This window comes from Weissella muntiaci, from assembly GCF_008107635.1.
Classification (GTDB): domain Bacteria; phylum Bacillota; class Bacilli; order Lactobacillales; family Lactobacillaceae; genus Weissella; species Weissella muntiaci.
Genome location: NZ_SDGZ01000015.1, coordinates 227,027 through 284,697, shown reverse-complemented (window position 1 = coordinate 284,697; position 57,671 = coordinate 227,027). Strand labels below are relative to the sequence as shown.

Here is a 57,671-nt window from a genome sequence, read left to right as displayed (position 1 = left end):
GGGAACATGTTCCCGTCGTATGACTGATTTATTTAAGTAAATAAAATAATAATAATAATAAGGGCTGTGTAAACTGTGGATAACCCTTCCATAGACCATTGTACCAATATTTGGTCTATGTGGAATAGTGTGTGGATAACTTTTGGATAAGTTAGAAGTTATCCACATGCTAATTTCTCGACTTTATCAAGAGTTGCTCAGGTTTTCACGTATTTCTTGGATTTGTCGAACCAGGGTTGTATCTTCAGAAATCAGATTAACAATTTTATCGCTGGCGTGCATTACCGTTGTATGATCTTTTCCGCCGAAACTACGTCCGATTTGTGGCAAAGACTCCTGGGTGATGTCGCGAGATAAGTACATAGCGATTTGGCGTGGTACAACAATTTCTTTATTGCGCTTTTTGCCGATGATATCACCAATAGTAATGTCAAAATACTTGGCAACTTCATCTTGAATCATTTCAATAGTAACAGTTCTTTGGCGTTTAAAGTTTAACGAGTCAAGGATGTTACGAGCTGTATCGACGGTCATTGGCTCGGGACTAAAGCGTAGTTTACCAACAACTTGATTGAAGACCCCTTCCAATTCACGGACATTTGTGTCAACTGAAGCAGCGATTTCATCAATCACATCATTTGGGATTTGAAGGCCTTCTTGCTCAGCTTTATTACGTAGGATGGCAACTTTTGTTGGTAGATCGGGCTTGGTGATATTGGCTGAATAACCCATTGAGAATCTGGAAACGAGCCGATCCTCGATACCTTTAATATCACGAGGTAATTTATCAGAAGTCATAACAATTTGATGATTAACTTCGGTAACAGCATTAAATGTATTAAAGAATTCCTCTTGAATTTTCGCTTTATCGGCTAAGAATTGAATATCATCAACCAATAGTAGATCGACTGAGCGGTATTCACGCTTGAATTGTTCAACGGCATCCTGACTTTTACGCAAGGCTTCCGTGAAATCATTGATAAAGGTTTCAGTTGTGATGAATTTGACACGTGCATTGGGATTAGCCTCTAGTACGGAGTTACCAATTGCTTGCATTAAATGTGTTTTGCCAAGACCCACGCCACCATAAATCATTAATGGATTCCATTGTTTGCCAGGGTCCTTTGCAACGGCTTGTGCAACTGAATAAGCTTCGAGGTTTGTGTCAGATGAAACAAACGTATCAAAGCGGAATTCGGGATTTAATGCAGTCGCGGACACGGAAAAGCTGTTCGTCGTACTTGTAGGCTTGCTAGCAGCTTCAACTGTTGGCTCAACGACTACCGGTTGTGCTTCAATAAATTGGACTACTGGCTGAACGAATGTGGGTGTTCCATATAAGTTCATGGTTGCTTGCATAGCAGCAGTGACAAAAGAAGCGAAGTAAACACTTTCTTGTCCTTTCCATGCATCAGCGACCTCGCTGCTTGATGTGGTGAGATATAACATTGTAGTGTTATTGGCTGTTGTAACCATTAACGGTGATAGCGACTCGACGAAATTATTAAATGTAAACCCTTCGGTAATTTGCGACCGGAGGGTTTCTTTAATGGCTTTCCAAAGTTCAAGATGGTCCATTGGAAGCCTCCTTACTCCATAAAATAAAAGTCAAAATAAGTTATCCACAGTAAAAAAGTAGAAAATCACTACGAACATCAGCAATTTTCCCCAAGATAATCCCTATTCTGATTTAGTTAGCCTAATTGTAGCAATCATTGAGTGAGTTATCCACAGATAAGCATCAAATATTTAAATAATGGTGGATAACTTTTGGTTATATTCACAGTCTGTGGAAAATGTTTTCCAGAGTTCCACAGGGATGTTAATATAGTTATCCACAGGAACGGCTCGAATTGTGTAAAAATCGTGGATAACTTACTTTTCCCCCAGTGATTGTGGATATCTACCCTTGATTAAATAGGCGCTTGTTGAGTTATCCACATATCCACAAGTTAATACACAGATTATTTTCACATGGTGTGGATTATGTGGATAACCTGTGGATTATGTGGAAAAACAGATAACAGTCTGTTATGCTGTTAAAAGTTATTAACATAACGGAGAGTTACTTTCTGGATAAATTGTTTAAAATATCAATCTTAATAAAGATTAAGGAAAGTTTAACGCTTTTAGAATTGTTGTGTTCTATAGTTCGATATGGTAAGATTGAATCCGAATTGTGGTTTGGCCTTGCCAACCGCAGGCCAAATTAAACTACGAATGGGAGGTGTCACATTATGAAGCGTACATACCAACCTAAGAAGCGTCACCGTGAGCGCGTACACGGCTTCCGTAAGCGCATGAGCACTAGTAACGGACGCAAGGTACTTGCTCGTCGTCGCCAAAAGGGCCGTAAGGTATTGTCAGCCTAATTAGGCCAGTCCTTCTTTAGGATTACTGATAAAAAACGCGTGGTTCGCCTTTTCGGCTGAGCTGCGCGTTTTCTTTTTGTCAATTTTTAGATAAGCAAGGAGCAATTAATGCGTAAGAGTTATCGGGTAAAGTCAGAGCGCGATTTCCAGAAGGTTTTTGAACAGCATAACTCATTCGCAAACAAGATGTTTGTTGTTTATACAATGGAACGGCAGGACGTAAAGCATTTTAGATTAGGAATATCTGTTTCAAAAAAAGTTGGTTTACGCGGGCATGAGCGCGTATGGGTTAAGCGCCGGATTCGACAAAGTGTGCTGGAATTTAAGCCACGGTTGCGTCAAGATGTTGATATTTTGGTAATTGCTCGTCCAACGGCGCACGATGTAGATATGAAGATCATCAAGCAGAATTTGGAACATGTCTTCGAACGAGCAAGTTTATTTATAGAAGAAAACTAAATATTATGGAGAAAAATAATGCAGAAAACTGAAAAATTACGAAAGTTTTCGATTCCAGCGATCATAACAGCTGTAATTGCGTTACTGGTTATGATCATTGCCGCAATTACTTATAGTGGTAGCCTAACTGGAACTGGCTTTTGGCAAGGGGTTATTATTGATAACTTTGCTCGATCAATCTTGGGTGTTTCTGAGTGGTTTGGTAGCAGTTATGGATTTGGAATCATCGTATTTACTTTGTTGATTCGTTTGTTGATCCTGCCTCTAATGATCTTCCAAACAAATTCAATGGTTAAGATGCAAGAGGTTGCGCCACAATTAAAAGCACTACAAGCAAAGTATCCTTCAAAGGATCAAGCATCAATGCGGGCGATGCAACTTGAACAATCAGCGCTTTATAAAGAGGCGGGTGTAAATCCATTTGCATCATTTATTCCCCTGTTGATTCAAATGCCAGTGTTGATTGCTTTGTACCAGGCAATTCGGACAACCAAGGAATTGCAAGTTGGTTCATTTCTGTGGGCGCAATTAGGAAGTAACGATCCGTACTTCATTTTGCCACTACTAGCAGCATTCTTTACCTTTGCCTCATCATACTTAGTGATGATTGGGCAACCAGAAAAGAATGGAATGACGACATCAATGACTTACATTATGCCGGTGATTATTTTCTTCATGGCCTTCCAACTCCCTTCAGCACTTTCAATTTACTGGGTAATTTCAAATGCTTTCCAAACAGGACAGACTTGGTTTATCCAGAATCCATTTAAGTTGCGTGAGGAACGTGCAAATAAAAAGGCTGCTCAAAAGGCACAAGAGCGTGCTATTCAAAAAGCTAAGCGTTCAAGAAAGCGTTAAGAAACACTTGGACGGGGTTTTATTAAGCTAGGCATGGTAAACTGTACCTAAGTATTGATATAAGGAGAGAGAGTACATGAAAGCATTGCGTGAGATCATGTCGTGGATTATCCCAATTGTCTTGGGGATCGCTGTGGCTTTCGCTATTAAAACTTATTGGTTCAGATTTGTTCGGATTGATGGTACCTCAATGGAGCCCAATTTGAAGAATAATGAATGGGTGATGGTTTATAATAACGATAAAATTAAGCGTGGTAGCGTAATCGTTTTTGATGCTTATGGACAAGATCCAGAGGCAACTGCCAAAAAAGAATATGTTAAGCGTGTTATCGGAATGCCGGGAGATACGGTTAGTGCTGAAAACGGTGTGATCAAGGTTAATAACAAGGTTGTTGACCAATCCTACATCCCTGATTCTGAGCAAAAGGCGACAAATATCGTCAATAACGTCGGTAACTGGTCTAGTTTGGCAGCTCTTGGTAGCAAGATGGACTGGCAACGTAAGATCTCTGTAACTGTTCCTAAGGGACAATATTTCGTGTTGGGTGATCATCGCTCAGTCTCGAATGATTCACGTTACTGGGGATTTGTGACAAAGGATTCTGTGATGGGCGTTGTTAAGGTACCGTTCTGGGGCTCAAAGAGTGCACAGACTAATATTAACGACCAAAGCAAGAATTTCTTTAGTTCGGCTACTAATTAAAAATAAAGGCACTCTAGTAAATACTAGGGTGCCTTTAAAATTAAAAGAGGCAATTGGACCAAAATTCCAATTGCCTCTTTTTTAATTTCTTTTATTCCAGCTTAATAATGAGTAACCACCAACCATTGCAATAAAGAAGATTACGGTTGCAATAACTGAGATTTGTGTTGCCGGATCGAGCACTAGAATGATTAAAATCCCGACGAAGAATGCAATCGTAACGTAATCACTTAGCGGATATAGCGGCATTTTGAAGTTGCTCGAAGTAGTGCTCCCAATGGACTTTTTATAACGCAAATGGGTAACAATTAAAATGATCCAAACAAAGATGAAGCTCATAGTAGCAACTCCGGTAATTAGAGTGAAAACTTGTGAAGGATAAAAGTAATTCAATAAGACTGCACCTAGGAAGATTGCTGATGAGACGACTAAACCGTTCACCGGAACTTGTTGTCTTGAAATCTTACCGAAGAAACTAGGAGCTTGTTTGTTTTTAGCTAGTACATATAGTGTACGGCTGGTTGAGAAGATTGCTGAATTGGCAGCCGACAAAGCGGCAGTAAGAACGATGAAATTCACAATCGTTGCGGCGAAACTGATACCCATACCTGAGAAGACCTGAACAAATGGTGACTGGTTTGCGTTAATGTTTTGCCAAGGGTAGATCGACATGATGATTACCATGGCACCAACGTAAAATAAACCAACACGTAAAGGAACTGAATTGATTGCTTTAGGTAGGTCCTTTTCAGGATTCTCAGTCTCGCCGGCCGTTAATCCAACCATCTCGATACCGGTGAAAGCGAAGATAACCATTGGAAAAGCGAGGATAAAGCCATGGAGACCGGTCGCGAAGAAACCACCGTGATTAACCAGGTTAGCCAATGTGGCGGTTGAGTCACCGCTCTTGAAGCCGGTTAATAGCATAATAATTCCAATAATTATTAAAGCCAGGATTGCAAAGATTTTAATCGATGCAAAGCCAGACTCGAGTTCGCCAAACCAGCGAACATTAACAAGGTTCATGGCGACTAAGGCGATAATCACAATTAAGGGCGTTACCCATTGGGGAAGGCTAGGAAACCAGTATCGTAGATAAATTCCGGTAGCAGTTAGATCGGCCATTGCCAGACTTGCCCAACTTAACCAATAGGCCCAGCCGATTGCAAACTCCCATTTTTCTCCCAAATATTCGCGAACGAAGTCAATGAATGATCGCATATTGGTATTGGAAAGCAGTAGCTCACCAATTGCTCGCATCATTAGATATGCGAAAAAGCCGGTGATTATATATGCAAGGATAAGAGAGGGACCAGCCAAGCGGATCGCTGATCCAGATCCCAAGAATAATCCGGTACCGATAGCTCCACCAATAGCGATCATTTGAATGTGGCGTGATTTCAAACCACGCGAAAGTTCTTGTTGATTGTTTTCTTCCATAAGAGGCCTCCCGACATGGCGATACACAAAAAGTCCCCATGCCAAATTATTTGACATAGGGACGTTATTCACGCGGTTCCACCCTATTTCTCAGTCCGAATGGAATGAGCAACTTAATTTAAAATATATAGGTTATACATTAACAAGCAACGCCAAAATTTCCACTTAATATCCATTTCCACCAACCATGGACTCGCTAAGATTAAGCCAGGAAATTCATTTTGCTATCTGTGAACAGAAAACTGTAATGGCTAAATCATACAGAGGAAAGAGCTGACTGTCAATCATATAGTGAGAAATCAAGATTATAAACACAATACCTTACAAGGTGTAACGTGCTATGTATAGCACAAAAACCAGTGAGGACAAGCTGCGCAGGCAAACGTGCTATTTTAGTAATTGGCAGGATTAAATCCTATATGTTTTCATGGTGGATTGTGAATCGTTACAATGCTCAATTTCGGGACGTGTTTTGAACTAGGACTTATTCAAAGGAATCACAAAAATGTTGCTATATTGATCACTTTATTATGCAGATATTGAAATATGTAGCAGTATGTTATTTGTTGGTGGGTGATACAGCCGTAACAGAATCACTTGTTGAGTTGTAAAGGATTAGATTCGTTTGGATTGTGCTTGGTTCAAATGGAGTACATAATATGTAGTAAACAATAATATGGGGGATGCAATTATGGCAAAAACGCTGGCTGAGTATGAGATGGATATTCCGGCAACGATTGCTTTGTTGAATGAAGCACCTGAGACTAAGGTCTTTTTTGAAGAGTTGACGCCTGGTTATCAACGCGAATGGGCTCGTTATATCTTTGGAGCAAAAGCAGTGGAGACTAAGACGCGGCATATTGAGCAGATGAAGTTGATTTTGGCTGCTGGTTATAAGTCAAAACGGGCATATGATCAACGGCCTAAGTAGGCAAAGATTAGTGAGGGATTAGCAATGACAATTATTACTGATTTTATTGACCAAGCACCAATGGAACAACAACCTTACTTGAATAAGATGTACCGATTAAGTAAGCAATTACTGCCAACGGCGGATGAAAAGATTAGTTATGGCATGCCAACCTTTTTCGAACATGGTAATTTGATTCATTTTGCTGGGATGAAGAAGCATCTTGGTTTTTATCCGACTCCAGATGTGATTACGCATTTTAGGGATGAGCTGGTGTCTTATAAGACAAGCAAGGGGGCAATTCAATTTCCGTATGAACGACCCTTACCAGTGGAATTAATTCAACAAATGATTACATATCGAAGCGAGCATCGATAATGAGGTGCTGGGAGGATACATTCAAGTATCCTTTTTTTATCTCTTGACTATGTGTCGATAACGACATATATTAGAGATGTACAAAAAAGGAGCATAAAGAAAAATGACTAAAACATTTAAGACATTAGCAGATTTTGTTGGAACACATTTTGTTTACACATATGACAATGGTTGGGAGTACGAATGGTACGCTAAGAATGATCATACTGTGGACTATCGCATCCATGGTGGAATGGTTGCCGGTCGCTGGGTTAAGGATCAGGAGGCTGACATCGTAATGTTGACGGAGGGTGTATACAAGATCACGTGGACGGAGCCAACGGGCACAGATGTTGCGCTAGATTTTATGCCAAATGAGCAAAAGTTGCACGGAACGATCTTCTTCCCAAAGTGGGTTGAGGAGCATCCTGAAATTACAGTGACCTTCCAAAACGAGCATATTGATGAAATGGAAGCTGCACGTGAAAAGTATGAAACTTATCCAAAGCTAGTCGTACCTGAGTTTGCAAAAATCACTTATATGGGTGATGCGGGAATTGATAATGAGGACGTAATTGCTGAGGCTCCTTATGCTGGAATGCCGGCCGACATTCGTGAAGGACGTTATTTTGATGCCGATTATCGGCGAATTGTACGGTAAGGCAATATGCCAAGACCAAGGATTTTGCCATTTATTATTTTAGGGGTTTTAAATAAGCGCGGCGCGAGTACCGGTAAGATCGTTTTGGACGAATTTCAAAACGAAATTAGTGAGTTTTGGACGGTTGCGCATAGTCAACTATATCCAGAGCTACAAAAGATGACCGATGAGGGACGTGTTTCGATTGTTCCGAATCAAACAAATGCTAAGACAGTCGTTTACGAGATCACGAGTATTGGTAAGGCAGATTTGGAGGCCTGGTTGCAAGAGCCTGTTACAGAGCAGAATAGCGCATTGACATCGTTGAAGCTTTATTTTGTTCAGGAGCGTCAGGCACCAGAGCTAAGAGCTATGATCATCGCTGATGTGAAACTACATGTGGAAAAGTTGCATCATTTGCAGGGACGCTTTACTGATTTATTTAGTGAGGCAGACCAAATTGCTGGTAATTATGGACACTATCTGATTTTGACGCGGGCAATTGAACGTGAAACCAATTATGTTGCATGGGCTAATGGCGTTCTGAACGATTTAGATAACTAGATGCAGGGGTTAAAGGAGACGGACGGTAGTTTAGTTCGTCTTTTTTGCTTGCTGATCCTGTTTCACGTGGAACAAGTTGAGGCTCGGTTGCATAGCCAAAGCTTCGAGATTTTGATAAGGTAGAGATAACCTAAAATACAAAGTTATTCTATATATAGAAAGTTGAGAAACATGGCTGTTGACGAACGGTTTTATCGATTTGATCGTGATTTTGATGTAATGCGATTTATTATTCGATTGATAGAAAAGAAAAATCCAATTTATGAAAAAAACGACGCAGTTAAGCGTGGACAATTAATTAATCAGCAAGAGATGAAGGTCCGTGAGAAAATGGACGAGATCCGTGAGATGCGTTTCTTCGATGCGGGGGATCTCTTTATATCGGCGAAGGTATTACCTGAGAAGGCTAAGAGTAAGGGTGAGGAGTATCGGGTCGTACTGGCATTGCCGGCAAAACGTAAATTCGCCAAGAAATTGGCTGATCTAGGTGTTGAAGTTACCTTCCGTGATTTTCAAGGTGATGATATTATCTACTGGTCTGTAAAGGAAGCTTTTGCGGCAACCCATCCGAATGAAACTGAATCATAAAGAAAAGGGCAGTGGTTTTTAAACCACTGCCTTTTGTTTTACTATAATTCGCTGGTTAAAATTGAAAGGAGGCGAGCCTCTTGCGGTGTCAAAATGTGATTCTTACGGTAGGCGATACTAGCATGGAACTGGGGTTGATTATCGTCTAATAAAGGAATTGCGACAATGTCATCACGAGCCGGATCGACGACATCAGCGAGAATTGATACGCCGACATCTTCGCCGATCATGTTCATTAGAAAATGTAGATCATTAGATTTGAACTGGACTTCAGGGGTGAAATGGGCATTTTTTGCCAAAATTTTTAGTGCCTCAGTATGGACGAAACTAGATTTGAACATAACAAATTTCTCTTGATGCAATTCGCTAAAATAAAGCGCTTTTTTCTGAGCCAGAGGGTTGCTACTAGCAACGAATACTGAAAAGTTGCTTTTGGCGAATTCATGGGTCACGAGGATCGATTCTGATTGGTCACCAATTGATCCAAGCAAAGCAATGTCAATCTCACCGTTATTAAGCGAGCTCCTAAGGCTGTTTGAGCCGGCTTCAACTGTCGTGATGTTCTCAATAAAATCATCGCGCATTAAGGTTTTGGCAATTTTGGCAAAATAAACACTCTCGATAATCGGTGGCAGCCCCAACAGTAGTGTACGAGTGTTCATGCGTTTGATTTCGTTTTTGGCAGTGTTGAGCTCGTTTAGAATCACTTTTGCGTGTTGATAGAGCTGTTCACCGGTTGTTGTGAAGATTAACTCTTTTTGCGAGTTACCACGAATAACCAGTTTAGTGGCAAATTCATCCTCTAGTCTTTTGATGGCGCTACTGATTGTCGGTTGACTAACTTCAAAAAATTTGGCAACTTTAGAAAAGTTTTTTTGAATAACTAACTGTTGATAATATTCCAAATCATGAATCTGCATGTGATGCTCCCTCTGTAATAAGGTTTGTGGTCGCTATATAAATTTTATTTATAGGTTTGTAAGAAGTTGACTATGTAATTATCTGACTATTATAGTCGATAGTGTTCTTTTTAGGAAGCGAATAAATCTTTAAATATGAAGGAAGTAAATAAGATGTCGAATGGATATGAAATTCTACGTAACCCATTTTTAAATAAAGGTACCGCCTTTACGAATGAGGAGCGCCAAGCGCTTGGACTAGTGGGAGCTTTGCCAAGTAAGGTTCAAACAATTGAGGAGCAAGCTGAGCAAGTATACGCACAGTTCCAAACAAAGGCTACACCACTTGAGAAGCGAATCTTCTTGATGAACTTGTTCAACGAAAATGTAACATTGTTCTTCCATTTGATGGACCAACACGTGGTTGAATTTATGCCAATCGTTTATGATCCAGTAGTGGCTGATGCGATTGAGCAATATAATGAGCTTTACTTCAACCCACAAAATGCAGCTTTCTTATCTGTAGATCGTCCAGCAGATATCGAAGCAACATTGAAGAATGCGGCCGCTGGTCGTGACATTCGCTTGATTGTAGTGACTGATGCTGAGGGAATCCTTGGTATGGGTGACTGGGGTGTTAATGGTGTTGATATCGCTATTGGAAAGTTGATGGTTTATACAGCCGCTGCTGGAATTAACCCTGAACAAGTTTTGCCAGTTAGCATCGATGCAGGTACGAACAATCAAGCATTGATAAATGATGACTTGTACCTAGGTAACCGTCACGCTCGAATTGCTGGTGACGATTATCTTGAATTTATTGATAAGTTTGTGGGTGCTGAGCAAACATTGTTCCCAGAAGCACTGTTGCATTGGGAAGATTTCGGTCGTGACAATGCTCAAGTGATTTTGGATAAGTATGAAGACAAGATTGCAACCTTCAATGATGATATTCAGGGAACTGGAATGATCGTGCTTGCTGGAATCTTTGGTGCTTTGAACATCTCAAAGGCTGATTTGAAGGATCAAAAGTTTGTTACCTTCGGTGCCGGTAGTGCCGGAATGGGAATCGCTAAGCAAATCTTCAACGAGCTTTTGCAAGAAGGCTTGAGTGAAGACGAAGCTCGTAAGCACTTCTATTTGGTTGATAAGCAAGGTTTGTTGTTCAACGACACTCCAGACTTGACTCCAGCACAAAAGCTATTCACACGTGAGCGTAGCGAGTTTAGCAATGCTGATGAGTTGACGAACTTGACGGCTGTAATTAAGGCGGTTCATCCAACTGTTTTGGTAGGAACATCAACACAACCAGGTTCATTTACTGAAGAGTTAATCAAGGAAATGGCCGCTCATACTGAGCGTCCAATTATCTTCCCACTATCAAATCCAACAAAGTTAGCTGAGGCAACTGCCGAAGATATCATTAAGTGGACTGATGGTAAGGCTTTGATCGCAACTGGTATTCCTGCTGAGAATGTGGATTACCAAGGAACGACATACCATATTGGTCAAGGAAATAACGCTTTGATCTACCCTGGACTTGGCTTTGGATTAGTTGCTTCAACTGCTAAGTTGCTAACGCAAGAGACAATTTCAGCTGCCATCCACGCTTTGGGTGGACTAGTTGATCCAACTGTAGCTGGTGCGGCTGTATTGCCACCCGTTTCAGATCTAACAAAGTTCTCACAAATTGTTGCTGAAGCAACCGCCGAAAGCGTTGTTGCTCAAGGTTTGAATCGTGAGCCAATTAGTGATGCAAAGCAAGCTGTTGCAGATAACAAGTGGTACCCAGAGTACAAGTAATTATTAGTTTTAGAAAGTGAAGTTTTTTAAGTTATGGATCATGAGGCGAAGCAGGCAACCAAGGCAAAGCGCACTTCAGTTTGGAATGTAAAAATTAGTGGTGTCGCTCTCTGGATGTACCTGATTATGTTAGTAGTTTTGGCTGTGGTAACTTATATGCATAAGCTACCCGGCGGTATTTTAGGAATCACTCTATTATTGGTCCTTCTGGGACATCTATTTTACTTTATTGGTGAGCGAATTCCGATTATTAATACTTACCTTGGTGGTGGGTCAGTATTTACAATTTTTGCAGCTGCCGCAATGGCAACCTTTGGGGTTATTCCAGCAGACGTTGTCAGCAATACATCATCATTTATTAGTGGCGCAGGTTTCCTAGATTTCTATATTGCGGCATTAATTGTTGGCTCAATTCTTGGTATGAATCGGACGCTTTTGCTTAGAGCTGCTGTGCGTTTTATCCCAGTTGCATTAATTTCAATGATCTTTGCCTTCTTCGCGGTTGGCTTGGTTGGAACATTAATTGGTTATGGCTTCGGTCATTCCGTAATGTTCGTATCTTTGCCAATGATGGCTGGTGGAATCGGTGCCGGAGTAGTGCCATTATCAAGTATTTATGGACATGCTTTGGGACAAAGTTCCGCTAGCATGATTTCACAATTAATTCCTGCTTCAGCTTTGGGAAATGTCTTTGCAATTATCGGTGCAGCTCTGTTAGCTAAATTCGGTAAGGACACAAAGGCTGATGGTCACGGCGTCCTAATGGAAATTGATCCTAAGTACACTAAGCCACGAGCAATTAATTTGGACATCACCCAAATGGGTGTTGGTTTAATGTTAGCATTGACCTTCTTTATGGCAGGAACAATCTTCAACGCGATCTTCCCTAAGATCCACACGTATGCCTTTATTATTATCTTGGTAATCATTTGCAAGGCCTTTAATCTATTGCCAGAGTATTATGAGGATTCAGCAGTAATGTTCAACCAGCTAGTAGTTAGCAACTTGACACATGCGGTTCTGGCTGGAATCGGAATTGCAATGTTGAACTTGGGATTGTTGGCAAAGGCCTTGACTTGGCAATTTGTGGTCTTGGTTCTAACAAGTATCATTGTGATTACAGTTGCTAGTGCAATCTTTGGTAAGTTATTTGGACTATATCCATTGGAGTCTTCAATTACCGCAGGACTAATTAATAATAGTATGGGTGGTACTGGAAACGTTGCCGTTTTGTCAGCTTCAAAGCGGATGAACTTGATTGCGTTTGCTCAAATGGGTAACCGATTGGGTGGTGCAATTATCTTAGTAATTGCCGGTATTCTAATTCAGTTCTTACATTAAGTTATGATAGATAAGTAAGTTTTTAGGTCATCAGTCAATAGATTGATGACCTTTTTACTTGGTTTCATGTGGAACAATCGCTAAGATAGTCAACAGAGGAGTTATTAAGATGGCTGATAAAAATTATATTGCACGGATGCGAGAAAAGGTTGGTCATGAGGGAATGATCTTTGTGATTGTATTCGGTGTTTTGTGGAATAAAGAACGGACAAAAATATTATTGGAACAACGCGCAGACATCACGGAAGGTTGGGCGTTTGTGTCGGGATTTGTTGAATATGGCGAGAGCCCTACTCAGGCAATTGAGCGGGAGTTTTTAGAAGAGACCGGTCTAAAGGTAAAAGTTACTAGACAGCTCGGACTTGCTACTAAAATATTTGAGAAAAACTCCTGGGGGGATGCACAGGAAAATATTTCGATCGGCTTTGAAGTAGAATTAATTGAAGGTGAACTGATGGCCGATGGTGATGAGACCTTGCAAGCAAAGTTCATTCCGGTTGCTCCTGAACCAACGATGTTCTTACCAGAGGCCCAGATGACGGTACATCAAGTTATTACAGAAAATGAATTATCGGACCGTCCGTGGATTCGAGAAGTACGTTTTGAAGCAAGTAACGACTAGACATTCTGATATGAAGCTTCGGTAAATAATTCCGGAGTAAACTGATGGACATTAGCGTTTAGATTAACGACCTGGCTCTTAAAGACAGATTAATTTTATGTTAGGGATGGTTCTGGTTGATATAAAAATATGCTATTTTTGAATACGTCTATTTTGATGTGCCATGCTCTGTATTGGGATGAGCTTATTAACCAAACTGATAGTGAAAACAGGCAAGGCCGTTATTTATTAAAAATGCATAACCCAGGGGGAAATTGTGTTGAAGATTAAAACATATTTAAAGGAAAGTTCAGCTTTACTGCTTAATACCAGTAGTTTCACGTTGAACATGCTGTCATTCCTGTTGCTATCGCAGATTATATTACGACAGGGTCCGACCATTCTAAATGCGATTCCCTTTGTGCTTTTTTATGCCTTCAGGCGTTCGGTTCTATTTCTCCTAGCAGGTTATAAGGTTCAGATTGAACCGTTATTGGTAATCGGCTACTGTGTCAGTATTGCTGGGGCAATTATTGGAATCTTTGGAAGTTATTGGGCCGTCTTCTGGGACATTGGGGCGATCGGAATTGGAATTGGATCTGCACTGGTACCACCGGCTGTCAGAGCCCTTAATCAAAGAATTAAGAATAATGCCATTAAGAGTAAACGTTTGGTCATGTTGATGCAGTTTCCGCTCCTGATTGTCTTATTGGTCATTATTGCCTTTCTCGGACAAAAGTATATTTACATTTCTTTTATTGTTTACGCATTTTATCTGATTTTAGGGTTATTGGGAGCGATTGCCAGTCCAGTATGGGAACCCGTTAGAGCCGTAAATTGGCAAAAGCTTGAACTGAACTATTTAAACATTGTTATCACGCTTTTATTGTTCGCGGATATTTTATCCTTAAGGGTTATTAGGAATGAAGGAAACCTAGCAGCCTTACTATTGAGTATTCTTGGAATTTTAATAATTCTACCGGTTATCTTTGGTTATACGCTAAGGCGAGGTTTTGACAAGCAATTGCGAATTCCCAGATTTCTCTATATAAAGGCATCTTTACGCGGAATGTGTATTGACTTCATTGCTGTGTATATAACGATGTACATTTTCTTGTTACCGGGGAATCCGGATTATGCATGGGTTGTTGCAATGTACGTTTTGGCGCCCTTATTGGCGGGACCGATAGAAAAGATATTGCAGCGAATATTGCCAGGAGGATTAACTGGATATGTACCTTATATCCTGATCTTAGTTGGTTTGCTTGTTATCTTCCAACCAGTAATGTTGTTAGTGGGAGTATTGTTGCTTAGAGTTGCGGCGGTTTTGATCAATCGAAGTGTTAATCAAGAATTGCTGGAGGTTGATCATTTGTCGGAAGCATCAATTTATCATTTTGCGCCACGATTGCTTGCAGTGGGTGGCTTGGCGATGCAATCTGTAATTTGGATATTATTCCTCACTTTGAGTTATGCACATCGAACAAGTATCGCAGGTTTGCTATATGAATATGCGCATCGGAAACATGCATCGCAGTTCGTTGGCGTGATCAACGATGTTCATATTGGTATCTCAATAATTTTTGCTCTATTCGTGTTGGTGGCACTATCTCTAGAAATTAATCATCGTAAAATTGAATCTTAAATCATAGGCGTTAATCTGTTACATCGGACGGATTAACGCTTTTTTAGTGGAAAAGACCACTTGTCACAATATATGAACCGCTTAGCCAGTTAATGCTGAATAATCAACGCCAACCTTTTATAGTTAATAACAATAAAGAGAGCTTAACTCGATAACGGATAAAGGAGCGTTAAATAATGGCTACAGCGATACGTGCAAAAGGACTAACAAAGCGATTCGGCGATTTCACAGCTGTTAAAGATGTGAATCTTGAAATTGAGGCAGGAAAGTTTATTGCCTTTCTGGGACCAAATGGTGCGGGTAAATCAACCGCGATTAACATGTTAACGACCCTTGATAAGATGACAGCAGGGAAAGTTGAGATTAATGGTTTTGACATTGAAAAACAAAAGAAGCAGGCACGAGAAGCAATTGGACTAGTTTTTCAAAAATCAGTGTTGAGTAAAGAATTGACAGTTAATCAGAATTTATTGCTCACCCAGAGATTGGTACATGCTAGTGATCAATATACGCAGAAGATGATTGAAACATTTCAATTGAAGGCATTGGGTAATCGAAAGGTTGGGAAACTGTCAGGCGGCCAAAGGCGACGAGTTGATATCGTAAATGCGCTATTAAGTAGGCCTAAAATTCTATTCTTAGACGAACCAACTACGGCGCTTGATATTCAAACAAGGTCCTTGATCTGGGAGGCATTAGCAGAATTGCGGCGTGATCAAGAGATGACTGTATTCTTAACGACACACTACTTGGAAGAGGCCGAACAGTCTGATCAGATTTATATCCTAGATCGAGGGGAGATTTTGGCACAGGGTAGTGCGGCGGAACTTGAGGAGCAGTATACGACAAATTTATTAACAGTTTTTGATGGTCATTTCATTGCGCCAGTGCACTGGGTTAAACAAGCTGATCAATACTTGATTGATGATACTCAAGCGATGCTAAAAGAATTAATCAAGCAGAAAGTAAATAAATTTTCATATCGCCAAGGAACATTGGATGATGTATTTGTTACGCTAACAGGAAAAGAGGTGCGAGCATGATTGCATTGGTTGAACGAAATTTACGCTTATATTTTCAAAATAAATCAACTGTATTTTGGTCTTTATTTAGCCCACTATTGGTCTTAGGGCTCTATGAGTTATTTATTCAATACAACCTGGTCGCCAGTTTTCAACATCAGACGACAATGCTAAATCAATGGCTACTTGGTGGAGCATTATCCGTGGCCGCATTGACGACTTCTTTCACCGTTTTGGGAATCAAGGTCTTTGATGAAGCGAAAGGGCAACGAGCAGCATTTTTTATTAACGGTGTTAGTGAACGTAAGTTGAATTCAAGTTATTTAATTGCCAGTGGCATTGTGGGATTTATCATGACAGTGGTCATTTTGGCGGTTTATGTGACCTTCTTTTATCTTCAGGGTCAAATGACCTTTCATTTCTCGAATTTGATGAAAGTCCTTCCAATAATTTTACTAAGTACCGTGATTTCCGTTGGAATTAATGGGATTGTACTATTGTTTGTACACAATGAAGGCAGTTTTAGCGGAGTCAGCACAACGTTGAATGTACTGAGTGGCTTCTTAGTAGGGGCTTATATGCCCTTTGGAGCAGTTCCGGCAGTTGCACAACATATAATGAAATACTGGCCAGGATTCTTATCAGCAAGCTTATTCCGGAATGCATTGGTTACGACTAAGGTGGATTTGACTACAAAGGAGTTCCTGGGGATGTCTGTTAAATGGGGAAATCAGGTACTTAGTACTACAAATATTAGTTTGATATTATTGTTGGCTAGTGTGATACTTATTGCTATTACACAGCTGAGGAATAGGGAATGAAATTTCGATTTGAATCTGAAAATGTTCCAGAATGGGATATTGTACTGCGAGCGAACATAACACAGGTAGAAGCGGATAAATTTTTTGAATTTATCTCTGACTATGAACAACCGGTTTTACAAATTACAGATCGGCTTAATGGACGTCATGTTCGAATCTATATGCATGACATAGTTGCAATTCAAGTCCAGAAAAATAACCTTCAGATTGAGACAAGCACGGACACTTATGAAATTAGAAGTACCTTAGCTAGCTTTATGGCAAAATTAGACAAGTATTTTGTTCAAGTAAGCAGATCGTCCGCCATTCAATTGCGTTTGCTAAAAGAGGTTAAGATCGTTTGGGGTAACGCTGTGGCGGTTTTGGCTGGTGGTAAAGAAGTCGAGATATCAAGACGTTATCTATCATCGTTAAAGGCTCAATTGGAGGAATTACGGTATGATTAGACAAATTCTAAGGCACTTTGTTGTGGGGATGATCTTTGGGTCGTTTTCACAAATGCTTGTGAGTGTATTTACAGGCTATGTTGAAACCAGCCGCAGCGGGTTGGCGGCATCTTTGATCTTATGGGGAATAATTGGCATTTCGGTAATGGTTTTTGATCATTTTGACAAAACGCCCCGAACAATATTATATGGACTGCACTTTTTATTTGTCGTGGTTTTGATTTATTCAGCAAACATGGCCTTTAATTCAGTGGATCTGGGTTTTGATTGGCTGACAATTCGCGGGCTTGAGCAAATGCTGATAGCAACGGTGTTAATTTATGCATTGAATGTCGGTTTGTCGATTTATGTATTTAGAAAGCAGGTCTCAGAGATAAATCGACTGATTAAATGAATGTAGATTGAGAAGGGTGATTATTAGGCTGAATGCTTAATGATCATCCTTTTATTCATAAATAATCCAAAACGCCAACATTTTACCAGTGAAAGCCTTCTCAAAATATTCTTTTTATATTCAAAGTTACCGCAATAAGCATTCCATTTCTTGGCAACAATAAAGCATAGACTAATAGTGACAAGAAATGAATTTACTTAATTGATCTAAGTTTGTGATTAGAATAATTTCTTTTGGGGAGGGGCTAGGATGCGAAATTTTTTGGTGTTAGTATTTGGCGTAATAATGGGTTTTCTATTATTCGGGCAAAGGATTCAAGCTGACGAGGTTAGTGTAGCTAGTTGGCCAGAGTTAGTGGCCGCGTGGAACAATAGTAATGTGACCAAAATTACGTTATCGCAAAACATTGTCAGTACAAGTGCTGGGACGAATGTTAGAACAGCTAGTATTGAGCTAGATGGAAATGGTTATGGAATTGACTATAACGCTGGAACCGATGCCTCACACTCATTTGATTTAAATAATGCAGCAGGGATCGATAATCCTGTATTTAAAGTCCATGATATTAAATTAACGGCAACTGCCGGAAGTGGCGTAGAAGGATTTATTTACACCAATGAAGCTAGTCGTTCTAGCAATTGGACAATTGACATGGAGAATTTATCCTATTCACAAGGGTTTACGGCTGGTCAGCGCTTCATGACCGTGGGAGGTGCCAAGGTTAAGCTGAGTGGTAATATTGATATTCAGACCAACTATGAGAATATCGTCGGTGCACAAAGTATTGATGTCGCCCCTAACTGTAACTATTATGGTGTGTCCAATGCCAGTTCGAACTCAAACGGTGAGTCTTCAACAAGTGGCGCGGGAGGGGTTTCAACCTGGTATATGACATCAACTGCGGCACAAGGTAACATTACGATTGGTCAAAATGCAAATGTGACGTTGATAAACTACCGTAAGAGTAACATCTATCCCCATATTTATTACCATTTTGGAGAGGTTCTAGTAGACAGTGGCGCCACGTTCAACCTAAATGGCGGATCGGCCGGAATCAATTGGTATTTGAATGATACGGCGGGACACTATATTGTAAAAAATAATGCAACGATGTTAGTATCTTCAAATACTAGTGGTGGGACAACCCCAGTAATTGATTATTCAAATACAACTGCTAACGGCGGAAATCAAGGGATACTAGTAGAACCAACTGGAACGTTATACGTTGTTGGGACGCAAAATACGGGTGTTCCATTGATTCAAATGACCGGATATAACACAAACCAATATCTCACGCTAAACAATCCAAAAACTTTTGATATCAATAATCAAGGAGCTGGTAATAATGCAGCGGTGAACCTGACCCGGGGAACCTTTGGTATCAAAAACACGAATGTTACGTTGTGGGATAACGGGAAGAATACATTAACTAGTGCCGCGTCATCGGCCTACGAAAAGGTCGAGGATTTTAGTTATACAGCGGCAAATGGAGTGCAATCGTCAAATGCAACTTTAGCTAGTAATTATAAAAATAATTCAACAGCACGGATTGCTGGCTTAAATGATCCGTTAAAGATTAATGTCCAACCGTGGGCAAGTACGCCTAACACAACAAATCCGCTTGAAGGTGGTGGCACTGAGCAGAACGCTCTCATCTGGGATACTGATAAGGTTGTTCGTGCACGTGTCTCAATGGGCCAATTGCCTGCCTCAGGGAAAATTGATCCAAATACAGGTGGGTTGACGTATCAGATAATTTGGGCAGTTAAGGATCAAGTGGCTGTTGACCTACAAGATTCAACAGGGGTTGCAGACACCCTAGCCACGGATGATGCGGGCTATGTTACGTTGAATGGAAGTTATTTCCAAAGGGCAACCAGTAATGGTGGTGATCTGCTGAGCTTTTATGGTAAGTATGCCGGCTTCGAAGACGCGGTAACCGCCGATGTTACCGATAAGACGCCACCAGCACCTGTCACATTGTCGAGCTCAGCAACTAGTAATGCCGAAATTGTCGGTAAAACTGAAGCTGGAGCAAAAGTGTCAGCGGAAGTTAGCCATGATGGTGGAACAACTTGGGTTGTCGTAAGCAATCAAGCGGTGGCTGACGCTGAGGGTGATTTTAATATAGGGAGAATTGCTGGACTTGAGACAGGTGACTATGTACGTGTGGTTGCGACTGATCAAAATGGCAACCGGACACCAGATGAAGATACAACGGTGCATGATGCTGAGTTAAAAGGTGCTACAAAGTACCAGATTATCGGTGGATTAAACTGGATTGACCAACTTGCAACGGTGACCTTTGGATCGCATGCCCTATCAAGTAAGAATATTGATCATTCGGCGGCCGAGAACACTAATTCAAGTCTGACTGTGGCGGACACCAGGGGAACTGGGAAGAGTTGGCGGATCGTGGCACGGATGGTAAATGAATTAAGTAATGGGGTTGATCAACTAGTAGATGTAATTACTTTTAAAGAGTCTGGTAATGATCATCTGCTGGGGCAACAAGATACAGTGATTATGGAACACGAAACTACATCTGATGAGAATGTAACTGTAAATGATAGTTGGAACAACCAAGATACTGGTTTGTTTATTAACATCTCGAAGGCTTTGAATACAAAGGTCGGAGATTACACTGGCGAAATCGGTTGGACCTTGCAGGATGTGCCTGTGAATTAGACTTAAGAGACTGTTTGTTGGAATTCTATTCGACAGACAGTTTTTTTCATGTATCAAATCAACAATCTAAGGTGACAAGTGATTTAGTTAACATGGTGTGGAATATTGTATATCGAATGCGACAATTATTGCTTCTTATATAGGGGTTTAAGGGGTATATTTAAGTTTGAATAACAAATATTGAAGGGGTCGAGTATGATGGGTAATGATAAAGAGAACGAAACACGTAGCAATAAAGGCACGGGGAAGCCAAATAGTAATCTTAAAAAGATTTTGTTTGCTGCATTAGGTGTTATCGTTGTTATAGGGATCATCAGTGGGTTTGCCTTGCAACATGGCAAGGAAGGTCAGCAAGAGGCACAAAAGACTTCTCAGAAGAAGAGCTCTACAGCAAGTATAAAAAAGAGCTCTGTAAGCAAGAAAAGCTCATCTAAGAATGTATCATCAGCGACGGTGGCTAGCGAAACAAAAAGTGTGACGGCGGAGAGTCAGGAATCGAGTACGCAAGTTAATCAGGGCAGTCCGGTCACAGCGCAAGAGAAATCAATGATTGAGGCGCGCAGGATGCTTGTTTATGGTATTGAAAAAACAATTTACTATAATTCAGGTACGACGACACCAAATTTTGATCATATGGAGGAAATAGCTGGTGGGTTTAGAGTCTATTTTGCCGATGGCTCAATATACAATGTTCGTGATAGAGGAGTGGTAAACAACCTGGCTCCTGAATATAATTTTGGTGGCAATCAAAGTTGGGAATTATATTTCGATCACAAGCCAGCTGTTGTTTTAGACGCTCCTAGTCAAATAGGGGCCGGTTGGGTCGGAATAGACCCTACATCAACTGAGTTACAGCAATATGGAGTCCGTTAATCATGGCTTCATGTTTCACATGAAACGATAATTTGATTGATATAGAATAGGAAAATCGATTTTGTCTCAGTATGATACCGTCTGATAAGCATGTAGTTGACAATGGCTTTGCCTTGTCGGTATCAAGCAATATTATTTGGTGAACTCAGCACGAGCATTGTGGCTAAATAATTTTGAAGATAAATAAATTTTTACTGAAATATTGAAAAAGGATGTTTTACTTTGAAAGTAAAACATCCTTTTTTTTGCGAAAAACCGAGTATGCAAATGAAAGCGCTTCTGTATAAAACATTAACAATGATTAAAAAGCGGGAATACTATCTATATCGCAAAGTGGAGTTATTCAATAAGCCGATACACCTGACGCAAAATAAAAAGTACACAAAGTCGTTTACAAAAATAAAAACTAATGCTAAATTAATCTCGTAACAAAAGAGAAAAGATATTTCCAAATAAGAAACGGAGACGGAACGATGACTTTTAAGATGCACACGCAATACGCTCATTCACCAAAGGATATTGAACATTATTCAACTGCCGAATTACGCGAAGAGTTTTTGATGGAGAAAGTTTTTGTACCAGGTGACATTTTGTTGACCTACACAATGAATGATCGCTTGATTTATGGTGGCGTAACTCCAACGACTGAGCCTTTGGAAATTGTTCTCAGTGAGGAACTAGGGGTTGAATTTTTCTTAGAACGACGTGAATTAGGTTTTATTAATATTGGTGGCGCAGGGGTCGTAACTGTCGACGGGAAAAAGTCGGATATGAAGAAACAGGATGGCTATTACGTTGGAATGGGGACTAAAGAAGTGATTTTTGAGTCAGTTGACCCTGAAAATCCAGCTAAGTTCTATGTTGCTTCGGCACCGGCGCATAAGACCTTCCCTTCAAAGAAGATCTCAATTGAGGACATCACACCATTAACACCGGGAGATCAGGCACATATGAACAAACGTCAGATTTTCCAATATATCCATCCAAATCAAGTTGAAGTAAATCAACTGCAAATGGGATATACAGTTCTTGCACCAGGATCATCATGGAATACGATGCCCGCGCATACTCATATGCGTCGCATGGAAGCTTACATGTATTTTGATTTTGAAGACAAAGATACACGTGCAGTACACTTCATCGGAACACCCGATGAAACAAAGCATATCTTCCTAGAACCAGAACAGGCCGTTTCGAACCCTTCATGGTCGATTCATTCAGGTGTTGCGACTGGCTCATATACATTTATTTGGGCAATGTGTGGCGAGAATATCACTTATGACGATATGGATATCGTTGATATGCACGACTTGAAGTAAGAATTGTTTGCAAATCTTTAATTGATGAATGGGGAGGCCAAATGTAATGGCAGAATATTTTGAACCGGCTGAGGAAGTTGCAGCACGGGCAAAGGAACTGAAGTCCTTCAAGATGGATTTCTTTGGTTTAACGAACAAAGTGGCAATTGTGACTGGTGGCAACACTGGCTTGGGCCAGGCATATGTTGTTGCTCTAGCAGAGGCGGGGGCTGATATTTATGTACCAACCTTTGCTCAAGAAGGCTGGGATGAAACTCGGGCACTGGTTGAGAGTAAAGGACGGCGCGTTGAATTTGAACAAGTCGATTTAACTAAGGACAGCGCCGCCGAATCAGTTGTAAAAAACGCTTTGAAGACCTTTCAACGCATTGACATATTGGTTAACAATGCAGGAATGATTCGTCGCAATCCACTTTTGGAGTCAAAGGATGCCGATTGGGACGCGGTGATGAATATTAATTTGAATGCAGTCTATCATTTGTCGATGGCTGTATTACCAGTTTTTGCTAAGCAAGAGTCAGGGAAGATTATCAATATTGCATCGATGTTGTCGTATTTTGGTGGCAAGTTTGTGCCATCATATACAGCCTCTAAGCATGGGGTAGCAGGACTTACAAAGGCACTGGCGTCTGAAGCATCAGCCTTTAATGTACAAGTAAATGCGATTGCACCAGGGTATATCGCGACATCAAATACAGCACCGATCCGGGCCGATGAAGCTCGAAATGCCGAGATCTTGAACCGGATTGCCGCAGGACACTGGGGCGAGACTAAAGAGCTAATGGGTGGAATTGTGTTCCTAGCCTCAGCGGCATCAAACTATATTACAGGAACTATCCTACCAATTGATGGTGGTTACTTAGTTCGATAATCCTTAGAGCTAAATCAGGAATAGATATTTGAAAGTTTTGTGAGACAAAATGTGAACTAATTATAGGTGAAATATTATGAGAATTAAGAAGTCAATTGAGAAGATCCCAGGCGGTATGATGGTCGTGCCATTATTGATCGGGGCAATTATTCATACCCTTTTCCCAAATTCGGCGACGAGTTTAGGCGGTATGACTGGTGCTTATATGGGTGGAACGAGTGTTATTTTATTCATCTTTTTCTTTGCTCTAGGCACGGGGTTAGATGTTCGTTCAACACCCCGGATTGCACGTAAAGGGGTCACTATTCTCTTGTCCAAGGTTATTTTCGCGGCCATTTTAGGAATTATTGCAAGTAAGTTTTTACCAGTTAATGGTGTGCAGTCAGGTTTGTTTAAGGGACTGTCAGTTTTGGCAATTATTGCAGCCTTTAATGCAACAAATGGCGGTCTATTAGTTGCTCTTTTGGAACCCTTGGATCGTAAGATTGATGTTGCTTCATATCCTTTCTTTTCAATTGAATCAGGTCCCTTTTTCACGATGATCACCCTTGGCGCAGCTGGGTTGGGTTCCTTCCCATGGCAGGCGTTGGTCTCAACACTAGTACCTTATGTATTAGGAATTCTTCTGGGAACATTGGATGCTGATATCAGAAAGATGTTTGCACCGCTTGCAGGACCCTTGGTACCATTTTTTGCCTTTACACTTGGATTCAGTATGAATCTTGGCATGATTGTGGAGTCTGGCTTTACAGGAATTGTCATGGGAATCGCAGTTGTGATCTTCTCTGGACTAGTTGTTTGGCTTGCTGATGTATATATTGGTGGTTCTGATGGACTGGCTGGTTTGGCAGCCTCATCAACAGCTGGGGCGGCTGTGACTGTTCCGGCAACGATTGCGCTTGCTGATGCGACTTATCAAGCGACTGCGACATCGGCGACCGCGATTGTTGCGACATCGGTTATCGTCACTGCGATTCTGACGCCAATGATAACGATGTGGTATTACAAGTACCTAACGAGAACGAATAAGCTTGAAGTTCAAGTTAGCTAAATAAGTGGTAGTGAAATTTTTGGAATTGAGAAGAGGAAATTATGAAGCGCGTAAAGATTTTGAATAAAGTTGAACAGGCTGGAGTGATTGCAGTTGTTCGGGCAAGTTCAGCGGCGATGGCAGAGCGAATTGTTGAAGCACTGGTAGCTGGGGGCATCACGGGGATTGAATTGACTTTTACAGTCCCTCAAGCTGATCAGGTTATTGAAAAATTAGTTAATCAATATGCTGGAACCGATGTTGTTGTGGGGGCTGGAACGGTATTGGATGCCATTACAGCACGGCTCGCAATTATGGCTGGGGCAGAGTTCCTAGTTTCACCATCGTTTGATGTTGAAACTGCTAAAATTGCAAACCTTTACCAAATTCCATACATGGCTGGAGCGATGACGATTACTGAGATGCGTTCTGCCTTGGAGTACGGAGTCGATATTGTAAAGCTTTTCCCTGGGTCAGAAGCATCACCAGCAATGGTTAAGGCAGTCAAAGCACCGATGCCTCAACTAAACGTTATGCCGACTGGTGGTGTTAATTTGGATAATATGTCAGAGTGGTTCGACGCTGGCGTAGTTGCTGTCGGTGTTGGTGGTAGTTTGTTAAAACCGGCTGATCGTGAAGATTGGGCTGGATTGACGAGGAACGCCCAGGCTTATATAGCGAAATACAATGAAATCAAGGAAATTAATTAATTACTCGGAAGGATGGAGTTATTTTCATGGCTGAACGTCAACTAATTATTAACACACTTGTATTTGAAAATGATGTTGTAGCTGGGGCAAAGCAACAGGACCTACTAGCAAAGATTAGCAAACTTGGTATCAAAGCAGTCGAAGCACGGCGAGAGTTTTTTAAGGATTTCTCAGTTGAATTGGAAAACCTTGCTGAGGCGGCAAGGGAGCTTGAGATGCAGGTGTATTTAAGTATTCCTGATGTCTTATTTGATGAGAATGGTGCGTTGAATCCGAAGTTTAATCAATATGTCGCGGAGGCCGAGCGGATTGATGCAGTTGCAATGAAGATGAATATCGGTTCATTTGAAAAGGCAACAGACGCGGAATTCGCAGCACTTAAATTGGCAATGTCGAAGCGGGTTCAATTGAACGTCGAGAATGATCAAAGTAAGTTAAACGGCACAATGGCACCAATTAAGAAATTCTTGTCACTGACCAAGACTAAGGGACTAGCCATTAATTTTGTGTTTGATGTGGCTAACTGGCGTTTTGTTGATGAGGATGAGTTGGCAGCCGCAAAGTTGTTGAGCGAAGCTACGACCGTGATTCATTTGAAGAATGCTGTCTTAACAGAGTCCGGACACATGGTTGTGCCCTTTGATCAGGGGAATATTGACTGGAAGACAGTGTTGAGGAGTTTTTCAAATGAACTACCAGTTGCACTGGAATATCCTGTTGAATCTGATCAAGCATTGCTAAAGGATGTCGTTAATCTGAAGGCAGAGCTAGGGCTTGAGGGAGGTTGAAATGAGCGAGGTTTTAACAATTGGCGAAGCCATGGCAGTGTTCGCCTCAACTGATCTTGACGTATCACTTGCCGATGCGAGTGACTTCAAAAAGTACTTGGCAGGGGCTGAGGTCAATGTGGCAGTGGGGGTATCAAGACTAAATCATTCAGTTCAATATGTAACGCGAGTTGGTTCAGATCCGATTGGCCAGTTTATTCAAACTGAACTAAAGGATAACCGGATCGCAACTGACCATGTGCAGGTGACCGACGAATACATGACTGGACTTATGTTCAAGCAAAAGGTTTCGCACGGTGATCCAGCGGTTGCTAACTATCGCAAGAATTCGGCAGCTTCGCATTATTCGGCAACTTTTATTGACAATGTAGATTTATCAGATGTGAAGATTGCGCATATTACGGGAGTCTTTCCGGCCTTATCACCGGAGACGTTACAAGCAACCCAAAAACTCTTTGATCGGTGTTCAGAAAACAAAAAATTATTAAAGATATTTGATACCAATCTAAGACCGGCATTATGGGATTCACAAGATCAAATGGTTAAGGCGATTAATCATTTTGCTAATCAAGCACATGTGGTTCTACCAGGTGTGAACGAGGGGGCAATTTTGGTTGGATCACGTGATCCAGAAACGATTGCCGACTACTATTTAGGCAGTAGCGAAGTTACACATACGGTAATTGTTAAAGTTGGTGCTGATGGTGCATACATCAAGACTAAGTCGGGCGTTAATGAATTTGTTGCGGGTTTCAAGGTTGACCGAGTTGTTGATACCGTTGGTGCGGGTGACGGTTTTGCATTAGGTGTTATCACGGGATTGCTGGAACAGTTATCAATTAAAGAGGCTGTGCGACGTGGGAATGCAATCGGCGCGATGGCGGTTCAGGCCGCCGGAGATAACGATGGCTACCCAACAAGCAAACAATTGGAGCATTTCCTACAAGCAAATTGAGGTAAAAAGGGGCTGGATTGATTTCAATTCAGGCTCTTTTTTATTGAAGAAATTTTTTAGGTGGGATATGATGGATTAAACATAAAATGGGCAGGTTGTGAATAGTTTAATGAGTGAAGCAGACGTGAAATTATATGGTAGTACGGTTGTTAAAACAAAAACACTATTAGACTTTCTGAGTGTTCAGTCAAGTGGACGCTCGTTAACAGAATTAAGTGATGGTACGGGTTTAACAAAGCCAACGATTCGCAAGATCATGGATACGCTAATTTATATGAATTGGGTGCATGAGGATCAGAATGGAAACTTCACGGTTGGAATCGGCATGATTAAGTACGGTGCAGCTGCACAGGCGCAATTTAATATTGTGTTGTTAGCTGAACCATATTTGCGGCGTCTGAGCGAGCGATTTGGTGAGACGATTAACTTTGTGATTCCAGATCGTAATCGGGTTGTTTTGATGAAGAAATTTGAAGGAACGCATTCGGTTGCCCTTAAATCAATTGTCGGCGGAAATATGGATATGTACTCGACATCAGTTGGGAAGTCAATTTTGGCAACTTATTCGGATGCTGAATTGCAAGAGTACATTGCACAAACGGATTTAATTGCCAAGACGCCGAATACAATCTCAGATCCTGATGAATTATTAGTCGAAATTGTTAATGTACGAAAGAACGGTTTTGCCTATGAGCGAAATGAAAATGAAATGGATATTTCGTGTGTCGGGACAGCCATTAGCCGAAATGGACATGTATTTGGTGCGTTTAGTATCTCAGCACCGTCTTATCGAGTTAATGCTGAGCGTGAGCAGGAATTTGCTACTGCTATTTTGGAAACTAAGGACGAGATTCTTGCTGGAATTGGTAGCCAGATTTATTAAAAATTAACCACAAAAAAGATTGACCGTTAAAAAAGCTTTAACGGTCAATCTTTTTATTTTTGATAACGGCTAACTGATCATAGTCGGCTTTGAATGTGTAATTGTTTAGTAATGTTTCATGTGAAACCGTAATTGGAGGGGAAATAAATCCCCTATTGTCAGCGCATTCAAACATAGTATAATTGTTCTACATACTAAATCTAAAAGACTTTGGGATTGTATTATCTATAAAATCTGAAATAAGCCTTCATATCCGATTAACTTGGGATGTCTTCAGTATGCTAATTTTTCCGTCTTTTTTGTATGAAAAAATTTTTTGGAGTTTCTTATGGCATTTTTGATGTTAGCAATTTCTATTTTAGTATTGCTAGTTTTGATTGTTAAGTTCAAACTTAACACTTTTGTATCTCTTATTATCACTGCCTTCGTTCTGGCCTTGTTGCTTGGAATGAAGTTTGCTGATATTCCGACAGCGATCTTGGGACCTGAAGGAATGGGGAATATTCTTGGATCAAACGCCGTGATTTTCATTTTTGGTGGAATGATTGGTCGATTGGTTGCGGATGCTGGTGGTTCTTATCGAATTGCCAAGACGTTAATTGACTGGTTTGGTGTAAAACGTTTGCAGTGGGCCGTTTTGATTGCATCGTTCATCATTGGAATCTCAATGATTTTTGGGGTCGGTATGGTATTGTTGATTCCGATTGTCTTCGCGGTTGCAATTGAAGCTGGGGTACCGTTGTTGTACCTTGGAATTTCAATGACAGCGGCGCTATCATCGGCACAAGGATTCTTGCCTCCACAGCCTGCACCAACAGCAGTTGCGACTGCTTTGGGAGCTAATGTTGGTTTGACGTTGATCCTTGGTTTGGCCGTTTCTGTAATTACAGCGATTGTTGCTGGACCAGTCTTCACAAAGGTTGCTCAAAAATATGCACCGGGTGCATTTACCTTTAAGACTGAAATTCAAGCCGTTGGTGAAGTTAAGGAATATGACTTGGCAAAGACGCCATCATTCTTCCTTTCAACAATTACTTCAATTTTCCCATTGATCTTCATGATCATTGCAACAGTCTACAAGATGATTTATACGGGTGGCGTAACGCCTAAGAATCCGACAGCGGTCGATTCATTTGTTGAATTCATCGCGACACCTGCTGTTGCAATGACGGTTGCTTTGATTTTTGCAATCTTCTCAATGGGAGTTTGGCAAAAGAAGGATGCAAAGGAAATCAACAGTTCGCTAACTAATGGAATGAACGCCGTTGCGGGAATTCTATTAATCGTTGGTGGTGGTGGTGCCTTGCGTGGTGTCTTGGTCACTGGTGGGCTATCAGATAAGGTTGCACAATTGTTCTCAACTAATGGGCACATGTCAGCATTCTCAATTGTTCTGTTTGCATGGGCTGTTGCAGCGGTTTTGCGTATCTCAGTTGGTTCAGCAACGGTTGCTGGAATGACGGCGGCCGGAATCGTTACGACGATTGTTGCCTCTCAAAACAACCCAACTTTGGCAGTGTTAGTTGCACTAGCAATTGGGGCCGGATCATTGATTGCTTCGCACGTTAATGATGCTGGTTTCTGGATTTTCAAAGAATTCTTTGATTTGACAATCAAGCAGACCTTCCAAATTTGGACTGTTTTGGAAACTGTGATTTCAATTGTCGGTTTGCTAGTTATTCTAGGTTTGACAGCAATTCTTATTTAAAAATTGATTTTAAAAAGAGCTTACCGTAAAAGGTGAGCTCTTTTTAATATTGTAGTGTAGTAAAAAAGACTCTAACTTGGTTAGAGTCTTTCGTTGTCAAGTTTGATTATTAGGAAACGTCAATCATCAAACGTTGAACCATTTTAGAAATGGCAAGTAATATTAGTCCGAGTACGACGGCAACTGCACCAAATCCTAGGAAATAAGTGATTTCATTAGCTGGGTTATATAGCGTAACCAGCTGTGCATTTAAGGCAGAGCCCATTGCTGCGGCTAAGAACCACATCGACATCATCTGAGAATTAAATGCCTTGGGAGCAAGTTTCGTAGTCACTGACAGACCAACTGGTGAGATTAACATTTCACCAATGATTACCAATGCCCAAGAAGCAATCAACCAGGCAGGTGAGGCCTTTGCAGATGTACCGTGTAATATACCTGGCAGTGCCATGATTAGGAATGAAGCACCGGCGAACATTAGCCCAACAGCGAACTTTGTTGGTGAGGATGGCTGGTTTTTACGCCAATGAGTCCAAAGCCAGACAAAGAGTGGTGTGTACAACATGATAAACAGTGGGTTTAATGACTGGTATAGTGATGCTGGAATCATTGTTGTATCCACTCGTTCAGCCGCAAATGTAGCTAAAACGATTGAACCTTGCTCCTCGATCGCCCAGAAAAGAACGGCGGCTAAGAAGAACGGAATGTAGGCAAATACGTGTGATCGTTCAACTTTTGTGATCTTCTTTGAGTTCAAGATTAATACGAAGTATGCAACTGGGATCAGTACGGCAACAATCGTAATTAAATTGATAAAGTTTTCTAAGCTATTCCAATGAAGAATGAACATACCACCGATTACGATTGCCAGTAGAACAATGATGGCAATGGCTCTTTTGGTGATGGTTTGTAATTCATCTGCTTTAAGTGGATCTGTTGGATGATTTGTTGATTCATCGAGGTGCTTCCGACCAAAGTAGTATTGTAGCAAGCCGAAGAACATTCCAATCGCCGCCAAGCTAAAGGCAATATGATAACCAGCAGCTCTTTGAGTCATACCAACTAGAATTGGTGAGATGAATGAACCTAAATTAATTCCGAACACGAAAATTGAGAATCCAGCATCACGCTTGGGGTCGTTCAAATCATATAAGGAACCAACTAAAGCAGAGACATTTGATTTTAGCAGGCCAGTTCCAATAATGATCAATGTGATTGATGCAAATAGGGCAGTTGCTCCAAAAGGAAGCGCTAGTGCAATATGACCAAACATGATAAAGATTCCGCCCCAGAAGACCGTTTTCTGGGCTCCTAGAATTCGGTCGGCAATATAGCCACCAATTGCTCCGGAAAGGTAAACCATTGAGGCATAGATTGCCATGATTGAGGCAGCAGTGGCCTTAGCGACATGTAGATCGCCGGTCGAGATTAAGTGCCACATGTAGAAGAGCAAGATTGCTCTCATACCATAGTAAGAGAATCGTTCCCACATCTCTGTCATGAAGAGGGTGGAAAGGGCGCGTGGTTGTCCAAAAAAGCGTTTTTCCATAGTTAATTATAGTCTCCTAATATTACTCTTGTTTTGCTCATGCAATTTTAATAATATACCTTTTATGAAACTTAAAATCAAGCGTTTTTGAATTTCAAGGTGTACTATTTAATATTTTCAATAAATAAAGATCAAACTTTTGGAATTATTGTCTATAACTAACCAGAGTAAGGCAATCAGAATACATTCAATGATAATATAGATGAATCAGCAAAGTTCTTTTTTTCAATATATTCGTGAAAGTGATCTGGAATTGAAAAGCTAATTGACTATGTTAGAATATTAAAAAGTTATCATTTTCTGATTAAGATAAGATATCAAAAGGCCCCACTTACTGTAAGGAGAATGACAGCTGCCTTATATTCTTTATTTTGGGATATAAGGATACATATTTAAAAAAGCATCCAGCTGAAGTGGATGCTTTTTTTGTTAATTAGGTTGTTGAAACTAGAAACACTAATTAATGTTTACGCTTACACGTTAAGATAATGCTTGTGTCTTGAAATCAATCCAATTTAAGACTAGCTTAAATGTAATCGCCGGATTTATTCAATATCTTTGATATCGTTATTTCGGGTTTATTATTTTTATTTCTTGGGACTTATTTTGGAGGATTTATTTTATATTATGTCTGATTCTGAAAAGCTATTCAATAAGGGCTTTCTAAGTGTTACGATGATTAATTTCGTTGTTTATCTGGTTTATTATCTACTAATGGTAATAATTACTTTAATCGCACAAGACCAGCTACACGCCACTGTGAGTCAGGCCGGACTAGCAGCAGGAATATATGTTATCGGTACATTGGTGGCACGATTATATATTGGTAAAAAGCTCGAGATCTTTGGCAGACGATTTGTTTTAAAGTGGGGCGCAATTTTTTACTTATTAACAACAGTTGCTTATTTCTTTATGCCGACGATTTTCGTTCTGTGTGTGGTGCGATTCTTAAATGGTTTCTTTTATGGAATGGTGTCAACCGCAACTAATGCAATCGTAACCAGCTTTATTCCCTTTGATCGACGCGGTGAAGGAATTAATTACTATGGTTTAAGTACGTCGTTAGCGGCCGCCATTGGTCCGTTTGTTGGCATGATTTTGATATCAATGGTGTCTTTTGAGATTATCATCTGGGTCGCAGTTGTGTTACTAATTATTGCAACGATTTTTGTGATGATGTTGCACGTTCCTAGCGTGAAGATTAGTGATCAAGAGAAGAAACGTGCAAATTCTTGGAAGATAAATACGTTCTTTGAAAGGCGTGTAGTGATCGTTGCTTTGATTGCGTTCTTTATGGGACTGGCATATTCGAGCGTGCTATCTTACCTAGCCTCTTACTCTGCAATGCTTAACCTGGTAACAGCAGGATCGTACTTCTTTGTGGTATATGCGTTGGCAATAACCTTTACGCGCCCGGGAACAGGAAAATTGTTCGACTTGAAGGGTGAAAACTGGGTGATGTATCCATCATTTATCTTACTAGCATTGGGACTAGTTTTGATGGCAATTCTTAGCTCAAGTTGGGCATTATTAGTTGCCGGTGGAATAATTGGGCTTGGTTATGGAACATTTATGTCGAATGGACAGGCAATGGCAATCAAATTGGCCCCAGAGACTGCTAGAATCGGGATTGCGTTATCAACTTATTTTGTGGGACTTGATTTGGGAATTGGTGTGGGACCGTATGCTTTCGGTGTAATTCGCTCGTTTGTTAGTTTCCGTCACATGTATCTGGTGGCAGCGATTTTTGCGTTATTGTGTATTGTTATTTATGCTGTCTTCTATAATGCACCAAAAGAACAACGTGGCGATGAGCCTGAATTGGATGAAATTGATGATGTAATGTTAGAAGTTACAAAATAGATTGATTGAATTTAAAGAGCACTTACCTTGATCAGTAAGTGCTCTTTTTGTTATCGGTGAATCATTAAAAAAACTAGTGGCGCACCTCATTGGACATGTTTCATGTGAAACTCGTGCAATCTTCTTACCCTTGAAGATATTCTAGATTGAATGCTTGAATAGTTGAAGTTTGGAATTTAAAGAGTATCTCGTGCAACTTTTCAATTGTGACTTGCGAGCGATCAGACAGCCATGTTTTCCACAGAGCATATACACCAGAGCTCATAAATGTAACATAATATGTTTGTTCATCAGCTGAGATATTTGAAAAATCAATTAGTTGATCGTAGAAATGTTGGATATTGCTTTCGAAAATTGGTCGAATTAAATAATCCAGCGATTGGTTAATAACTAGTTCAAAGATAAAGGTGAGTTCATCAAAAATAATCGTTAGTTGTGTTAGCTTAGTCGCTTGATTGGCTGTGTTTATAACCTTGCTGAAACTCAGCTCAATGATTGGGTCAAAGTACTGTATGATTACATCTTCAGTTGAGACAAAGTTACGATAGAATGCCATACGGCTGACACCAGCTTTTTTAACGATTTGCGAGATAGTGATATCGCTGAATTTATTAGTTTCCATCAATGAAAAGAGACTTTCGGTTATGAACTGTTTTGAGTCACTTTTGATTGTTTGTGAGTAGATAGTAGCTGCCATTACATTTCTCCAATAATGTCACGGATGCACTGGTTTTTGTGGTATAAGCGCATGGTCGTTTGTTATATTTTAGATGCGTTACAACTATAACATATGCGAAGAAGGAATTTAAGAATGAAGAAAGACTTGGTTTTGGTGACTGGTGGGAGTGGTTTTATTGCTAGTCATATTATTCTGCAGTTATTACAGGATGGATTTGATGTACGGGCAACGTTACGAACATTTGCTAAGAGGGATTTAGTGGAGCAAATGCTGATTAATGGTGGTATGGAAGATCTTAGCGGGCTGTCATTTGTCGAGGCGAGTTTAACTAATTCGGATGGTTGGGATGATGCCATGTTAGATGTAGACTATGTTATGCATGTTGCATCGCCGACCCCAACATTAAATTTTGAAAGTGAATCAGAAATGATTCGGCCAGCAGTTGATGGTGTATTAATGGTCTTAAAGGCGGCTAGGGATGCAAAGGTCAAGCGGGTAGTTTTGACGTCCGCATATGGGGCTATTTTTGCTGGTCATGAAAATCGGCAGACTCCATATACCGAACAGGATTGGTCAAATTTGGATGCAGAGGGTATTCACCCATATCAGAGATCAAAAACATTGGCAGAACGTGCGGCATGGCAGTTCGTTGCTACTGAGGGGCACGGATTGGAGCTCGCAGTTGTTAATCCAGTTGCAGTAATGGGACCAGTACTTTCAGCTGATTATTCACATTCGAATATTCAAATTCAAGAAATGCTAGCAGGTAAAGTGGCAGCTGTGCCGAATGTTGATTCTGGATATGTTGATGTTCGAGACGTTGCCAGGTTACATATTTTGGCAATGACTTCAGATGTTGCTGCGGGAGAACGTTTCTTAGCGACAACTGGAGAAGTGTTATCAATGTTGGATGTTGCAGACACACTAAGAAATGCTTTTCCGGAATATGCAATGAAGCTTCCAACGACGGTTATTGCTGACGAGCAAATAATGTTGGCAGCAAAGGGCAATCCGATGTTGCGGATGGTCGCTTCACTGATCGGTAAGTATGCAGGAACGAGCAATGAAAAGTCCCAAGCATTGTTGGGCTGGTATCCTAGATCCGCACAATCATCAATTATCGCTACGGCACAATCGATGATTGATTTGGGGATTGTAAAGTAGCTATAAAAAGAGACGAATTACTGTTGATGATGTCAACAATGATTCGTCTCTTTTATTATTTGTCGCTATCAGGGTGCAGTTGTTTATTAAGGTGGTTGTACATCATCCGATGTGCAAAATTGTGAATTGAATGACCATCAAAAGAGAGGTCATTGCGAATGCCACCAATAATCTTATCCAAGATATTAATAAGCTGTATCTGTTCCTCATCGGTCAAGTAGTCGAAATAATCAGGAATGATTGCAATATTTTTATCAGCTTCAAGTTGGCCTTTTGGTGTAATTCTAATCAATTGTACTCGTCGGTCGGCCTCGGAGGCGACTTTTGAGACAAGTCCTTTTTTCACTAATTTGGCAATGAATTCTGCCGTAGATTGGGGTGTTAGTCCCAGTCGATTAGACAAATCTTTCTGGGAAATGTTATCTTCCTCAGCCAAGGCAATTAAGATTTTATTCTGCCCCTGAAAGGCGTGATCGCGTTGTTCATGCCGATCAGCTTGTTCGTCGGCAAGGTGTTGCATCCAAGCAAACTCGAACATCTTCTCGGCTAATTGTTGCTTCTGTAACAATGAATCCATAAATTACCATCCTAGACTAAGTACTCTAATAACATTATAGGAAGTAATTCAATTTAATTCAATAAATTAGTCAGGGTACCAGATAAAAAGGGTTGACTATTTAATCAGGGCACCTTATTATATTATTCATCAGGTTACCTGATTAATATTAATAAGCAGAGAAGGCATGATTATGAATGAAGAATATGCGATTGAGATTAACGACTTAACAAAGGTTTTTGCAAAACAGACCGCCGTTGATCATGTATCGTTAAACGTGAAAAAAGGTGAAGTCTTTGGGTTGTTAGGCCCCAACGGAGCTGGTAAGACCACAACCTTACGAATGATTACGACGTTGTTAAAGCCAACTAGTGGTTCAATCAAAATCTTTGGTTATGACACACAAAAAAATGATAAATTGGTTCGATCAATGTTTGGGTTGACCGGACAATATGCATCCGTTGACGAAGATATATCTGCACGTGAGAACCTGATGATATTTTCGCGGTTGAATGGACTGACGCATAGTGAGGCCAAAAAGCGTACTAACGAATTGCTTGAGGAGTTCTCTTTGCAGGCATCGGCAGATAAATCAATCTCGAACTTCTCAGGTGGTATGCGACGACGTTTGGACCTCGCGGTGAGTTTGATTTCAAGGCCAACATTGATTTTTCTGGATGAGCCAACTACCGGATTGGACCCTAGAACAAGGACACAGATGTGGGATACGATCAGAAGCCTGGTTGAGCAAGGATCAACAATCGTGTTAACGACTCAGTATCTAGAAGAGGCCGATGAGTTGGCCGATCGAATTGCTGTGATTGATCATGGAAAGTTGGTCAGCATTGGATCACCTGCAGAATTGAAAGCTCAGGTTGGTGGAGCAAAGTTACAGTTGGAACTGTTGAATAGTCAGGACACCACAAAGGCGGCCTCGCTAATTGATGATTTTCTACATATTAAGACGCAAGCGAAAAAGCAGACGTTAACCGCTCCATTAGAAGATACTAAACAAGTCACGGAAATTTTGAATAAATTACAAGAGGCGGCGATTAGCATTGTGAATTTGTCAGTTGAGCAACCATCAATGGATGACGTGTTCTTTGCTTTAACAGCTGGTAAGAATTAAAAAGGAATTATAATCGAGGAATTTAATGATGATGGACGTACGTGTACAGAAAACAAATGTATTTACGAATACAGCTACGATGGCTTATCGTAATTTACTTAAGACGATTCATAACCCTGAGCAATTTATGGATGTTATTATTCAGCCAGTGATGTTTATGTTGATGTTTGGCTATCTTTTTGGTGGAGCAATTGCTGGTGACGTTAAGGGGTATTTGCCTACAATCGTTCCGGGAGTTTTAATCCAGACATTGTTATCAGCGGCGGCGGGATCTGGAACGCAAATTCGCGATGATCTTGATTCAGGTGTTTTTGATCGTTTTAAGTCCTTGCCAATTGCGCATATTGCACCTTTAGCTGGTCAGCTCTTTGCAGATATTTTGCGATTGTTGATTGCTACGGCTGTATCGTTATTAACAGGATTTATTATGGGTTGGCGCCCAACAGTTGGTTTTGGTTGGGTTTTAGCAGCCGCCCTATTGGCTATTTTCTTAGGATGGGCATTGAGTTGGGTCTTTGCTTTGTTTGGTTTATTGGCAAAAAGTTCAACAATGGTACAGAGCTTCTCAATGATCACGATGATGGTACTTTCATTTATGTCTAGTGCATTTGTCCCCGTAAAGACGATGCCTAAGATAATGCAAAATATTGTTAATATTAATCCGGTGACATACGTGATTAAAGCAACACGAACAATGTTGGAGCATGGTGAGTGGAGTCAACAAGCATGGATTGTGCTTGGAGCTGGTGTGTTGATTGTTGCGGTTTTCGCGCCGCTGACCGTGTTGGCTTATAACAAGAAGAATTAATTAGGTTGTTTCATGTGGAACGGCGTTAAAAGGATTGATAACTGTTAAGAAAGATCTTAATAGTTATCAATCCTTTTTTACGTTTCATTATCTTTTATCATATGTGATATATTTCCAGTCATAAATAATCTGATATTCTAAGTGAAGATAAAAGTGATCCAATAGGATGCTATAAATAAATTAAATGAATTCTTTATGTACATTATGATTTGTGATAGAGTTATCATCGTGACTTGGAAAAATCACATAGAGTAAATTGGGTGGATATTTTGATAATTTTTTAGGGGGAAGTATGGAGTATTTATTGGCGTTTTTAAACATTAAGGATGGGTATCAATTTGCGAAACCGTTCAGCTTCAAAGGGCGGATCAATCGTAAAGATTTTTTCTTTGGTGGAGCGGCTTGGTTTGTATTGGTATACCTATTGATGGCGTTAGTCATAATAGTGCTCTCGGGGTTATTATTGGCAGCGTCAGGGACTTATGCAAGTATTAGTATTGGCTTGTTGATCGCTTTAATCTATGGTGCTATAGCTATTATGTTAATCCTTCAAGGGTTGGGAGCGATGGCACGCCGCTTGCGTGATGCAGGTGTCTCACCATATGTTCTATGGTTTGTTTTGCTACCATTTATTGGCTTGTTAATTCTTGCGTGGCATTTAATTAAACCTAGTCAAATTATGATGGCTGAGAGTAGTTCATCGGAGGAAATCTAATGAATTATTTGAAATTATATATGAACGGGTCTGGGGGCCTGTACTCTTTTTCGGGACGCTTAAACCGTAAGGGATATTTTTATGGATCGCTTGCAATGAATTTCTTTAGCAGTATGATCTTGTTGCCGATTATGTACGGTAGCTTGCCACTTTTACCAATGATATGGTGGTTAGTCGATAATACATGGGTCCTAGTGGGGTTTGATATTCTCGTAGCATTAGGATTATTTGTAATGATTAATGCGATGATCATTGGTTTTAGTGCAATGGCGCGCCGTTTACGTGACGCAGGTCAATCAATTCATAAGTTATGGTGGTTTTTGTTACCTTTAATTGGAACAGCAATCTTGTTTCTTAATTTAATTAAGGCAAGTGAGGTGGCTGAAAATGACTAACAAAATGCGAATTATTTTAGTGCTATCTTTGTCAATTGTAGTTGCAATAGGTGGCAGTATTTTAGTGGGTGAGGTAGTTGAGCGAAATCAAGGCAAGCTTGTTAGCTATGATTCGACAATGAGCGATCAAAGCGTTGGTACAACTAATAACACCGTTAAACTTACTGGTGGGAGCATCATAACCGCTAGTTTAGCAGGTGTTCGTAACAAAACTGATTTTAATGAGCAGTCTATTGAGCAATTAACAAAAAGTTTGCCCACAACATGGGTTGGTAATCCGGGGCAGGGATTTTTCCAAGTTTTGCGAAGTGACCAGTCAGATACAGTGATGGACTTTAATGATACTGACGAATCACCAGATACTACGGATTTCAAAATGCAGGCATATACAGTTGACGAAATGAAGTTTATTGTCACTGATACGATGTTCGCAAAAGATCATGAGATAACGCAAGCTATTGGGGGAAGTCCACAGATCCTTTCTGAAGAGATGAAGAGCCAGCATACAAGTTTCTCGGATGTAAAACAGACCAATATCAGCAGTGATTTATCGATTGAGACAGGTTACTTTGATCAAGTCTATTATGAACGACCAGAGGAATTTACAGTTTCATTGTACTTCCGTGATAAGACTGATAATTTACATGCGTTAATGGTTGAAGGACCACAAGACAAAGCAAGTGTGGAAAAGACAATTGCTTTAGCTGAAAAAATATATGATTCATTTACGACTGAGACACCAGCGCAAGTGAGTTTTAATGGTGATATCGAACAATAGTTTTGTTCGACAGGGGGATAAAGAACAATTATCTAAAATAATTGTTCTTTTTTGATAGTTATAGCTCTATTAATGATTGTTTTGGAATGATTTCGATTTCCTGAATACTTGGGGTTGGACAAGATACTTTGATGTCGCTAATTAGGCTATGGAGAGATAAAGATGACGGAAATAATATCAAGATTATCAATTAAAAGCATTTATACGTTAAGATTGTGGGTCACATTAGTAATTATTTTAATAGCTTCTTTGTTAGTAATAACTGTTAATCTGCCGTTGCTTAAGTATATGGAAATATTGATATTTACAATTTCAGCGGAAATATTTGCATTGAATGTAATCAACTTGGGTGTGCAACATATTTTTTATAGTAATCTGGAGCTAGATAAATGGCTATCGTTAGCTCAATACATTGATTTTAAGAAACATACAGTTAGATCCAAGCAAGATTATCTACTTGCTGAATTGCGGGTCAATTATTACAAGGGTAATTTCAAAAAGGTGGCTGATTTTGATTTTAGTGCTACAGGTGAGTTAGGAAATCCCGCTATCATAATGTTGAATTTTGATTTGTTTAAGACAAACATGATGTTGGAAAATTTTGAAAAATCGAAAAATGAATACACAACAACAAAGATAAGAAAAACACTGACTAAAAAGGATAAGTTGCGTATTAAAGAAAATAATGAATTTAGCAAAATTATGGTTAATATCCTACAATTAAGAACCTTTGATGCTCATTTAGATGATTGGCTGCCATATAAACAAAGTAGGTTATCAATGTTGGAGAAAAAGTATTTTCAGGCATTAAATAGTATTTTGAAGAACGATGAAATGCAGGCAATTAAATTGTTTCACGAGGTAGTTCAATTAGGGAATGATCAACTTTATTATGTGGGTGATTCGAAGAATAGATTGAGAGAATTAGAAAAAGGATTGAGACCATGATTGATTAAAGGTGAGAAGCTATTATTTTGAAATGTGTTAACTAGAAATGTAAAACAAGGAATTGCTAGGTGTTGGAAGGAATGACTTTAGCAAACGAGCGTATTTATATTCTAATCAATAATAAATGAGGGCTACTCAATATTGCTTAAACAACAAGAATTTATATATTAAGATTTCTGATATGAGAGTTAAACATTAATTCTTTTGTATTTCGAAGCTGCGTGGAACATGGGTAGAGTAAAAATGGCAGTGGTCTATGATAAGGATGCCTTTCTATATAAATATATTGATAATCATTTTTTAGTTTAGAAGTAATCTTATGTAGTGATGATTATATTGAATAATAAAAAATGACATGATAACATTATTACAGGGATTTAGTTATGAACTGAACAAGCAGCAGAGAGTTGGCTTTATATAATTAGGGGAAGAATCTCTAAAGATTAGATTTATGAGAGCTATTGATGCAATATCAAAGGAGCATACGAAAGCGTATGGTCGACAAGTGTATGTTTAGGTGTTAAGCAATCAGATTATCTCAGAATGATAAGAAGGTACTTTTTAGGTGTGTTTGTAATAGGATGCACAATCGGAATCAAACATATAAATAGTGAGGTATGCAATCTAAAAACGGTTAAGATTCTTTGATTTGAGCAACTGCTACAGATGTTTGCAGAATTTATTTCCAGGAATTAAGATTAAAGGCTCCTAAAAATAGGGGCAGTACATTAGAAGAATTTCTACCTATTAGAGTGAGCATTTGCGTTTCAGCGGATTAGTTGACATTGAAAAAGATAAATTAACGGCATCTTATGATCTTTGACATATATCCATAAAACTCTAGTGGAGTACCAATGGTGATGCTTGTGGATGATTGAAGTAGATAGTGGAGAATTAGAGTAGGCGATGAACAAAGAAAATTTAAATTTTAAAGGTGTTTTATATGGTATACGGTCTGATTTTTCATCAAAGTCAGTTCAGTGGTCAACTCAATATGCATGGCTACATTATGATAACAGTTGGTATCTGGTAAAGTATCGAACACCTGATTTTTGGGTTAGACTGTTTCCCTTTCTTATGAACTTTGTAAATCACGAAATCTGGATGGTAAATGAAGAGAGTTTGTTTAGTGACACGACATTCGGAGTTAGCAAAAGAGATTTACAAATTAGTAGAGAGATCGAAATGTCCACAAAAAAGACTAATGGTTTTGGCAAGGTAGTGGGACTTGGGCTTTCTGGAATATTTGTTGTGGCTCTATATTCTTTATCATCTTATTTATTTTCCAGCAATGATAAACCAGCATACTTGACCGGATTATTAATTATTTTTGGTGTGCTGGTGTCTGCCTTGATATTTACATATCTTATGTGGGTTATTTCTAAGGATTTTATGTGGAAAAGGATGGAAAAGAATACGCAATATAGAAGCACAACAACCTTATTAGTAGGGTTGGAACGTTATAAAAAGGGAAATAGAGGGACGGTTACTTTTAAAATAGAATTCAATTTTAGCTTTATAAAAGCATACGCAGATAAATTGTTCGGCATCTTTCTGGGGCTCTTTATTACGGCAGTGATGTTTTTACCTGGAGTTGCTGATGGTTATGATCCAACAATTGATAGCAGTGCAGGTAAGGCAACCTCCGGAGTGATTTTGTTTCTTTCAACGATGATTTTTATAGTTGGCGGGTATTTTGCCCCATTTAGCAGCGATCAAAGGCAAAAGGGGTATTTGAGAATTAAGAATATAAACATTTTCGAGATAAGTGAGAATGGTCATCAGAGATGATTGATAGCTTAGAGATTCATTCTATGTTCTGAAAGCTTGGATTTGGTGAGGATAAAATGACAAAGTTAAGCGAGCGGGTTGAAATCCTCGAAATTAAAAATGGATATAAATTATTTCAAATAGCCTATGCTGGAAATGGAAGATATTTATTATATAAGGTTTTCACACCATGGTATGGATTTCTGAATGTCTTGCCTTTTATCTGTGTAACTAGACCGGCACAGATAATCGGTGAAGACCAAGCATTACTATACTCATATAAAAGAGAAGTTAATAAAACTGACAAGGGAATAAGAACAAGTTTAGCGATGATAATTGCAGTGATTCTAGGAGATACTGCTTTAGTTTTAACGAGTGTTATGAACATTTATGGTATTAAACAGCTATTGCTGGTATTGGGTGTCGGATTATGGCTAATAATTCACATAATTTACGGTCAAAAAGCTTCTGAAAAGAATGAATTGATTAGAAATTATCAGCCAAATACAACTGTGTCATTACAAAGTAACAATTTAATTGGAAGGTTCATTGTACTCGTGTTCTTTTTATTGACGCTGATACCTATGCCGAATTTTCAGATTTTTATAATCCCATTTTTTGGATTTCATTTGTTACCGATGTTATTTGACTTTTATCCAGACCAAAAAAGTCTAGCTGAAACAGGTAATAAAATCATGATTTTTGGTGAGACAGGTATTTGTGAATAATGTTTCTCTGAGTAATTGGCTTGGAATTTTTCAGAATGTAGATGCGATTAAATCGATTGATTTAGTTGCTTGTATTTATGAGGTCGTAAGAAATGAAAAGATATGTTTGGTTGGGTGATAGCAAGTATGGAGGAAGTGTTCTATGGGACGCAAGAAAGGGCGCTGCCGTTCGCACTGATGTCACAAAAATGATATCAGCGAAGGATAAACAAAGAAATGTTATCGTGATAATTAGTGTCTTAGTGTTGTCACTCTTGATAAGATTTGCCGGATATTTAATGATTCCAACCGATAAATTAAATTCTCTAAGTATATTTTATTTTTCGCTATTTATAACGGTTATGCTTGTCATTTTTATAAAACAGAGTATTTATGGGCATCAGGCGGTGTACATTGAGACCTCAATTGAGGATGCAATGTATGCAATACGCAGTACGGGTTATTTAAGAAATCCTTGGATTGCTATGATGGTTGATAAAACGTTAATGAATTTAATTCTTGCAATGTTAATATCTTCGATCATATTTGGATTCTTAGAATTTACACCGTTTTTCGGATCAATCGAGGATTACATAAAATTTGTACCAATGATATTGCTTATAAGTATTCCAATTAGAATGATATATTTTATAAATTTTAAAAAGGAAAACACTTTGAAATTATGATAATAATTAAGGAACTCTCTCTATCTTTGATCATAGGTTTGGCAATGGCGGGACTTTTGACGGTGCTGTTTATTAACAATCCAAATGAATGGTATAAAGCTGCTAAAAAGGTAAAGCAGAAATCTAAAAAATAAGGATTAGTTTTCTCGCTTAAGAAGAATAGGGCCCAAGAAGAGCAAGTATAAGAATGACAACGGTTTGATCAATTGGGACGCCTTTTTTGATGGAAGAAAACGTTCAAGATTAGAGCGTTTCACGTGAAACATTCGTTGCTAGAGCTAGATCCACTTATATAAGTTATTGAATAGTATCTATGCGGTCTATAAGGTACATAAAAGGTTTTTAATAATACTACTTGTGCAATCTCTCCGTAAAAAGATTCACTGAGAATTACTATTTCGTATTTGGTGTGGAAAACAGCAGTAAGTATGGGAAGTGAGATGGAGATGATTTCGTTTGAAGTCTGGGGATGGTTAAGAATCAAGAGCCTGTAAATTTGGAAGATGGGATAAGCATGAAAAAAAGTTTCAATATGAAGTAGAATGAGGATATGTTAATGACGGAACAAAGCCCGTTGCTCTATGGTATTCAATTTGATTTAGAAAAAGATGTTTCACATTGGAAAACACCATATGCATGGATGAATTATGCAAATAGATGGTACCTGATTAAATACAGGACGCCAGTTTGTTTGGTTAAACTATTTCCTTTTTTAATGAATTACGTAAAACATGATGCATGGGAAGTAACTGAGAAAATAGTTTTGGAAAACTCGAAGTTTAGAGGTCCTGAGGTAGATGTTTTAGGAAACTTGGAATCTGGAAAGCGCGATGCGAAGAAAGTATCAGATAAAAGAAGTGTGGCAACGATGATGGCAGTTATAGGTGGACCAATTTTCGTAGAGTTATTAAGAAACCTAGCGGGGCATATATTATCGAGAAATGATCGACCAAGTTATCTGGACTTAGTAGTGATTTCAACGACTAGTTTCTTTTTGATAATGTTTTTTACATTTTTGGTGAGTCTGATATTTAAATCGCGAATAACAAAAGTGATCGAACCATGGACAACGTTGCGAAAAGAGATTGATGAGATTAAACGAAAAAGCGAAAAGGTGCGTGTAAAGATAAAATTTCCTTTCTCTAGTAAAGCCTTATTCATTTGGGCTATGAGAATTATGTTCTTGGGGTTACTCTTTTGGGTAATCGAATTATTACCGCCGAATGCATATTCGTTAAGCACTTATAGTAGTGATCTTGATAGCAGTTCAGCGAAAATAGTTTCAGGAGCTATCCTCGCTATAACTACATTGCTATTTATTTGCCCAGCAATGTTGATGCCAATTTTTCCGTTGCGTTGGCGGAATGTTAAAGTGAGGATTGATCGGATTGAATAGGAAAGCATTGTTATATGGAATATTACTTTATTTAGGTGAGATCGCTTAATTTGTGAATAACTAGTTAAAGATAGCTTCTCGTAGTAAGAGAGGCTATCTTTTACAAATATTAGTGACTTTAATAGTAAATTGCGGAAGTGTGTCAAGACTACTGAACATGCGTAGTATTAGCTTCCAGCAGATGAGGATATCAAATTGAGACATGGATTATTTAACGCGTCATCATCTGAGGCGAAACAGCTTTTTGGTGAACCAATTATGTTGTCTTTTAAGACATGGCAAGATGATCAAAGGGGAAAAGAAGTAGGTATTATAGGGACAGTGATCTTTTTGATGATAATATTTGCCGTGGGTGAGGTAATTCCTTTAGGTAGCAGAATGTTATTGAACAGCAAGGGAGACAGTATTAATTTAATTCCGACATGGCTGTATATCGTCTTATTTCTAACAATGCTTCTGGTGATAATTATCAGTAACCATTTTGTTAGAGGGAAAAAACTGGAGTTCTATCAAGGGCAGTGGTTCTTTTTCAATTATGGGTTGATTATATTGGTTGAAATGAATCTTTTCTTTGGAACCTTGTTTATAAGGGATAAACAAATATTAATTATGGCATTGCTGTTAGCTATTAATTTGTTAGTTTTTATTATCATATTTATTCGGCTTAGCTTTAAAATACTAAATCTTATGTATGGAATGGAAAAGATACGGAAGACAAGAAGCAAATTTAAAAAGTTTTTATCAAAATATTGGTGGAGCATTTTTTCGATTTATATCTTAACGAGAATTTTTTTCAATAGCTTAGGGGTGTTGCCGATACTAATTGTTTGGGTCTTAACGAACTTTATTATTAGCTTATTTTTGTTGGAGGTATCATTTATGGCTACAGTGCAAGGATACTACAAAATAAAGTACTTTGATGAATATGAAAAAAATGATGATAATATAGAAACCTTGCTGAATTGATCTTTAAATTGCTTGTGAGGCTATCGGAGAAAGTTGTAGTTGGTCATCACAAAGGTCAGGATTGGATACTGACCAAATAAATATATTACAATCGATTCAAGGAGACGGGAAAATCAGTCTCTATAGAAATGGAATACTGGGCAGAATGTACAGATAAGCTTTCAACTTTTACAGATACACCAAAAATCCCGAAAATATAATTTGGAGTAATGCACAGTGAAAATTTTTAGAGCTAGTTTTGAGCAAAGTAGAGTTATTGAGGACGATCAATTTTTAAAATGGATGATAAATGATGTTGAACAACCTAATCATGAAGATAAACCATTTTTGATGGTGCTTTTAGGGTTGGGTATGTTATATGGTATTTACTTACTACCTGTATTTGCACAATACTTGATTAATGATAATAGCGAGGAAAGCCTAATATTGCTTCCTGAAATAAATTTGCTGCCAAGCTGGTTGGCGATTGGTGAGATTGTTGCTTTTATATCTTTTTGGTTGATCTCAGCCTTTTTGAGGCGCAGATATAATAGTCTTTTTTGGCGACATATGAATGTTAATATGCTAGTTTTACTTTTAATGTTGGAATTTAACTTAATTTTATTGATGTTTATCCAAAAGGAATGGGGTCTTTTTGGCGTATTAACTAGTATTGCGTTGTTATTAGGGGTGAGTATTGTTTTAGTCAAATTAAAACTAGGTAATTTGAGACTGATGATTTATGGAACCGATGACAAGCCGAAGATAACCACTAAAATTGTAAGATATACTTTCTATATAATTGGTTTGATTATTATTTTATTTGTAGTGTGTGGCGAGCTTCTATCGAGAAATAGTGATAGGTTAGATGGAATAATCATGATTTTACTTATGTTTATAGCTTTAAACATGATGACTCTAATGTTAGAGTCTTTTTTTGAAATTCCGTATATATTATTGAATTTTTATAAATATAAATATAGTGAGAAATATCGCATTGCTGAGGGCAAAACCCCTAGAGAGTGGTATGGCCCAAGGCATTTAAAATAAGTTGAAGACTAATCTGGTGATGTAGCAATCTCAGTTTTGAGAGGTAATGGCTACAAGGTGGTGGATTATACTTATGCTTTTGATATTTGAAGTTTGTTTATGAGTGCTAGAATATATGGGCTGAACAAAGGCAATATTTGTTTTAAAAGAATGTCAAACCCTGTTGATGTTACTAATGAACATCTGATAAAGTGAGGTGAGAATATGGGTAACACTTTAAAATTAGAAAAAAGGAGTTCCTTAACAGTTACCCTGCTTCTTTTTTTGTATGTGCGATTCAAAAATAACATTTAGATGCATAAGTAAGTATAAATGGTATTAATTATATTGAATAATACAAAATTGCATGATAATATACTTAAAGAAAGTTAGTTAATATCTTAACAATCGACAGAGAATGGTTTTAATTAAGAGGAGAAGAAGAATGTCACAAATTTCTGTAACACCAGAGACGTTGATGCAACAAGCTAAGGTCTACACGCAGGCCCGTGATCAAATTGAAGCAGCTAAGCAACAAGTTAAGTCAATGAATGATCAAATTGCCTCAGAATGGCAGGGTCAGGCTTTCCAGTCATATCTACAACAGTATGCACAATTGGAAAAGCAAGTTAATCAGTTTGAAGAATTACTATCAAACATTAATCAACAGTTGAATCAATATGCTCAAACTGTTCAAGAGCGTGATCAACAAGATGCTAAGAGTTTTGGTTTCTAATAGGTAAAGGCATAGAGGCTTATTTGAGTCTCTTTTTTTGTGTAGGAGTTAAGGTATGGCAAAGATCGCATCAAATATTGGTGCTGCTAGTTCTTCAATTAGTGGATTGCAGCATGTCACAGAAGCACGATTAGGTGGCTTTGGTTTGTCTGGTAGTAACCTAAAGGGTATGCAAACTGGAGCTAAAGTTGGTAATCAATTGATGAATGATATTAATCAACTGACCAGTAGTGTCAAAAAGCAGGCCGATAAGTTTCCACAGATTGCTAAAATCATTGAAGTCCGCGATAGTAGCGAAGCTGCTAAGTTTGGTAGGTGATGTTAATGGTCGTTAAAAAGGATAAGAGCCAGGAAGAACGTGCAGAGTATCAAACAAAAATTAAGCGTAAAGAGGCTGACATAGAGGACTTTCAGAAAAATCAAAAGTCATTTGAACAGTCAGTTAATGGCTTTAACGAAACATTAAATACTGCTTATGGTAATTTGCGTGAAGTCCATGATAATGATCGTCGTTGGGGAATTACTATGGACAAGCAAATTGAAGCTGACTCGAGAAAGGTCAGTGAAGTTGTTAAATTAGTTCAAGATCAGAATGAACAGATTAGCCAGTTCTTTAAACAAACAAAGAAGAAAACCTTAAACGAGATTGACGAACTAGAAGGAGAGAAAAAGGCATTGCCATGGGATTAAGATATTTAAGTTCAGACTCCTCTGGTATGAAGAGCAATTTAAAGAAGAGCTTGCAGCAAGGTAAGCAGGTTGTGCAGGAGTTGAAGTCGGGTAGTCAACAGCTAATTAGTGCGGTAGATGGGCATACTCTATCAGGAGCTGCATATACTGCTGGTAAGGGATTATTTAGCGAGTTAATAATTCCAACAATTAATAGAGTGTCTTCTGCATTAGAAGATGTGGAGCAGGATTTGCACAAGTATGAGTCGCAAGAACACATCGTTAGTGGTGAAGCATTGCTCGATGAAGATAGTTTGATGCAAGAACGACAAATTAAACGTTCTTTAGCTGAATCAGCACGTTCAATGTCTAATATGTATGCAGGATTTGCAAAATCAATCGAACATGTACCAGTCTTAGAAATGGGTGCTGGTATGTTTAAAAGTCATGCAAAGCAAATGGAGAATGTCGCACGTAGCTACCAAGACGAAGTTAAGAAGATCGAAGAAAAAATAAAGAAATTGCATCAATTCTCATCTGGAACCCAAAGTCTTTTTGGGAGTAGCTTGAGTAATCTGAAAATTGCGATGCAAGCGGTCACTACATTGAATGAAATGGTTGTGAATAGTCATGATGGTTCCTATAGTTTTCCTATTGGGAAGGATAAGTCATGGTTTACTAAGCAAAAAGGTCTACAAGAATCCGCATATCAGAGATTACAAAGTGCTTTGAATATTGAAGATGGTGTACTATCACGAATAGGTTTGACAAAAAAGCAACGTCATGAATATTCGCTGTTTAAAAAGATATTACAAGCAAATCCTGGTAAAGCTATTGAAGTACTGTATAAAAGCGATGTCTTGTGGGCCGTTGTAGCAAAGTTGGCGGTACCATTTCCGAAACTACCAAGTAAATTTCTTGATGGCTTGGTTATATTGGAAAAGGCTGGAAATACTGAGGCTGGATTGGCACTTAAAAAAGGTGTGGACTATTTTGGGAAGTTTACATCACCTATCAAAACTTTTGGTGATATGCTAGGCGTTACTGAGAAGCTTGGGAATACCAAGATTTTCCAATCATTAGGTAAAGGTCCTGGGGTAGTTGAGTTTGTCGGAAAAGCTGGAACTGTAACAACGTTTGCGTCCATAGCAGCAAATGGGTTGTACTCAGGGATTACGGATGGAATCAAAACAAAAAGTATTGGTAAAGGTGTGATTGGCGGAAGCATAGGTGCAGTTAAAGGGATTGGACCTCTTGAAGGTATGACCATAGGTGCAACTATAGGTGCATCAGGGGCCGGTATTGGAGCACTTCCAGGTGCGATTATTGGAGTAGTTGTTGGAACTGGGAATACAGTAGTACAGATAGCCAAACCTGACTTATATTCAGACCTTTCTAAAGAGGCAAATAGCTCATATGATAAATTTAAGAACGATTGGAGTACTATGGGTAATGGGATTGAATCCTTCATAAAAGACCCGATTAAAACATGGAATGCTGGAGCAGAATTTAGGGATAAACTTGCAACTTTTGTTGATATTCCAAAAATTCCAAAAATCCAATTTGGGGTATTGAACAGTGGAAATTAAGAAATTTTTTGGTGCTAGTTTTGAGCAAAGTAGAGTTATTGAGGGCGATCAATTTTTAAAATGGATGATAAATGATGTTGAACAACCTAATCATGAAGATAAACCAGTCCTAATTGTGCTTTTAGGGTTAGGTACACTGTACGGTATTTATTTATTACCTGCATTTGCACATTATTTAGTTACAGGCAATAACAAGAAGAGTTTAATCTCGCTTCCAGAGATAAATTTATTACCAAACTGGGTTGCCATTGGAGAGATTGTTATCTTTATTTTATTTTGGTTGCTTTCACGTTTCTTGAGGCGTAGATACAATAATTTATTTTGGAGACATATGAATGTTAATTTACTAGTTTTATTTGTAATGTTGGAATTCAACTTGATTTCATTAATGTTTTTCCAAAAAGAATGGGGAATTTTCGGTGTATTGACTATCATTACGTTATTATTGGTGACAACCATTGTTTCGGTCAAAAAACAATTGGGTAATTTGGAAATAATAATTTTCGAAACTGATGGTAATTCAAAGATAACTAATAAGAACGTAAAATATGCGTTATTTATAATTGGTTTGGTTATTATTCTACTTGTATTATGGAAAATTTTTTTATCAAAGAATATTGATAAGTTTGGTGGGATAATAATAATCCCATTAATGTTTATTATTTTGAACGTGATGACAATTATGTTAGAGGTATTATTTGAGATTCCATATATATTATTGAATTTTTATAAGCATAAATATAGCGAAGAATATCGTATTGCTGAAGGAAAAACACCTAGAGAATGGTATGGTCCAAAGCATTTAAAAAAGGAGAGTTTAAGATGAATGAGAAATTGTTACCATTGGGTAGTATTGTTTTACTAAAAGAAGGATTACAAAAGCTGGTTGTCGTAGGACGTGGTGCAATCTACAATGATCAGATAACCGGCGAAGAAAAGATAGCTGACTATATGGGAGCTATATATCCTACTGGTGTAAATCCAGAAAGTACAATCTTCTTTCAGGATGAGGACGTAGATAAGGTTGTGTTTGAAGGCTACATAGATGATGATGAGAATCGTTTTCAAGATATATATTCAAAATGGCGTGGGTCAGTAAAGTTAGACAAAATAGTCGAGGATGCCGGGTCAGTTGAGGAAGATGGAGAGATTGAAGTAGAGAAGACAAGTAATCCTTATGGTTTTTAACTAGTATTTTTAAATATATATTTTAATGAAGTAGTTTAAATACAAAATCAGGAGCAGAGCGATATTAGTCGTTCTGCTCTATTTTATTTGGAGGGTAAAAGATGTATGCAGTAAAGATTAATGCTAATCAAAATGGTCTGGTTAGCATAGAGCAAGTTGATTGGAGTACTAGCAGTGGATTGAAACAGATTCAACAAGCCGTAAATGCAAATAATGTAGATGTAATAGCGCTTCGTCAGTCAAAAATAGGTCAACGTGGAATTGATCTGTGGATGGATGACGAAGCGCTTTTTAGTGCGCAAATTAGTGTGTGGAGGTTGATCTGGTATGGAGTTGAAGTTAGAACAGCAGTTGGGAATAGCTTTCTAGTGTTGGCAGTTGATGCTGAAGGTGCATCACACGGGCTGAGTAAAGCAACATTGCAAGAAGTTCTAGTAAATTTGCGATTAGAGCCATGGGAGGGATAGGTGATGGATAACTTGCAAGAACAGTTAAAAAGCTTTGTATATGAGCGATTTTGGGATATTAGTGGGGTTAAAGCTGAGTATTACCTAATTGAGACGATGAATTTTTCAATTGATGAGATGAGCATAGAACAAGTACCATCATTCCTTGATAAATCTAGTGATAAAAAGGTGTATGGGATTACATATGCATCTGGGGTTGTTAAGTATAAAGAGGTGAGTGTTGGGGTAATGGTAGCTAGTTTTGATGATCTTGGTGATGGAATGTGCCTTGGTCTGGCATATCTTGAAGATAACACAGTAATTGCAGAAAAAAAACAAGGAGCACGGGAATGGATGTGGTTGTGAAGATTGGCAAAGAGGTAGTGATAACGATTGCTACTGAGGTGATTAAATTGATTCGTCATAATAATTGAACAATTATCTTAGATTTAATTACGTAAATTATTAAGAAAGTCAGTAACAAAAGTACTAGTAAGGCTACTAATGTGGTGACTAGAGTAGCTTTCAATGAATGTGTAAAATCTGTGAAAGGGGCTAAATCAAATTAAAAGGATGGGATTTAACTCAATGACTGAGATAAATATTGAAGCACTTCATCCAACGTATTTGGAAATTTTTAATGCGCTCGATAAGGATGAAGTTGCACTACTTAATATATTTAAGCGAATGAGCGGGCAACAGATTAACTTACCTGTTCATTTATACACTTCTGATGCGGTTAAAAAGATAATACAGGATAAAGCAAAACATACGAATATTGATGTCAGCGAGGAAGCAGGGCGATTTGATTACTCGCGTAGGTGGATTAGGTCGGTTATTAAGGATATTAAATAACCATAATTTTTGGATTGGAGTAGGAATATGTCATGAGTGGAAGAATTGAAAGAATACAAGGAATTGCTTGATACTGGGGGAATCACACAAGAAGAATACGATGCTAAGAAGCGGGTACCTTTAAACCAGCCTGAACAGAATTATCCAGTGGAGTACGAAGCTCAGGGCTACCATGACAACTAGAAACAATTGAAGCCACTGGACTATATGAGAAAATCGTAAAGCAAATGGCCACTGCAAAGATCAGAATGGAGATACCGACTAAATAAATATATTGCTATCTAATCGGATAAAAAACGGGAAAACGGGAACTACACTATAAAGTCAGGCCCAGTAAGGGTTGAGGCATCCCGTTTTTTTGATTTTTCCGGACACTGTAACGGGAAGGATAGATAAAAACGGGTAAAGTTTGGCTGTGCGTAAATATGTGGATTTCTCGACATTCTGTGGATAACAAAAAGCCTCATGCCAATATTTTGATATGAGACCTAAATATTAATTTCGTTGTATTTGGCGTCCATGTGTAACATGAACAGAGTAAAAAGAGCAGTTACTTATGGTAAGGACTATGTGCATTAATCATAAAAGCCCGATAGATCTGCTCGCTGAGCACCAAGCGCATCAACTGATGAGGCAAAGTAAAGCGCCCAAAACTGATCTGAGCGTCCGCACGAGCCAATACATCCGGATGAAGGCCAAGAGACCCACCGATGATGAAAGTGATGTCAGAATCGCCCTGAAGGGCCAATTTGCTGATTTCAGCAGCAAGCTCTTCACTAGATCGTTCTTTCCCCTTAATGGCAAGGGCAAAGACATATTCACGGTCTTTAATTTTGCCCAAAATCCGTTCGCCTTCTTTTTGCATGACTTGTTGCATCTGAGCATCTGACAATTGCTCGGGTGCTTTTTCGTCTGGAACCTCAATGATATCGAATTTTCCAAACTTCGACATACGCTTGGCATACTCAGCGATACCATCCTTCAGGTATTTTTCCTTTAATTTACCAACACCGATAACTTTAATATTCATAAGGTAACTTACTCCAAATTAACTGACTTTATATTTACTTAACTAAGTTTACCATTTGTGGATAAGTTGTTAAACGACATTTATCCACAAGGTACTTAAACGACCGTGAAACCGACAAAACGCCTGTGCAACAATGCTTTGTATTATGAAATTGAGAATGAAGTCATTTTGTCCACAAACGCCCGAAATTCTGTGGATAAGTCTTAAAAGTTGATTTGCTCCCATTTGTCCACATTACCCACAGATTTATCCACAGACTTATTAATTTGGTTTTGTAGTTTTCCACAAGATACAAATGGCGCCAAGAACTATCAGCTACATTATTAGGTGCTTAATTGATATAAACGTTCGTATATTTCGCGCTAAATTAGCTAAACACTTCTCTAAATCAATATATGTGATATAAAAGACGGATAATCCGCGTCAAGGTCAACAATTCGAGTGATTTTTGAAGGATTGGAACAAGTTTAAACCTAATTGTTAGTGGAGAAACTGTTTTGGCGGGGTTTGTAATAAGCAAACGGTTATTAACAGGTTATTAACAGGGTGAGTTATCCCGTTAATACTGGTCTACGGTGAAAAAAAGAGGACTTTATCCACAAGTTATCCACAGGTGTTGGGGATAAAAGCCTACTTTGTCCACATGAGGCCGTGGATAACTTGTAAAATGAAGTTTTTAAAGAAACATTAAGCACAGAATTATTGATAGAAACCTAATTTGCCTGTTTTTAGGAGAAAGACGCTCCCTTTTCGGGCTAATAAAAGGTAAAATCTAGGTAGAGATCGAAAGGAAGTGACGAGATGACTAGACCAAGACTGATTGCGACTGACTTAGATGGAACATTTTTATCGGGGAGTAAAACGTACGATCATCAACGCTTGAAGAGCATCCTAGCGAAGATGAACGAAAAGAATGCACACTTCATTGTCTCTACAGGGCGTGATGAATTAAATGTTAATAGAATTTTTAAAGACTTTATCGGTCAGATTGATTTAGTGCTCGATAATGGCGCTTTGGTGCGGACAGCTGATGGGGAAATCTTGCGAGAAAGTACCTTGTCAAAAGATGAATTAAAACATGCGATGGATGTAGTGCAACAAATGCCATTTCGCCCCCGTTTTGGCGCAGCCTTTGCCAGTCGTAAGAAGCTCTATATGCTACACGACCAAGCGAGAATGAACTGGGCGCATACACTGCAATTGCGATTGGCAGGTGTCGATTTGGAACTAATTGATCAAGTCGATGATATCCCTGAGGAGATCCTGAAATTCACAATCGCTTTTCGTGAAGAAGATACAATTCGATTTATTGATCAAGCACAAGCCACAATTGGGACTGCAGGGCATGTTACGACGTCTGGTTACGGCTCCGTGGATATCGTTGGCGCGGGCGTCAATAAGGCGACTGGATTGGATATTTTAGCACAACATTATGGCTACACGCTGGAGGAAGAGTTGGCGGCCTTCGGCGATGGTTTAAATGACTATGAGATGTTAAAAGTGGCGGGCTTCCCATGGGCGATGCCGAACAGCGATCCGCGTTTGTTGGACGGCCAGTTTGACGTTGCGATGGCTGACAATGAGCACGCGGGTGTTTTTAAAACAATTGAAACCTTGTGGTATTAAGGAAGAAGCATTGTTGTGTATATTTATGCATAGCAATGCTTCTTCTAGTTAACAAGCGGGTTGGTCTTTGTGAAATTTTGTTCGCGTTACATGTGGAACTGGAACCCAAGTTTTATTCAACACATGAAAAAACAGCAAGCTATCAGTAAATAGCTTGCTGTTCTTAAGCGATTAGAGTTGATCCATTGCAATGTTTAGTAGTTCGTCGACCTTGATGTTACCAGGGCTAGTTGCATGGCCCTTAACCCAGATAAAAGCTAGACGTTCAGTGATTGGTTGAATTAAGTCATAGACCTTTTGCCAACTTTCAAGGTTAGCGATTGGACCGGAAGCCTTTTGCCAGCCAGCTCGTTGCCAGTTGTACATCCAGTTAGTGGCTGTATCAAGCACGTATTTGGAGTCGCTGACGATCGTGATTGGCTCATTAACCTTATTTGCCTGGATCAGAGCATTCAATAGGGCTAGAACTTCCATGTCATTATTTGTACGACCAAAGTAAGCCTCGCTGGCCGTGTATACTGGGGTTGTTAAGTCCGATCCGTGATAGATTGCAATCGCCCAGGCGGCTTTATCGGTTGTTTGAACATGCCCACCGGCGTGGTTGCCAGTGTTACGGCTACCACCATCAGTGAAAATATAGTAGCGGTCTGATTGGGCTTTAATAGCGCCAGAATAGAGCGTCTCGTACTTGTGGCTATCAAGGGATTGGGCTGTTTGTTGAAGATCGAACCAAGCTTGGGCTTCAGCTTTTGAAGTGAAACCTTTGTATTTTGGCGCAGGTTTTGTTTGGGTGTATTTTTGAACAGTAGCCCAAGGTTGGGTGTAAAGTCCTTCGTACTGGTTACCGATAATGGCATATGTTTTCATGTATAGGGCTCCTGTGAGTGCTGAAAGTGAATTTGAAACGGGTTGAGCGCGTTTTCTTCATGGGCAGTCGTTAAAGACGGACTTTGACATTACCAAATGCTGTTACACATCTTTAGAAGCTAGCGTGTTTATGGATCAAATGTGGGAAAACGTAACGATCGGCTGATTGAATAATATATCCTTGGAAGAAGAAAGAAAATAGTGTTCCGATGTTCAAAGCGACCAACTGTCCAGTGCTTAACCAGACGCCGAGCGATATAATCATTGGGAAAGAAAAGTTTACCAATTGCGAGATCTTAGCATCACCATGGAAATATTTGAATCGTGTAACAACGACCAGATCGTCGAGTGGATGTAAGACTAATTGTAGACGCTGTGTAATTGATACACCAATTCCAACAGAGGTAATGGCGACAAAGTCGATTAATATTCGTAACCAGATTGGTGCAGTCATTAGACCGAACTGAACAAAAATCTCAGTAACCTTACCAATGATAATGCTGAACAGAATGACGAATAGCATATTACCTAGTAATCTGCGCCAGTCAAAACGTTTTAGGACAATCAAAGTGGCGATTGCCGCAAGTAGACCGTAAGCTAAAAGAATCTCTGTGATTGAAAGATGTGAGGCTAACGCTAGGTTCGCCGCTGAAGCTGTCCACGGGGCTGAACCCATATTAGTTGCAACGGTGAAACCGTTGCCGATTGCATTGAATAGTAAACCGGCAATGAAAAGCAGGGTTGTTTCAATAGTAGTTAATGTTCTTTTTTGTCCGTCTTTTTCGTACACAATCGGTTACCCCCCTATTAAATCTTATAGTCTAAGTCTATCAAAATATCGCTAGGCGAACACTTTTCCTTGAATTTTCATGTTTATATTAAGTTATCATGATAATATATAAAACAAAACGGAGGGAGAACCGCTATGCTGATGCTTGCAGAGTCGATGCCGTCATGGATCAATAATATGATCACTTCTGGCAGTATGTTTTCGTGGTCAGCTTTGCTGATTCTATTTACCTTAATATTCGTTGAAACTGCGGGGATCTTTATTGGGTTTATCCCTGGTGATACAATTTTGCTAACGATTGGTTCCTTTGCTGGTGAAACACACAATTTTGGTCATTATCTATTAGCTGTGCTGGTGTTTGGAACAGCATCATTGGCAGGTGATGCCGTGAATTACTTCTTTGGTGCATTTCTTTTAAGGCAATTTAGTCGGATCAAATGGATTGATAAGCATGTTAACGGAGCAACAATGGGCAGGTTACGTGACGGATTCCATCATCGTCGTTGGTTGTTGTTCATTACGGTTGGAAGATTCGTGCCGTTTATTCGAACGTTAGTGCCTTTGTTAGCGCATGAATTGGGGCTGGCTTTCCAAAACTATATTCGTTTTGCGGCCTTTGCTAGTTACTTATGGGCGTTCACAATTGTCGGAATTGGGTACTTCTTTGGTCATCTGAATCTCCCTGGTGGTGGAATCTGGTGGATCTTGGGTAGTATTTTGGTGGTAGCTTTGATCTTGCTACGACGTAAAGGGGTTCGTGAGTGGATTATTCGACTATTTTTGCATAATGAGGATTAGTAGAATTGTTCTCGAAAAACAAATAAATAAAACATCGTTCGGATTTTGCTGTTTTTGGAAACGGTATCATCCGATTTTTTTGCTTTTTTAGTGGAAAATGATTGAATTAAGTTTGGAATGGTGGCATACTCGGTAAGTTGTGAAAATTTAGAAATTATATATATGAAGGAGTTCTGTTAATGATAGAACGTTACTTTGATTTAAAGGGTAATAAGACGAGTGTTCGGACGGAATTGATTGCCGGTTTAACGACCTTTGTCTCGATGGCCTAT

63 protein-coding genes (1 of these 63 cut by a window edge) are annotated in these 57,671 nt (G+C 39.2%); 54 read left to right on the top strand and 9 right to left on the bottom strand.

Annotation, left to right across the window (positions count from 1 at the left end; translation table 11 throughout):
* Positions 1-186: 186 nt before the first annotated feature.
* Positions 187-1,578 carry a chromosomal replication initiator protein DnaA gene (dnaA, locus tag ESZ50_RS07640; RefSeq protein WP_148622969.1) on the bottom strand — a complete coding sequence of 464 codons (1,392 nt, stop codon included), beginning with the start codon at positions 1,576-1,578 and terminating at the stop codon, positions 187-189.
* Between the two features lie 659 nt (positions 1,579-2,237).
* Between dnaA and rpmH the strand changes: the two genes are divergently transcribed.
* The 4 genes from rpmH to lepB all read left to right on the top strand — a co-directional run bounded on the left by rpmH (position 2,238) and on the right by lepB (position 4,392).
* The gene (gene rpmH / locus ESZ50_RS07635; RefSeq protein WP_002828338.1) at positions 2,238-2,372 is read left to right on the top strand and encodes a 50S ribosomal protein L34; all 135 of its coding nucleotides are present in this window, start codon (positions 2,238-2,240) and stop codon (positions 2,370-2,372) included.
* Positions 2,373-2,480: 108 nt separating this feature from the next.
* Entirely contained in the window at positions 2,481-2,831 is a 351-nt protein-coding gene (gene rnpA / locus ESZ50_RS07630; RefSeq protein WP_148622968.1) for a ribonuclease P protein component, read from the top strand.
* Positions 2,832-2,849: 18 nt separating this feature from the next.
* On the top strand, positions 2,850-3,689 hold the full coding sequence (locus tag ESZ50_RS07625; RefSeq protein ID WP_148622967.1) for a YidC/Oxa1 family membrane protein insertase: 840 nt from the start codon (positions 2,850-2,852) through the stop codon (positions 3,687-3,689).
* 76 nt (positions 3,690-3,765) lie between these two features.
* Positions 3,766-4,392, top strand: coding sequence for a signal peptidase I (gene lepB / locus ESZ50_RS07620; protein WP_148622966.1), 627 nt, complete (start codon positions 3,766-3,768; stop codon positions 4,390-4,392).
* 81 nt (positions 4,393-4,473) lie between these two features.
* Here lepB and ESZ50_RS07615 read toward each other — a convergent pair whose 3' ends face one another.
* Positions 4,474-5,832, bottom strand: coding sequence for an amino acid permease (locus ESZ50_RS07615; RefSeq protein WP_148622965.1), 1,359 nt, complete (start codon positions 5,830-5,832; stop codon positions 4,474-4,476).
* Positions 5,833-6,523: 691 nt separating this feature from the next.
* On the opposite strand from ESZ50_RS07615, the gene ESZ50_RS07610 reads away from it, so the two are divergent.
* From ESZ50_RS07610 to ESZ50_RS07590, 5 genes are all read left to right on the top strand, one after another.
* Positions 6,524-6,763, top strand: a complete 240-nt coding sequence (locus ESZ50_RS07610; protein ID WP_148622964.1) for a YdeI/OmpD-associated family protein — start codon at positions 6,524-6,526, stop codon at positions 6,761-6,763.
* Positions 6,764-6,787: 24 nt separating this feature from the next.
* Complete coding sequence (locus ESZ50_RS07605; RefSeq protein WP_148622963.1) at positions 6,788-7,120, top strand: iron chaperone; 333 nt, start codon at positions 6,788-6,790, stop codon at positions 7,118-7,120.
* A gap of 103 nt (positions 7,121-7,223) precedes the next feature.
* Positions 7,224-7,760, top strand: a complete 537-nt coding sequence (locus tag ESZ50_RS07600; RefSeq protein ID WP_148622962.1) for a phenolic acid decarboxylase — start codon at positions 7,224-7,226, stop codon at positions 7,758-7,760.
* A 6-nt stretch (positions 7,761-7,766) separates the two neighbouring features.
* Positions 7,767-8,303: a PadR family transcriptional regulator gene (locus ESZ50_RS07595; protein WP_148622961.1), complete on the top strand. Its 537-nt coding sequence runs from the start codon at positions 7,767-7,769 to the stop codon at positions 8,301-8,303.
* A gap of 171 nt (positions 8,304-8,474) precedes the next feature.
* The gene (locus tag ESZ50_RS07590) at positions 8,475-8,891 is read left to right on the top strand and encodes a hypothetical protein (protein ID WP_148622960.1); all 417 of its coding nucleotides are present in this window, start codon (positions 8,475-8,477) and stop codon (positions 8,889-8,891) included.
* Positions 8,892-8,932: 41 nt separating this feature from the next.
* Here the strand turns inward: ESZ50_RS07590 and ESZ50_RS07585 are convergent, their stop codons facing one another.
* Positions 8,933-9,811 (bottom strand): LysR family transcriptional regulator, encoded by an 879-nt coding sequence (locus ESZ50_RS07585; RefSeq protein WP_148622959.1) that lies wholly within the window; start codon positions 9,809-9,811, stop codon positions 8,933-8,935.
* A 135-nt stretch (positions 9,812-9,946) separates the two neighbouring features.
* Between ESZ50_RS07585 and ESZ50_RS07580 the strand changes: the two genes are divergently transcribed.
* The 18 genes from ESZ50_RS07580 (at position 9,947) to ESZ50_RS07495 (ending at position 29,688) form a co-directional block, all read left to right on the top strand.
* Positions 9,947-11,593, top strand: a complete 1,647-nt coding sequence (locus ESZ50_RS07580; RefSeq protein WP_148622958.1) for a malolactic enzyme — start codon at positions 9,947-9,949, stop codon at positions 11,591-11,593.
* Between the two features lie 33 nt (positions 11,594-11,626).
* Complete coding sequence (locus ESZ50_RS07575; RefSeq protein ID WP_148622957.1) at positions 11,627-12,934, top strand: 2-hydroxycarboxylate transporter family protein; 1,308 nt, start codon at positions 11,627-11,629, stop codon at positions 12,932-12,934.
* A 109-nt stretch (positions 12,935-13,043) separates the two neighbouring features.
* Positions 13,044-13,556 (top strand): NUDIX domain-containing protein, encoded by a 513-nt coding sequence (locus ESZ50_RS07570; protein ID WP_148622956.1) that lies wholly within the window; start codon positions 13,044-13,046, stop codon positions 13,554-13,556.
* 256 nt (positions 13,557-13,812) lie between these two features.
* Positions 13,813-15,180 carry a hypothetical protein gene (locus ESZ50_RS07565; RefSeq protein ID WP_148622955.1) on the top strand — a complete coding sequence of 456 codons (1,368 nt, stop codon included), beginning with the start codon at positions 13,813-13,815 and terminating at the stop codon, positions 15,178-15,180.
* Positions 15,181-15,356: 176 nt separating this feature from the next.
* Positions 15,357-16,223, top strand: coding sequence for an ABC transporter ATP-binding protein (locus tag ESZ50_RS07560; protein WP_148622954.1), 867 nt, complete (start codon positions 15,357-15,359; stop codon positions 16,221-16,223).
* Positions 16,220-17,023, top strand: coding sequence for a YhgE/Pip domain-containing protein (locus ESZ50_RS07555; RefSeq protein ID WP_148622953.1), 804 nt, complete (start codon positions 16,220-16,222; stop codon positions 17,021-17,023). Before ESZ50_RS07560 ends, ESZ50_RS07555 begins: the two co-directional genes overlap by 4 nt.
* Positions 17,020-17,469 (top strand): LytTR family DNA-binding domain-containing protein, encoded by a 450-nt coding sequence (locus tag ESZ50_RS07550; protein ID WP_148622952.1) that lies wholly within the window; start codon positions 17,020-17,022, stop codon positions 17,467-17,469. Before ESZ50_RS07555 ends, ESZ50_RS07550 begins: the two co-directional genes overlap by 4 nt.
* Positions 17,462-17,863 (top strand): DUF3021 family protein, encoded by a 402-nt coding sequence (locus tag ESZ50_RS07545; protein WP_148622951.1) that lies wholly within the window; start codon positions 17,462-17,464, stop codon positions 17,861-17,863. Before ESZ50_RS07550 ends, ESZ50_RS07545 begins: the two co-directional genes overlap by 8 nt.
* A 249-nt stretch (positions 17,864-18,112) precedes the next feature.
* On the top strand, positions 18,113-20,551 hold the full coding sequence (locus ESZ50_RS07540) for a pectate lyase-like adhesive domain-containing protein (protein ID WP_148622950.1): 2,439 nt from the start codon (positions 18,113-18,115) through the stop codon (positions 20,549-20,551).
* Between the two features lie 195 nt (positions 20,552-20,746).
* Entirely contained in the window at positions 20,747-21,424 is a 678-nt protein-coding gene (locus tag ESZ50_RS07535; RefSeq protein WP_148622949.1) for a hypothetical protein, read from the top strand.
* A 473-nt stretch (positions 21,425-21,897) separates the two neighbouring features.
* Positions 21,898-22,743, top strand: coding sequence for a 5-dehydro-4-deoxy-D-glucuronate isomerase (gene kduI / locus ESZ50_RS07530; RefSeq protein ID WP_148622948.1), 846 nt, complete (start codon positions 21,898-21,900; stop codon positions 22,741-22,743).
* Between the two features lie 46 nt (positions 22,744-22,789).
* Entirely contained in the window at positions 22,790-23,614 is an 825-nt protein-coding gene (gene kduD / locus ESZ50_RS07525) for a 2-dehydro-3-deoxy-D-gluconate 5-dehydrogenase KduD (RefSeq protein ID WP_148622947.1), read from the top strand.
* A gap of 76 nt (positions 23,615-23,690) precedes the next feature.
* On the top strand, positions 23,691-24,665 hold the full coding sequence (locus tag ESZ50_RS07520) for a 2-keto-3-deoxygluconate permease (protein WP_148622946.1): 975 nt from the start codon (positions 23,691-23,693) through the stop codon (positions 24,663-24,665).
* Between the two features lie 41 nt (positions 24,666-24,706).
* A complete protein-coding gene (locus tag ESZ50_RS07515; protein WP_148622945.1) occupies positions 24,707-25,354 on the top strand; it encodes a bifunctional 2-keto-4-hydroxyglutarate aldolase/2-keto-3-deoxy-6-phosphogluconate aldolase in 648 nt (215 codons plus the stop codon).
* 26 nt (positions 25,355-25,380) lie between these two features.
* Complete coding sequence (locus ESZ50_RS07510; RefSeq protein ID WP_148622944.1) at positions 25,381-26,142, top strand: sugar phosphate isomerase/epimerase family protein; 762 nt, start codon at positions 25,381-25,383, stop codon at positions 26,140-26,142.
* A 1-nt stretch (position 26,143) separates the two neighbouring features.
* Positions 26,144-27,097 (top strand): sugar kinase, encoded by a 954-nt coding sequence (locus tag ESZ50_RS07505; RefSeq protein ID WP_148622943.1) that lies wholly within the window; start codon positions 26,144-26,146, stop codon positions 27,095-27,097.
* A 109-nt stretch (positions 27,098-27,206) separates the two neighbouring features.
* A complete protein-coding gene (locus ESZ50_RS07500) occupies positions 27,207-27,980 on the top strand; it encodes an IclR family transcriptional regulator (protein WP_148622942.1) in 774 nt (257 codons plus the stop codon).
* Positions 27,981-28,308: 328 nt separating this feature from the next.
* The gene (locus ESZ50_RS07495) at positions 28,309-29,688 is read left to right on the top strand and encodes a gluconate:H+ symporter (RefSeq protein ID WP_148622941.1); all 1,380 of its coding nucleotides are present in this window, start codon (positions 28,309-28,311) and stop codon (positions 29,686-29,688) included.
* Positions 29,689-29,797: 109 nt separating this feature from the next.
* On the opposite strand, the gene ESZ50_RS07490 is transcribed toward ESZ50_RS07495, so the two are convergent.
* Positions 29,798-31,237: a peptide MFS transporter gene (locus ESZ50_RS07490; protein ID WP_148622940.1), complete on the bottom strand. Its 1,440-nt coding sequence runs from the start codon at positions 31,235-31,237 to the stop codon at positions 29,798-29,800.
* Between the two features lie 627 nt (positions 31,238-31,864).
* Between ESZ50_RS07490 and ESZ50_RS07485 the strand changes: the two genes are divergently transcribed.
* Entirely contained in the window at positions 31,865-33,100 is a 1,236-nt protein-coding gene (locus tag ESZ50_RS07485) for an MFS transporter (RefSeq protein ID WP_148622939.1), read from the top strand.
* Positions 33,101-33,224: 124 nt separating this feature from the next.
* Here the strand turns inward: ESZ50_RS07485 and ESZ50_RS07480 are convergent, their stop codons facing one another.
* A complete protein-coding gene (locus tag ESZ50_RS07480) occupies positions 33,225-33,797 on the bottom strand; it encodes a TetR/AcrR family transcriptional regulator (RefSeq protein WP_148622938.1) in 573 nt (190 codons plus the stop codon).
* A 114-nt stretch (positions 33,798-33,911) separates the two neighbouring features.
* On the opposite strand from ESZ50_RS07480, the gene ESZ50_RS07475 reads away from it, so the two are divergent.
* Positions 33,912-34,943 carry an SDR family oxidoreductase gene (locus tag ESZ50_RS07475; RefSeq protein WP_148622937.1) on the top strand — a complete coding sequence of 344 codons (1,032 nt, stop codon included), beginning with the start codon at positions 33,912-33,914 and terminating at the stop codon, positions 34,941-34,943.
* 55 nt (positions 34,944-34,998) lie between these two features.
* Here ESZ50_RS07475 and ESZ50_RS07470 read toward each other — a convergent pair whose 3' ends face one another.
* Positions 34,999-35,520, bottom strand: a complete 522-nt coding sequence (locus tag ESZ50_RS07470) for a MarR family winged helix-turn-helix transcriptional regulator (RefSeq protein WP_148622936.1) — start codon at positions 35,518-35,520, stop codon at positions 34,999-35,001.
* 172 nt (positions 35,521-35,692) lie between these two features.
* On the opposite strand from ESZ50_RS07470, the gene ESZ50_RS07465 reads away from it, so the two are divergent.
* The 22 genes from ESZ50_RS07465 (at position 35,693) to ESZ50_RS07360 (ending at position 52,471) form a co-directional block, all read left to right on the top strand.
* On the top strand, positions 35,693-36,628 hold the full coding sequence (locus ESZ50_RS07465) for an ATP-binding cassette domain-containing protein (protein WP_187387576.1): 936 nt from the start codon (positions 35,693-35,695) through the stop codon (positions 36,626-36,628).
* A gap of 28 nt (positions 36,629-36,656) precedes the next feature.
* Positions 36,657-37,436 carry an ABC transporter permease gene (locus ESZ50_RS07460; RefSeq protein ID WP_425473115.1) on the top strand — a complete coding sequence of 260 codons (780 nt, stop codon included), beginning with the start codon at positions 36,657-36,659 and terminating at the stop codon, positions 37,434-37,436.
* Between the two features lie 292 nt (positions 37,437-37,728).
* Positions 37,729-38,151: a DUF805 domain-containing protein gene (locus ESZ50_RS07455; protein ID WP_148622934.1), complete on the top strand. Its 423-nt coding sequence runs from the start codon at positions 37,729-37,731 to the stop codon at positions 38,149-38,151.
* Positions 38,151-38,546, top strand: coding sequence for a DUF805 domain-containing protein (locus ESZ50_RS07450; protein WP_148622933.1), 396 nt, complete (start codon positions 38,151-38,153; stop codon positions 38,544-38,546). Before ESZ50_RS07455 ends, ESZ50_RS07450 begins: the two co-directional genes overlap by 1 nt.
* Positions 38,539-39,324, top strand: a complete 786-nt coding sequence (locus ESZ50_RS07445; protein WP_148622932.1) for a hypothetical protein — start codon at positions 38,539-38,541, stop codon at positions 39,322-39,324. Before ESZ50_RS07450 ends, ESZ50_RS07445 begins: the two co-directional genes overlap by 8 nt.
* A gap of 162 nt (positions 39,325-39,486) precedes the next feature.
* Complete coding sequence (locus ESZ50_RS07440) at positions 39,487-40,272, top strand: hypothetical protein (RefSeq protein ID WP_148622931.1); 786 nt, start codon at positions 39,487-39,489, stop codon at positions 40,270-40,272.
* A 906-nt stretch (positions 40,273-41,178) separates the two neighbouring features.
* Positions 41,179-42,063 (top strand): hypothetical protein, encoded by an 885-nt coding sequence (locus ESZ50_RS07435; protein ID WP_148622930.1) that lies wholly within the window; start codon positions 41,179-41,181, stop codon positions 42,061-42,063.
* Positions 42,064-42,119: 56 nt separating this feature from the next.
* On the top strand, positions 42,120-42,770 hold the full coding sequence (locus ESZ50_RS07430; RefSeq protein WP_148622929.1) for a hypothetical protein: 651 nt from the start codon (positions 42,120-42,122) through the stop codon (positions 42,768-42,770).
* A 92-nt stretch (positions 42,771-42,862) separates the two neighbouring features.
* The gene (locus tag ESZ50_RS07425) at positions 42,863-43,435 is read left to right on the top strand and encodes a hypothetical protein (protein ID WP_148622928.1); all 573 of its coding nucleotides are present in this window, start codon (positions 42,863-42,865) and stop codon (positions 43,433-43,435) included.
* 556 nt (positions 43,436-43,991) lie between these two features.
* Complete coding sequence (locus tag ESZ50_RS07420) at positions 43,992-44,831, top strand: hypothetical protein (RefSeq protein ID WP_148622927.1); 840 nt, start codon at positions 43,992-43,994, stop codon at positions 44,829-44,831.
* Between the two features lie 195 nt (positions 44,832-45,026).
* Positions 45,027-45,797: a hypothetical protein gene (locus ESZ50_RS07415; protein ID WP_148622926.1), complete on the top strand. Its 771-nt coding sequence runs from the start codon at positions 45,027-45,029 to the stop codon at positions 45,795-45,797.
* Positions 45,798-46,013: 216 nt separating this feature from the next.
* Positions 46,014-46,826 (top strand): hypothetical protein, encoded by an 813-nt coding sequence (locus ESZ50_RS07410; RefSeq protein WP_148622925.1) that lies wholly within the window; start codon positions 46,014-46,016, stop codon positions 46,824-46,826.
* A 424-nt stretch (positions 46,827-47,250) separates the two neighbouring features.
* Positions 47,251-47,541 carry a WXG100 family type VII secretion target gene (locus ESZ50_RS07405; RefSeq protein WP_148622924.1) on the top strand — a complete coding sequence of 97 codons (291 nt, stop codon included), beginning with the start codon at positions 47,251-47,253 and terminating at the stop codon, positions 47,539-47,541.
* 55 nt (positions 47,542-47,596) lie between these two features.
* On the top strand, positions 47,597-47,860 hold the full coding sequence (locus ESZ50_RS07400; RefSeq protein ID WP_148622923.1) for a hypothetical protein: 264 nt from the start codon (positions 47,597-47,599) through the stop codon (positions 47,858-47,860).
* A 5-nt stretch (positions 47,861-47,865) separates the two neighbouring features.
* Positions 47,866-48,231: a hypothetical protein gene (locus ESZ50_RS07395; RefSeq protein ID WP_148622922.1), complete on the top strand. Its 366-nt coding sequence runs from the start codon at positions 47,866-47,868 to the stop codon at positions 48,229-48,231.
* Positions 48,222-49,799, top strand: a complete 1,578-nt coding sequence (locus ESZ50_RS07390; RefSeq protein ID WP_148622921.1) for a T7SS effector LXG polymorphic toxin — start codon at positions 48,222-48,224, stop codon at positions 49,797-49,799. The genes ESZ50_RS07395 and ESZ50_RS07390 overlap by 10 nt, the downstream gene beginning before the upstream one ends.
* Positions 49,789-50,625 (top strand): hypothetical protein, encoded by an 837-nt coding sequence (locus tag ESZ50_RS07385; RefSeq protein ID WP_148622920.1) that lies wholly within the window; start codon positions 49,789-49,791, stop codon positions 50,623-50,625. The genes ESZ50_RS07390 and ESZ50_RS07385 overlap by 11 nt, the downstream gene beginning before the upstream one ends.
* Positions 50,622-50,987, top strand: a complete 366-nt coding sequence (locus ESZ50_RS07380) for a DUF4176 domain-containing protein (protein WP_148622919.1) — start codon at positions 50,622-50,624, stop codon at positions 50,985-50,987. The genes ESZ50_RS07385 and ESZ50_RS07380 overlap by 4 nt, the downstream gene beginning before the upstream one ends.
* A 101-nt stretch (positions 50,988-51,088) precedes the next feature.
* Positions 51,089-51,454 (top strand): hypothetical protein, encoded by a 366-nt coding sequence (locus tag ESZ50_RS07375; protein ID WP_148622918.1) that lies wholly within the window; start codon positions 51,089-51,091, stop codon positions 51,452-51,454.
* A gap of 3 nt (positions 51,455-51,457) precedes the next feature.
* Entirely contained in the window at positions 51,458-51,799 is a 342-nt protein-coding gene (locus ESZ50_RS07370; protein ID WP_148622917.1) for a hypothetical protein, read from the top strand.
* A gap of 222 nt (positions 51,800-52,021) precedes the next feature.
* Positions 52,022-52,288 carry a hypothetical protein gene (locus ESZ50_RS07365; RefSeq protein ID WP_148622916.1) on the top strand — a complete coding sequence of 89 codons (267 nt, stop codon included), beginning with the start codon at positions 52,022-52,024 and terminating at the stop codon, positions 52,286-52,288.
* A gap of 45 nt (positions 52,289-52,333) precedes the next feature.
* On the top strand, positions 52,334-52,471 hold the full coding sequence (locus tag ESZ50_RS07360; RefSeq protein WP_222860798.1) for an SHOCT domain-containing protein: 138 nt from the start codon (positions 52,334-52,336) through the stop codon (positions 52,469-52,471).
* A gap of 367 nt (positions 52,472-52,838) precedes the next feature.
* Here ESZ50_RS07360 and rlmH read toward each other — a convergent pair whose 3' ends face one another.
* Complete coding sequence (rlmH, locus tag ESZ50_RS07355; RefSeq protein ID WP_148622915.1) at positions 52,839-53,318, bottom strand: 23S rRNA (pseudouridine(1915)-N(3))-methyltransferase RlmH; 480 nt, start codon at positions 53,316-53,318, stop codon at positions 52,839-52,841.
* Positions 53,319-54,119: 801 nt separating this feature from the next.
* Here rlmH and ESZ50_RS07350 point away from each other — a divergent pair.
* The gene (locus tag ESZ50_RS07350) at positions 54,120-54,944 is read left to right on the top strand and encodes an HAD-IIB family hydrolase (RefSeq protein ID WP_148622914.1); all 825 of its coding nucleotides are present in this window, start codon (positions 54,120-54,122) and stop codon (positions 54,942-54,944) included.
* A gap of 171 nt (positions 54,945-55,115) precedes the next feature.
* Here the strand turns inward: ESZ50_RS07350 and ESZ50_RS07345 are convergent, their stop codons facing one another.
* Positions 55,116-55,811: a ribonuclease H1 domain-containing protein gene (locus tag ESZ50_RS07345; RefSeq protein ID WP_148622913.1), complete on the bottom strand. Its 696-nt coding sequence runs from the start codon at positions 55,809-55,811 to the stop codon at positions 55,116-55,118.
* A gap of 112 nt (positions 55,812-55,923) precedes the next feature.
* Positions 55,924-56,601: a DUF6198 family protein gene (locus ESZ50_RS07340; protein ID WP_148622912.1), complete on the bottom strand. Its 678-nt coding sequence runs from the start codon at positions 56,599-56,601 to the stop codon at positions 55,924-55,926.
* A 135-nt stretch (positions 56,602-56,736) separates the two neighbouring features.
* Here ESZ50_RS07340 and ESZ50_RS07335 point away from each other — a divergent pair, with 135 nt between their 5' ends.
* Both ESZ50_RS07335 and ESZ50_RS07330 read left to right on the top strand, forming a co-directional pair.
* Positions 56,737-57,399 carry a DedA family protein gene (locus ESZ50_RS07335; RefSeq protein ID WP_148622911.1) on the top strand — a complete coding sequence of 221 codons (663 nt, stop codon included), beginning with the start codon at positions 56,737-56,739 and terminating at the stop codon, positions 57,397-57,399.
* 179 nt (positions 57,400-57,578) lie between these two features.
* Positions 57,579-57,671 carry the start of an NCS2 family permease gene (locus ESZ50_RS07330; RefSeq protein ID WP_148622910.1) on the top strand. The gene runs 1,218 nt beyond the window's last position, so the window shows 93 of its 1,311 coding nt (coding positions 1-93); its start codon is at positions 57,579-57,581; its stop codon lies beyond the right edge, outside the window.

Coding starts and splice junctions, on each gene's coding strand:
- dnaA (WP_148622969.1), bottom strand. CDS start 1,578: ATGGACCATCTTGAACTTTGGAAAGCCATTAAAGAAACCCTCCGGTCG.
- rpmH (WP_002828338.1), top strand. CDS start 2,238: ATGAAGCGTACATACCAACCTAAGAAGCGTCACCGTGAGCGCGTACAC.
- rnpA (WP_148622968.1), top strand. CDS start 2,481: ATGCGTAAGAGTTATCGGGTAAAGTCAGAGCGCGATTTCCAGAAGGTT.
- ESZ50_RS07625 (WP_148622967.1), top strand. CDS start 2,850: ATGCAGAAAACTGAAAAATTACGAAAGTTTTCGATTCCAGCGATCATA.
- lepB (WP_148622966.1), top strand. CDS start 3,766: ATGAAAGCATTGCGTGAGATCATGTCGTGGATTATCCCAATTGTCTTG.
- ESZ50_RS07615 (WP_148622965.1), bottom strand. CDS start 5,832: ATGGAAGAAAACAATCAACAAGAACTTTCGCGTGGTTTGAAATCACGC.
- ESZ50_RS07610 (WP_148622964.1), top strand. CDS start 6,524: ATGGCAAAAACGCTGGCTGAGTATGAGATGGATATTCCGGCAACGATT.
- ESZ50_RS07605 (WP_148622963.1), top strand. CDS start 6,788: ATGACAATTATTACTGATTTTATTGACCAAGCACCAATGGAACAACAA.
- ESZ50_RS07600 (WP_148622962.1), top strand. CDS start 7,224: ATGACTAAAACATTTAAGACATTAGCAGATTTTGTTGGAACACATTTT.
- ESZ50_RS07595 (WP_148622961.1), top strand. CDS start 7,767: ATGCCAAGACCAAGGATTTTGCCATTTATTATTTTAGGGGTTTTAAAT.
- ESZ50_RS07590 (WP_148622960.1), top strand. CDS start 8,475: ATGGCTGTTGACGAACGGTTTTATCGATTTGATCGTGATTTTGATGTA.
- ESZ50_RS07585 (WP_148622959.1), bottom strand. CDS start 9,811: ATGCAGATTCATGATTTGGAATATTATCAACAGTTAGTTATTCAAAAA.
- ESZ50_RS07580 (WP_148622958.1), top strand. CDS start 9,947: ATGAAGGAAGTAAATAAGATGTCGAATGGATATGAAATTCTACGTAAC.
- ESZ50_RS07575 (WP_148622957.1), top strand. CDS start 11,627: ATGGATCATGAGGCGAAGCAGGCAACCAAGGCAAAGCGCACTTCAGTT.
- ESZ50_RS07570 (WP_148622956.1), top strand. CDS start 13,044: ATGGCTGATAAAAATTATATTGCACGGATGCGAGAAAAGGTTGGTCAT.
- ESZ50_RS07560 (WP_148622954.1), top strand. CDS start 15,357: ATGGCTACAGCGATACGTGCAAAAGGACTAACAAAGCGATTCGGCGAT.
- ESZ50_RS07555 (WP_148622953.1), top strand. CDS start 16,220: ATGATTGCATTGGTTGAACGAAATTTACGCTTATATTTTCAAAATAAA.
- ESZ50_RS07550 (WP_148622952.1), top strand. CDS start 17,020: ATGAAATTTCGATTTGAATCTGAAAATGTTCCAGAATGGGATATTGTA.
- ESZ50_RS07545 (WP_148622951.1), top strand. CDS start 17,462: ATGATTAGACAAATTCTAAGGCACTTTGTTGTGGGGATGATCTTTGGG.
- ESZ50_RS07540 (WP_148622950.1), top strand. CDS start 18,113: ATGCGAAATTTTTTGGTGTTAGTATTTGGCGTAATAATGGGTTTTCTA.
- ESZ50_RS07535 (WP_148622949.1), top strand. CDS start 20,747: ATGATGGGTAATGATAAAGAGAACGAAACACGTAGCAATAAAGGCACG.
- kduI (WP_148622948.1), top strand. CDS start 21,898: ATGACTTTTAAGATGCACACGCAATACGCTCATTCACCAAAGGATATT.
- kduD (WP_148622947.1), top strand. CDS start 22,790: ATGGCAGAATATTTTGAACCGGCTGAGGAAGTTGCAGCACGGGCAAAG.
- ESZ50_RS07520 (WP_148622946.1), top strand. CDS start 23,691: ATGAGAATTAAGAAGTCAATTGAGAAGATCCCAGGCGGTATGATGGTC.
- ESZ50_RS07515 (WP_148622945.1), top strand. CDS start 24,707: ATGAAGCGCGTAAAGATTTTGAATAAAGTTGAACAGGCTGGAGTGATT.
- ESZ50_RS07510 (WP_148622944.1), top strand. CDS start 25,381: ATGGCTGAACGTCAACTAATTATTAACACACTTGTATTTGAAAATGAT.
- ESZ50_RS07505 (WP_148622943.1), top strand. CDS start 26,144: ATGAGCGAGGTTTTAACAATTGGCGAAGCCATGGCAGTGTTCGCCTCA.
- ESZ50_RS07500 (WP_148622942.1), top strand. CDS start 27,207: ATGAGTGAAGCAGACGTGAAATTATATGGTAGTACGGTTGTTAAAACA.
- ESZ50_RS07495 (WP_148622941.1), top strand. CDS start 28,309: ATGGCATTTTTGATGTTAGCAATTTCTATTTTAGTATTGCTAGTTTTG.
- ESZ50_RS07490 (WP_148622940.1), bottom strand. CDS start 31,237: ATGGAAAAACGCTTTTTTGGACAACCACGCGCCCTTTCCACCCTCTTC.
- ESZ50_RS07485 (WP_148622939.1), top strand. CDS start 31,865: ATGTCTGATTCTGAAAAGCTATTCAATAAGGGCTTTCTAAGTGTTACG.
- ESZ50_RS07480 (WP_148622938.1), bottom strand. CDS start 33,797: ATGGCAGCTACTATCTACTCACAAACAATCAAAAGTGACTCAAAACAG.
- ESZ50_RS07475 (WP_148622937.1), top strand. CDS start 33,912: ATGAAGAAAGACTTGGTTTTGGTGACTGGTGGGAGTGGTTTTATTGCT.
- ESZ50_RS07470 (WP_148622936.1), bottom strand. CDS start 35,520: ATGGATTCATTGTTACAGAAGCAACAATTAGCCGAGAAGATGTTCGAG.
- ESZ50_RS07465 (WP_187387576.1), top strand. CDS start 35,693: ATGAATGAAGAATATGCGATTGAGATTAACGACTTAACAAAGGTTTTT.
- ESZ50_RS07460 (WP_425473115.1), top strand. CDS start 36,657: ATGATGGACGTACGTGTACAGAAAACAAATGTATTTACGAATACAGCT.
- ESZ50_RS07455 (WP_148622934.1), top strand. CDS start 37,729: ATGGAGTATTTATTGGCGTTTTTAAACATTAAGGATGGGTATCAATTT.
- ESZ50_RS07450 (WP_148622933.1), top strand. CDS start 38,151: ATGAATTATTTGAAATTATATATGAACGGGTCTGGGGGCCTGTACTCT.
- ESZ50_RS07445 (WP_148622932.1), top strand. CDS start 38,539: ATGACTAACAAAATGCGAATTATTTTAGTGCTATCTTTGTCAATTGTA.
- ESZ50_RS07440 (WP_148622931.1), top strand. CDS start 39,487: ATGACGGAAATAATATCAAGATTATCAATTAAAAGCATTTATACGTTA.
- ESZ50_RS07435 (WP_148622930.1), top strand. CDS start 41,179: ATGAACAAAGAAAATTTAAATTTTAAAGGTGTTTTATATGGTATACGG.
- ESZ50_RS07430 (WP_148622929.1), top strand. CDS start 42,120: ATGACAAAGTTAAGCGAGCGGGTTGAAATCCTCGAAATTAAAAATGGA.
- ESZ50_RS07425 (WP_148622928.1), top strand. CDS start 42,863: ATGAAAAGATATGTTTGGTTGGGTGATAGCAAGTATGGAGGAAGTGTT.
- ESZ50_RS07420 (WP_148622927.1), top strand. CDS start 43,992: ATGACGGAACAAAGCCCGTTGCTCTATGGTATTCAATTTGATTTAGAA.
- ESZ50_RS07405 (WP_148622924.1), top strand. CDS start 47,251: ATGTCACAAATTTCTGTAACACCAGAGACGTTGATGCAACAAGCTAAG.
- ESZ50_RS07400 (WP_148622923.1), top strand. CDS start 47,597: ATGGCAAAGATCGCATCAAATATTGGTGCTGCTAGTTCTTCAATTAGT.
- ESZ50_RS07395 (WP_148622922.1), top strand. CDS start 47,866: ATGGTCGTTAAAAAGGATAAGAGCCAGGAAGAACGTGCAGAGTATCAA.
- ESZ50_RS07390 (WP_148622921.1), top strand. CDS start 48,222: ATGGGATTAAGATATTTAAGTTCAGACTCCTCTGGTATGAAGAGCAAT.
- ESZ50_RS07380 (WP_148622919.1), top strand. CDS start 50,622: ATGAATGAGAAATTGTTACCATTGGGTAGTATTGTTTTACTAAAAGAA.
- ESZ50_RS07375 (WP_148622918.1), top strand. CDS start 51,089: ATGTATGCAGTAAAGATTAATGCTAATCAAAATGGTCTGGTTAGCATA.
- ESZ50_RS07370 (WP_148622917.1), top strand. CDS start 51,458: ATGGATAACTTGCAAGAACAGTTAAAAAGCTTTGTATATGAGCGATTT.
- ESZ50_RS07365 (WP_148622916.1), top strand. CDS start 52,022: ATGACTGAGATAAATATTGAAGCACTTCATCCAACGTATTTGGAAATT.
- rlmH (WP_148622915.1), bottom strand. CDS start 53,318: ATGAATATTAAAGTTATCGGTGTTGGTAAATTAAAGGAAAAATACCTG.
- ESZ50_RS07350 (WP_148622914.1), top strand. CDS start 54,120: ATGACTAGACCAAGACTGATTGCGACTGACTTAGATGGAACATTTTTA.
- ESZ50_RS07345 (WP_148622913.1), bottom strand. CDS start 55,811: ATGAAAACATATGCCATTATCGGTAACCAGTACGAAGGACTTTACACC.
- ESZ50_RS07335 (WP_148622911.1), top strand. CDS start 56,737: ATGCTGATGCTTGCAGAGTCGATGCCGTCATGGATCAATAATATGATC.